49 protein-coding genes and 1 CRISPR repeat array (1 of these 50 running past the window's edge) are annotated in these 57671 nt (G+C 45.6%); of the genes, 28 read left to right on the forward strand and 21 right to left on the reverse strand.

What is annotated here, in order from left to right; all coding sequences use genetic code 11:
* The first annotated feature begins 134 nt into the window (after positions 1–134).
* The 5 genes from C6Y45_RS09515 (at position 135) to C6Y45_RS09535 (ending at position 5332) form a co-directional block, all read left to right on the forward strand.
* A complete protein-coding gene (locus C6Y45_RS09515; protein ID WP_107584992.1) occupies positions 135–668 on the forward strand; it encodes a macro domain-containing protein in 534 nt (177 codons plus the stop codon).
* 51 nt (positions 669–719) lie between these two features.
* Complete coding sequence (locus C6Y45_RS09520; RefSeq protein ID WP_107584993.1) at positions 720–1577, forward strand: alpha/beta fold hydrolase; 858 nt, start codon at positions 720–722, stop codon at positions 1575–1577.
* 253 nt (positions 1578–1830) lie between these two features.
* Positions 1831–3153, forward strand: coding sequence for a cell wall-binding repeat-containing protein (locus tag C6Y45_RS09525; protein WP_107584994.1), 1323 nt, complete (start codon positions 1831–1833; stop codon positions 3151–3153).
* 74 nt (positions 3154–3227) lie between these two features.
* Positions 3228–3929: a response regulator transcription factor gene (locus C6Y45_RS09530; protein WP_107584995.1), complete on the forward strand. Its 702-nt coding sequence runs from the start codon at positions 3228–3230 to the stop codon at positions 3927–3929.
* The gene (locus tag C6Y45_RS09535) at positions 3926–5332 is read left to right on the forward strand and encodes a sensor histidine kinase (protein WP_160058276.1); all 1407 of its coding nucleotides are present in this window, start codon (positions 3926–3928) and stop codon (positions 5330–5332) included. Before C6Y45_RS09530 ends, C6Y45_RS09535 begins: the two co-directional genes overlap by 4 nt.
* Before the next feature lie 99 nt (positions 5333–5431).
* Here the strand turns inward: C6Y45_RS09535 and C6Y45_RS09540 are convergent, their stop codons facing one another.
* Together C6Y45_RS09540 and C6Y45_RS09545 are read right to left on the reverse strand one after the other, a co-directional pair.
* Positions 5432–6343 (reverse strand): F510_1955 family glycosylhydrolase, encoded by a 912-nt coding sequence (locus tag C6Y45_RS09540; protein WP_107584997.1) that lies wholly within the window; start codon positions 6341–6343, stop codon positions 5432–5434.
* A 22-nt stretch (positions 6344–6365) separates the two neighbouring features.
* Entirely contained in the window at positions 6366–6617 is a 252-nt protein-coding gene (locus tag C6Y45_RS09545; RefSeq protein ID WP_218017808.1) for an SHOCT domain-containing protein, read from the reverse strand.
* Between the two features lie 219 nt (positions 6618–6836).
* On the opposite strand from C6Y45_RS09545, the gene C6Y45_RS09550 reads away from it, so the two are divergent.
* On the forward strand, positions 6837–8288 hold the full coding sequence (locus tag C6Y45_RS09550) for an NADP-dependent isocitrate dehydrogenase (protein ID WP_218017809.1): 1452 nt from the start codon (positions 6837–6839) through the stop codon (positions 8286–8288).
* A gap of 567 nt (positions 8289–8855) precedes the next feature.
* Here the strand turns inward: C6Y45_RS09550 and C6Y45_RS17200 are convergent.
* Both C6Y45_RS17200 and C6Y45_RS09560 read right to left on the reverse strand, forming a co-directional pair.
* The gene (locus tag C6Y45_RS17200; protein WP_146159169.1) at positions 8856–9365 is read right to left on the reverse strand and encodes a VOC family protein; all 510 of its coding nucleotides are present in this window, start codon (positions 9363–9365) and stop codon (positions 8856–8858) included.
* 360 nt (positions 9366–9725) lie between these two features.
* Positions 9726–10901 carry a pyridoxal phosphate-dependent aminotransferase gene (locus tag C6Y45_RS09560; RefSeq protein WP_107585000.1) on the reverse strand — a complete coding sequence of 392 codons (1176 nt, stop codon included), beginning with the start codon at positions 10899–10901 and terminating at the stop codon, positions 9726–9728.
* Between the two features lie 154 nt (positions 10902–11055).
* Here C6Y45_RS09560 and C6Y45_RS09565 point away from each other — a divergent pair, with 154 nt between their 5' ends.
* The 4 genes from C6Y45_RS09565 (at position 11056) to C6Y45_RS09580 (ending at position 14562) form a co-directional block, all read left to right on the forward strand.
* On the forward strand, positions 11056–11721 hold the full coding sequence (locus tag C6Y45_RS09565; RefSeq protein WP_245922629.1) for a TetR/AcrR family transcriptional regulator: 666 nt from the start codon (positions 11056–11058) through the stop codon (positions 11719–11721).
* 13 nt (positions 11722–11734) lie between these two features.
* A complete protein-coding gene (locus tag C6Y45_RS09570) occupies positions 11735–12637 on the forward strand; it encodes an ABC transporter ATP-binding protein (protein WP_107585001.1) in 903 nt (300 codons plus the stop codon).
* Entirely contained in the window at positions 12637–14235 is a 1599-nt protein-coding gene (locus tag C6Y45_RS09575; protein WP_245922630.1) for an ABC transporter permease, read from the forward strand. Before C6Y45_RS09570 ends, C6Y45_RS09575 begins: the two co-directional genes overlap by 1 nt.
* Positions 14236–14307: 72 nt before the next feature.
* Positions 14308–14562: a fascin domain-containing protein gene (locus tag C6Y45_RS09580; protein ID WP_107585003.1), complete on the forward strand. Its 255-nt coding sequence runs from the start codon at positions 14308–14310 to the stop codon at positions 14560–14562.
* Positions 14563–14959: 397 nt separating this feature from the next.
* Here the strand turns inward: C6Y45_RS09580 and C6Y45_RS09585 are convergent, their stop codons facing one another.
* The gene (locus tag C6Y45_RS09585) at positions 14960–16441 is read right to left on the reverse strand and encodes a BCCT family transporter (RefSeq protein ID WP_245922631.1); all 1482 of its coding nucleotides are present in this window, start codon (positions 16439–16441) and stop codon (positions 14960–14962) included.
* Positions 16442–16733: 292 nt separating this feature from the next.
* Between C6Y45_RS09585 and C6Y45_RS09590 the strand changes: the two genes are divergently transcribed.
* Both C6Y45_RS09590 and C6Y45_RS09595 read left to right on the forward strand, forming a co-directional pair.
* Positions 16734–17432 (forward strand): superoxide dismutase family protein, encoded by a 699-nt coding sequence (locus C6Y45_RS09590; RefSeq protein ID WP_107585005.1) that lies wholly within the window; start codon positions 16734–16736, stop codon positions 17430–17432.
* 205 nt (positions 17433–17637) lie between these two features.
* The gene (locus tag C6Y45_RS09595) at positions 17638–18312 is read left to right on the forward strand and encodes a DUF421 domain-containing protein (RefSeq protein ID WP_107585006.1); all 675 of its coding nucleotides are present in this window, start codon (positions 17638–17640) and stop codon (positions 18310–18312) included.
* Between the two features lie 82 nt (positions 18313–18394).
* On the opposite strand, the gene C6Y45_RS09600 is transcribed toward C6Y45_RS09595, so the two are convergent.
* Positions 18395–18862: a hypothetical protein gene (locus tag C6Y45_RS09600; RefSeq protein ID WP_245922632.1), complete on the reverse strand. Its 468-nt coding sequence runs from the start codon at positions 18860–18862 to the stop codon at positions 18395–18397.
* A gap of 368 nt (positions 18863–19230) precedes the next feature.
* On the opposite strand from C6Y45_RS09600, the gene C6Y45_RS09605 reads away from it, so the two are divergent.
* A complete protein-coding gene (locus C6Y45_RS09605) occupies positions 19231–19464 on the forward strand; it encodes a hypothetical protein (RefSeq protein ID WP_107585007.1) in 234 nt (77 codons plus the stop codon).
* 121 nt (positions 19465–19585) lie between these two features.
* On the opposite strand, the gene C6Y45_RS09610 is transcribed toward C6Y45_RS09605, so the two are convergent.
* The 4 genes from C6Y45_RS09610 to gnd all read right to left on the reverse strand — a co-directional run bounded on the left by C6Y45_RS09610 (position 19586) and on the right by gnd (position 23627).
* On the reverse strand, positions 19586–21070 hold the full coding sequence (locus C6Y45_RS09610; RefSeq protein WP_107585008.1) for a tripartite tricarboxylate transporter permease: 1485 nt from the start codon (positions 21068–21070) through the stop codon (positions 19586–19588).
* An 80-nt stretch (positions 21071–21150) separates the two neighbouring features.
* Positions 21151–22191 carry a tripartite tricarboxylate transporter substrate binding protein gene (locus C6Y45_RS09615; protein ID WP_107585009.1) on the reverse strand — a complete coding sequence of 347 codons (1041 nt, stop codon included), beginning with the start codon at positions 22189–22191 and terminating at the stop codon, positions 21151–21153.
* Positions 22192–22235: 44 nt separating this feature from the next.
* Entirely contained in the window at positions 22236–22709 is a 474-nt protein-coding gene (locus tag C6Y45_RS09620; RefSeq protein WP_107585010.1) for a tripartite tricarboxylate transporter TctB family protein, read from the reverse strand.
* Positions 22710–22730: 21 nt separating this feature from the next.
* A complete protein-coding gene (gnd, locus tag C6Y45_RS09625; RefSeq protein WP_107585011.1) occupies positions 22731–23627 on the reverse strand; it encodes a phosphogluconate dehydrogenase (NAD(+)-dependent, decarboxylating) in 897 nt (298 codons plus the stop codon).
* Positions 23628–23780: 153 nt separating this feature from the next.
* On the opposite strand from gnd, the gene C6Y45_RS09630 reads away from it, so the two are divergent.
* Together C6Y45_RS09630 and C6Y45_RS09635 are read left to right on the forward strand one after the other, a co-directional pair.
* A complete protein-coding gene (locus C6Y45_RS09630; protein ID WP_107585051.1) occupies positions 23781–24641 on the forward strand; it encodes a MurR/RpiR family transcriptional regulator in 861 nt (286 codons plus the stop codon).
* A gap of 12 nt (positions 24642–24653) precedes the next feature.
* Complete coding sequence (locus C6Y45_RS09635; protein WP_107585012.1) at positions 24654–26111, forward strand: gluconokinase; 1458 nt, start codon at positions 24654–24656, stop codon at positions 26109–26111.
* A 420-nt stretch (positions 26112–26531) separates the two neighbouring features.
* Here the strand turns inward: C6Y45_RS09635 and C6Y45_RS09640 are convergent, their stop codons facing one another.
* Both C6Y45_RS09640 and C6Y45_RS09645 read right to left on the reverse strand, forming a co-directional pair.
* Positions 26532–27464: an ROK family protein gene (locus C6Y45_RS09640; protein ID WP_160058278.1), complete on the reverse strand. Its 933-nt coding sequence runs from the start codon at positions 27462–27464 to the stop codon at positions 26532–26534.
* Entirely contained in the window at positions 27461–28918 is a 1458-nt protein-coding gene (locus C6Y45_RS09645) for a glycoside hydrolase family 1 protein (RefSeq protein ID WP_107585052.1), read from the reverse strand. Before C6Y45_RS09645 ends, C6Y45_RS09640 begins: the two co-directional genes overlap by 4 nt.
* A gap of 264 nt (positions 28919–29182) precedes the next feature.
* Between C6Y45_RS09645 and C6Y45_RS09650 the strand changes: the two genes are divergently transcribed.
* The 6 genes from C6Y45_RS09650 to C6Y45_RS09675 all read left to right on the forward strand — a co-directional run bounded on the left by C6Y45_RS09650 (position 29183) and on the right by C6Y45_RS09675 (position 37951).
* The gene (locus C6Y45_RS09650; protein WP_174703878.1) at positions 29183–30208 is read left to right on the forward strand and encodes a LacI family DNA-binding transcriptional regulator; all 1026 of its coding nucleotides are present in this window, start codon (positions 29183–29185) and stop codon (positions 30206–30208) included.
* The gene (locus C6Y45_RS09655) at positions 30205–30825 is read left to right on the forward strand and encodes a YesL family protein (protein WP_107585014.1); all 621 of its coding nucleotides are present in this window, start codon (positions 30205–30207) and stop codon (positions 30823–30825) included. Before C6Y45_RS09650 ends, C6Y45_RS09655 begins: the two co-directional genes overlap by 4 nt.
* A gap of 256 nt (positions 30826–31081) precedes the next feature.
* Entirely contained in the window at positions 31082–32416 is a 1335-nt protein-coding gene (locus C6Y45_RS09660) for an ABC transporter substrate-binding protein (RefSeq protein WP_174703879.1), read from the forward strand.
* A gap of 81 nt (positions 32417–32497) precedes the next feature.
* Entirely contained in the window at positions 32498–33496 is a 999-nt protein-coding gene (locus C6Y45_RS09665) for a carbohydrate ABC transporter permease (RefSeq protein WP_107585016.1), read from the forward strand.
* A complete protein-coding gene (locus C6Y45_RS09670) occupies positions 33496–34335 on the forward strand; it encodes a carbohydrate ABC transporter permease (RefSeq protein WP_107585017.1) in 840 nt (279 codons plus the stop codon). The genes C6Y45_RS09665 and C6Y45_RS09670 overlap by 1 nt, the downstream gene beginning before the upstream one ends.
* A gap of 472 nt (positions 34336–34807) precedes the next feature.
* Positions 34808–37951, forward strand: coding sequence for a hypothetical protein (locus tag C6Y45_RS09675; RefSeq protein ID WP_107585018.1), 3144 nt, complete (start codon positions 34808–34810; stop codon positions 37949–37951).
* 181 nt (positions 37952–38132) lie between these two features.
* Here the strand turns inward: C6Y45_RS09675 and C6Y45_RS09680 are convergent, their stop codons facing one another.
* Complete coding sequence (locus tag C6Y45_RS09680) at positions 38133–38732, reverse strand: hypothetical protein (protein ID WP_107585019.1); 600 nt, start codon at positions 38730–38732, stop codon at positions 38133–38135.
* Between the two features lie 535 nt (positions 38733–39267).
* Here C6Y45_RS09680 and C6Y45_RS09685 point away from each other — a divergent pair.
* The 6 genes from C6Y45_RS09685 to C6Y45_RS09710 all read left to right on the forward strand — a co-directional run bounded on the left by C6Y45_RS09685 (position 39268) and on the right by C6Y45_RS09710 (position 49688).
* Entirely contained in the window at positions 39268–39603 is a 336-nt protein-coding gene (locus C6Y45_RS09685; RefSeq protein WP_107585020.1) for a hypothetical protein, read from the forward strand.
* Between the two features lie 497 nt (positions 39604–40100).
* The gene (gene cas9, locus C6Y45_RS09690) at positions 40101–43217 is read left to right on the forward strand and encodes a type II CRISPR RNA-guided endonuclease Cas9 (protein WP_107585021.1); all 3117 of its coding nucleotides are present in this window, start codon (positions 40101–40103) and stop codon (positions 43215–43217) included.
* Between the two features lie 14 nt (positions 43218–43231).
* A complete protein-coding gene (gene cas1, locus C6Y45_RS09695) occupies positions 43232–44140 on the forward strand; it encodes a type II CRISPR-associated endonuclease Cas1 (RefSeq protein WP_107585022.1) in 909 nt (302 codons plus the stop codon).
* A 4-nt stretch (positions 44141–44144) separates the two neighbouring features.
* On the forward strand, positions 44145–44453 hold the full coding sequence (gene cas2, locus C6Y45_RS09700; protein WP_107585023.1) for a CRISPR-associated endonuclease Cas2: 309 nt from the start codon (positions 44145–44147) through the stop codon (positions 44451–44453).
* 19 nt (positions 44454–44472) lie between these two features.
* Positions 44473–45483 (forward strand): hypothetical protein, encoded by a 1011-nt coding sequence (locus tag C6Y45_RS09705; RefSeq protein ID WP_107585024.1) that lies wholly within the window; start codon positions 44473–44475, stop codon positions 45481–45483.
* Positions 45484–45499: 16 nt separating this feature from the next.
* Positions 45500–48700: a CRISPR direct-repeat array (repeat unit 36 nt; unit sequence GTTTTAGTACCCTGTAGTTTTAGGTAGATATGAGAT).
* A 445-nt stretch (positions 48701–49145) separates the two neighbouring features.
* The gene (locus C6Y45_RS09710) at positions 49146–49688 is read left to right on the forward strand and encodes a hypothetical protein (protein ID WP_107585025.1); all 543 of its coding nucleotides are present in this window, start codon (positions 49146–49148) and stop codon (positions 49686–49688) included.
* Positions 49689–49758: 70 nt separating this feature from the next.
* Here C6Y45_RS09710 and C6Y45_RS09715 read toward each other — a convergent pair whose 3' ends face one another.
* The 7 genes from C6Y45_RS09715 to C6Y45_RS09745 all read right to left on the reverse strand — a co-directional run bounded on the left by C6Y45_RS09715 (position 49759) and on the right by C6Y45_RS09745 (position 56457).
* Positions 49759–50469 (reverse strand): Crp/Fnr family transcriptional regulator, encoded by a 711-nt coding sequence (locus tag C6Y45_RS09715; RefSeq protein ID WP_107585026.1) that lies wholly within the window; start codon positions 50467–50469, stop codon positions 49759–49761.
* Positions 50470–50664: 195 nt separating this feature from the next.
* Positions 50665–51852, reverse strand: coding sequence for an MFS transporter (locus C6Y45_RS09720; protein WP_107585027.1), 1188 nt, complete (start codon positions 51850–51852; stop codon positions 50665–50667).
* A gap of 21 nt (positions 51853–51873) precedes the next feature.
* A complete protein-coding gene (locus C6Y45_RS09725) occupies positions 51874–52074 on the reverse strand; it encodes a hypothetical protein (protein ID WP_107585028.1) in 201 nt (66 codons plus the stop codon).
* Positions 52067–52597: a Rieske 2Fe-2S domain-containing protein gene (locus tag C6Y45_RS09730; RefSeq protein WP_107585029.1), complete on the reverse strand. Its 531-nt coding sequence runs from the start codon at positions 52595–52597 to the stop codon at positions 52067–52069. The genes C6Y45_RS09725 and C6Y45_RS09730 overlap by 8 nt, the downstream gene beginning before the upstream one ends.
* Positions 52598–52616: 19 nt before the next feature.
* Positions 52617–53159 carry a 4Fe-4S dicluster domain-containing protein gene (locus C6Y45_RS09735; protein WP_107585030.1) on the reverse strand — a complete coding sequence of 181 codons (543 nt, stop codon included), beginning with the start codon at positions 53157–53159 and terminating at the stop codon, positions 52617–52619.
* Positions 53160–53176: 17 nt separating this feature from the next.
* A complete protein-coding gene (gene fdhF / locus C6Y45_RS09740) occupies positions 53177–55318 on the reverse strand; it encodes a formate dehydrogenase subunit alpha (protein ID WP_107585031.1) in 2142 nt (713 codons plus the stop codon).
* On the reverse strand, positions 55315–56457 hold the full coding sequence (locus tag C6Y45_RS09745; protein WP_107585032.1) for an MFS transporter: 1143 nt from the start codon (positions 56455–56457) through the stop codon (positions 55315–55317). The genes fdhF and C6Y45_RS09745 overlap by 4 nt, the downstream gene beginning before the upstream one ends.
* Before the next feature lie 237 nt (positions 56458–56694).
* Here C6Y45_RS09745 and C6Y45_RS09750 point away from each other — a divergent pair, with 237 nt between their 5' ends.
* A complete protein-coding gene (locus tag C6Y45_RS09750; protein WP_107585033.1) occupies positions 56695–57414 on the forward strand; it encodes a Crp/Fnr family transcriptional regulator in 720 nt (239 codons plus the stop codon).
* Between the two features lie 64 nt (positions 57415–57478).
* Here the strand turns inward: C6Y45_RS09750 and C6Y45_RS09755 are convergent, their stop codons facing one another.
* Positions 57479–57671: the 3' portion of a bifunctional metallophosphatase/5'-nucleotidase gene (locus C6Y45_RS09755; protein WP_107585034.1), read on the reverse strand. The gene runs 1742 nt beyond the window's last position; only the last 193 of its 1935 coding nucleotides appear in the window; its start codon lies beyond the right edge, outside the window; it ends in the stop codon at positions 57479–57481.

Consider the following 57671-nt stretch of genomic DNA (forward strand, 5'->3'; position numbering starts at 1 on the left):
TGTCCCAAATGATCCTAAGACCATTATCTAGAAATATCTCGAGGTGTCCAAGAGGAAAGTATCCTTGAGAAGAAAGCAAGAGAAATTGATAAGTTCCAAAGGGACTTAAACATACTATACGAGGAGGTATTAATATGGTCTGGGAATACAAAGGGAAAAAGCTGGAAGTCGTGCAGGGGGACATTGCCTCTCAGCAGGATATAGATGCTGTCGTAAACGCTGCGAATGCCCGTCTGGAAACGGGAGGGGGTGTCGCCGGAGCACTTCACCGGGCGGCAGGACCGGAACTAGCGGAAGCTGGCAGAAAATATGCTCCGTTAGCCCCGGGGGAAGCGGTAATCACCCCGGCATTTAAGCTTCCCAATAACAAAGTGATTCACTGTCTCGGGCCAGTCTACGGACAGGATACCCCGGAAGACGAACTGTTGAAAAGCTGCTACGAAAAAACACTTCATTTAGGGGAAAAAGAAAAGCAGAAGAGCATTGCTTTTCCTGCGATTTCCACGGGAGCCTTCGGTTATCCATTTGACAAGGCGCTTGACCTCGCTGTCGATACGGTTATCGAAGTTCTTCCGGACTTAGCACACGTAGATTTTGTCCGTTTCGTGCTCTTCAGCAGTAAAGAAGCGGATGCTTACAGAAAAGCACTGGAGAAAAAACTCGTATAGAACATTAATTATTTGCTGGAGTTGGTTCTGGACTCTTTGAGGAGGAATTTTATGACCTGGAAAGTAGAATTTGACTATGTTGATACGAATGGAATTACACTGCACACAGCTTCTGCCGGTCCGAAAAACGGACCGCTCGTTCTGCTGCTGCACGGATTTCCGGAGTTCTGGTACGGCTGGCATAAACAGATACAGCCGCTGGCGGAAGCCGGATACCGTGTCGTTGTGCCGGACCAGCGGGGATACAATCTGAGTGAGAAGCCGGAAGGAGCAGCGAACTATGCGATTGATATTCTCCGGGATGATGTTACGGGGCTGATCGATGCTCTTGGAAGAAAAACGGCTTATCTTGTGGGGCATGATTGGGGAGGAGCCGTTGCCTGGCATGTTTCGGTAACACGCCCGGAGTACGTGAAAAAGCTTGCCGCCGTCAATATTCCGTATCCCGGGGCGATGAGAAAAGCGATGATGCGATACCCGCAGCAGTGGCTGAAAAGCTCCTACATGCTTTTCTTTCAGATTCCTGAAGCTCCTGAAAAGGTATTTGAGCAGAACAAGTACGAATCGTTGAAACGGGCGCTGACAAACCCGTCTGTTCCCGGAACCTTTTCAGAAGGAGATCTGGAGCAGTATGAAAAAGCCTGGTACCGGGAAGGAGCTCTTACAGGCATGCTCAACTGGTACCGCGCACTAAAGTATGCCCGGATCAAAGAAGAGAATGTTACCGTTCCGGTCCGGATGATCTGGGGGCTCGGTGATCAGTTTCTCAGCCCGAAAACTGCAGAAACAAGTCTGGAATTCTGTGACAACGCTGAGCTGATCTATGTCGGTGAGGCGACGCACTGGGTCGCCCACGAACAGCCGGATATTGTGAACCGGCTGATTAAGGAGTTTCTTGCTGAAAAGTAACTGAAGTAAAGAAGAGGCTGTCTCAAAAGATTTATAGAGACAGCCTGAAAAGCGTCCCGGAAGGCGAAAGCAGGACATCGTCTATCTATACACGCATAAACCCTTTATCAACAGCCTGTAAAGAAGATTTCCTTGTATACGTGGGAAATCTTCTTCTTTTTAATACAAGAAGAAAATAACTAAATTCATTCTTTCTTCAAATTTTCCTGATTTAATGGACTGAAGATCATTTTATAGAGGGAGCATGGTAATAATGAAAAAACAAACGTATGGAATCAGTGTCCTTTTAGCATCCGGACTGCTTTTAGCAGCCTGCAGCGGAGAGGAAGAAAATGCTGCACAGAATAATGAGGGCACGGGCAGCGGCGAAGAAGAGAATATGGATGACATGAATGAAGAAGAGAATATGAACATGGAAGAAGAAATGAATGAAAATGATGAAGAAATGAATATGGAGGGCAGCCGCAGTGAATTTGAAGAGAATTTCGCTGAACTGCCGGAATCCTTTAATGAAGGGGCAGAAGAAGGACTGCAGACGATGAACACAAAAAATGTGACGCGTCTGGAAGGAGACAATCCCGAACATTTCTCTATCACTGCTTCGCAGACTATCTGGCCGGCGACTCATGAACATAACCAGCCGGGAGCAGTCATTCTGGCGGATCCTGCAGAGTGGGAAAAAGCGCTGGCAGCACTTTCTCTCGTACATCATCCGAATGACGGACCGCTTCTGCTGCTGGAAGAGGGCCTGTCAGAAGAAATACTGGCGGAGATTGAGCGCCTTTCTCCAAAAGGTAATGAAGAAGGAGTAGAAATTCTTGCGGCTCTGGAGCTTTCTGATGAGGACAGAGAGCAGCTGGAAGAGTATGAGGTAGATGAAATCACGGAAGACGAACCGGCAGCTTTTGCGAAAGAAGTAGAGGACCGTTTTGCAGAAACCATCGGTGAACGGCCGGAAAACGTCCTTATCGGTACGATGAATGAAGAACACAAAATCGCTTCCATTACGGCAGGGAGCTGGATTTCCCATATGAACGAATCTATTTTATATGTGGAGGACGAAGTGCCGGAGCCGACGCGTGAAGCTTTAGAGGAACGGGAAGGCAGTGCCAACATTTATGTCATGGGGGGAGAATCAGCGGTTTCTGAAGAAGTAGTGGAAGAACTCCGGGAATACGGCGACGTGGAAAGAATCGGCGGGGACGGACCAGTCGATCACTCTATTGATTTTGCTGCCTACGAGGATGACCATTTCGGATGGGGAATTGATGAACCAGGTCACGGTCTCGTATTCGCTTCTCCGGAGGAACCGGAACTTGCGCTCGCAGGGGCACCGCTGGCCCATCTTGGGAAGCACGCTCCGATGATCTGGGTGGAAAATGACGAGCTGGAAGAAGCGCATGTTGAATATCTTGCCCGTCTGAAACCTTCATTTGAAGAAAATCCGATGGAAGGCCCCTACAACCATGGGTATATTCTTGGAGGAGAAGAAATTATTTCTTTCCAGACCCAGGGTGTCATCGATGATAAAATGGAAATACAGCCGCTGGACGGCGGAGGGCATGACGAACATTAATATTTTCCAGACATCATATTGCTGCTACCTCTGATCTTTTTCCGGGCAGCAGGCCAAAAAGAAAGGAGGAAAATATGAGCAGGCATATCCTCGCTATAGATGATGAAGCACAGATGCTGGATTTGATCACTGCCTGTTTGAATAGTACCGACTTCCAGGTTACTGGAATAAGCGATCCAGCTAAAGCGTCAGGCATGATCCGGCAGAAAACATACGATCTCGTGCTTCTGGATATCATGATGCCGAAAAAAAGCGGATGGGAGCTTCTTGAAGAAATTCGCCGGCTGCCGGATTCACCCCCGGTTATTATGCTGACAGCTTTGGGGGAAACAAACCAAGTTGTAAGGGGGCTGCATGAAGGGGCGGATGATTATATTACAAAGCCCTTTGAACCGTCTGAACTGGCGGCCCGTATGGATGCTGTACTAAGACGGGGGAGCATGAAGCGTGAAAAAATGACTGCGTATGAAGCCAACGGAGTGGAAGTGGATACTGCCTCCCGCACGGTGAAGGCAGACGGCAGAGAGGTGGTACTGACGAAAAAAGAGTTTGATCTTCTTGCCTGTCTTATTCGTTCCCCGGGGCAGGTATTTACAAGAGATCAGCTGCTGGATGCAGCCGCTGCAGCGGGAGAAGAGAGGTTGGACCGGAGTATCGATGCGCATATTAAAAATATCCGTGAAAAAATGAAGGCAGTCGCTCCGGAGAAAACAGTTATTGAGACGATATGGGGAGTCGGTTACCGTCTTCCGGAAAAAGAGGAATCTTCTGCATGAGGCTGTCAATCAAATCAGGACTGCTCGTACTGGGTGGATTTATCCTGCTGATTTTGACGATGAGTCTGGCTTTTTACTATATATCTGAATCCTTTTACCGGGAGCAGCTGCTGGATGATATTGAAAAACGTCTTGAAGCGCACCGTATCGTACTGGAAGACAACTTCCATGAAGAAGCAGTAGAGCATGTGCGTATTATGGAAGAAAGGCAGGACGAGGTGAACTATCTGCTTCTGGAGCCGGATGGCACCGTCATTAATCAAACTTCCGAAATTCCTGCAGCAGCCCGTGAGGCGTATGTAAGCTGGCTGTCGGACGAGTTACCGGTGGAAGAAGGGTTCACTTCATTTGCCGAAGAGTCCCATCATAGTATTCCACATGTTTACGCGGTGGAGCCGATAATGGTAAATGGAGAACCTGCCGCTTATTTATTTGTCGATGAGGCCACGAGCCGTTTCGAAGCAACTCAGAATAATCTTGTTCTGCTAACGATAGGCATGGCAGCAGTAAGTATTCTTCTGGCAGGTCTGCTGGCTGTTTTCGTTTCCTATTTCATGACACGTCCGCTGACGAGACTTACACAAGCGGCAGAAAAAGTAGCGGATGGCAATTTTGAAATGGATGTCAACAGCAGCCGAAAAGACGAGGTAGGAGAGCTCAGCCGGGGGTTACAGACAATGACAGAAAAACTGAAAGACTATCAGCAGTCCCGGCGCATGCTTTTATCCAATGTTTCTCATGACCTGCGTACACCGCTCACCTATGTTAAGGCCTACGCTGCTCTTCTGAAAGATAACCCACGGACACCGCCGGATGAACTTATAAAACAGGCTGGAGTCATTTACAGAGAATCACTGCGTATGGAGCGGCTCGTGGAAGATTTATTTCAGCTTACGAAAATGGATGAAGGAAAGCTTCAGCTGGAACTTCATGAAGAAAAAATCAGCGCTCTTCTAAAAGCACTTGTTCCTTCCTACGAGATGATGGCCCGGGAGGAAAACTGCCGGCTTGAATCTGTCGTTCCAAACTCTGAAGCAACGCTGATGCTGGATGGGGAAAGATTCGGCCAGGCCTTGACCAACATTGTTCGAAATGCTTTCCGCCACACGCCGGATGGAACGAGCGTGATTCTGAAAATGAAAGAAACAGAAGAAGAAATACAGGTGCTGGTAGCTGATGAGGGTCCTGGGATTCCGGAAAAGGACATCAGCCTCATATGGGAAAGATTCTACCGTTCTGATACTTCGCGCACGTCAAAAACCGGGGGAAGCGGTCTCGGACTGCCGATTGCCAGGCAGATTATCGAAGCCCACGGGGGAAAAGTTCAAGCCCGGAACAGAAGCCGGGGAGCGGAGTTTGTGTTTATTTTTCCGAAAGTACAGGCTCAAAAGACATACAGGTAAAAAGAAGCTGTGCCGAAAATAAGACTTAATCAACACAATGAAGCCTGTCAGGAACTGCCTGACAGGCTTCATTGATGTATATCCCAAGTGCTGTTCTTTTTAAGTTTCCTGTACAGGCTCTCCTTTATCAATCCACACTTCCCAGTTTTCTCCCCCATCGAACGATACATAAAACGAGTCTTCAGAGCCCCCTGCAGCAAAAATACGACCGTTAATATCGAGGCTGATGACCGGCTCCTCCGGCAGTGCGATATCGTAAGGTTCCGTAGTTTCTCCAAGGTCCTCTGTATAGAACCATCCTTCTTCTTCCCCGGCACTGTAAATCAAGTGCCCGTCCTGGTACGGGGCGGAACTGAGCACCGTTGTCCCTTCTTTCATCGTTTCCCATGTCGCCCCGCCATCGGAAGATCGGGCCGTACCATACGGAGAAGCGGCCGAAAGCAGGTTTTCATCATCCGGATGAACCATTATTTCCAGAAGGTCGATATCCTCAAAAGCTTCATCGTTGACAGTGTCCCACTTCATGCCTCCGTCTTCTGATCGGTAAAGAGTGCTGTTATAGGAATCGAATCCGTACAGCACAGACTGATCAGATGGAGCGGGCTCGATCTGGTGGAAATCCACTTCCTGATAAAGCACTTCAGCATTCCAGGTTTTTCCCTGGTCATCACTGTGCATGACTCCGAGCGGATCGTCCAGTCCTGATGAATGATCCGGATGGCCGCTGCTCAAAAACGTACCATCTTCAAGGACTGTAAAGCCCATGAAATCATGCCGTTCTTCGGGGCTGCTCTGCCACTTCATCTCTTGTTTGTCCAGATCTACGTGGAGCAGTCCATAGTGGGTACCGATATAAGGGTCGCCGCTTCCGGAAGTATCAAAAGCGACATCATGCATATGCATGATCTCTTCTGCCGTTTCTCTCGTATCTTCTGCACTTTCTGATGTTCCACACCCCGCTGTGAGAAGGGCTGTCCCTGTAAATACAATGAAATTTTTCCAATAAGCCAAAGAGCTGTCTTCCTTTCTATATTTAATCTTCTTTTAATTTTTTCCTGCGCTGATCATATTCTTCTTCTGTAATTTCCCCGCGGGCATACCGCTCCTTTAAAATGCTCATGCTGCTGTCCTTATCACTGCCGGTATTGGAACTGCTGCCGGAAAGTTTCATAAAAATAAAGACCAGAACTACAATCAAAACGACTAAAAGAATCATCCAGAGAATCCCTGAAAAAAGCATGCTTCCTCCCCAGAAATTATCATGCATCCTGTTAAATTCGAACATTATATATGCCTCCTCTCCACAAGGACATAACCTTCTATGATAAATTATAGAACATGAATATGAAGAAAGTATGAAAATTCCAGATTGCAGGAAAAATTACAGCTGTTCTCGTTTACGGAATGAATTTGTTTTTTGAAAAAATCTTTTGATTAAAACTACTCATAACAGGGGTAATAGTAGAGGAGAAGGAATTTTCCTACAAATAGAGGAGGTTTTTTGATGGCTAAAACACCAATCACCGTCGCTTACGGGGACGGTATCGGACCAGAAATTATGGAAGCGGTATTAAAAATTCTCGACCGGGCAGATGCCCAGGTCGAGCCGGAGTATATCGACATTGGAAAGGATGCTTATCTGGAAGGCTGGACGACAGGGATTCCGGATAAAGCATGGGAATCTCTGCAGCGGACGAAAGTATTTTTGAAGGCGCCGATTACTACTCCACAGGGCGGCGGATATAAAAGTCTGAACGTGACCATTCGGACATCTCTCGGCCTGTACGCCAACATCCGGCCCACGATTTCCTATTCGCCGTTTGTAAAAACGAAGCATCCGGAAATGGATCTCGTCGTCGTCCGGGAAAACGAAGAGGATTTATATACGGGCATCGAGCATCAGCAGACACCGGAAGTGGTTCAGAGCCTGAAGCTGATTACCCGTCCGGGAACGGAGCGCATCGTCCGACACGCCTTTGAATACGCACGTAAACATAACCGGAAAAAGGTAACGTGTATTACGAAAGACAACATTATGAAGCTTTCCGACGGCCTGTTCCATAAAGTGTTTGAAGAAATTGCCGAAGAATATCCGGATATGGAAACCGACCATTGGATCGTCGACATCGGTCTTGCGAAAATTGCGGATGCCCCGCAGGACTTCGACGTGGTAGTCATGCCGAATCTTTACGGAGATATAGGGTCGGACATCGCTGCCCAGATTTCCGGAAGTGTCGGACTCGGCGGTTCCGCCAACATCGGGGACGAATACGCAATGTTTGAAGCCATTCACGGAAGTGCTCCTGACATCGCCGGAAAAGGCATTTCCAATCCGTCCGGGCTTCTGAACGGGGCGGTGCAGATGCTGCTTCATATCGATCAGCCGGAGGCAGCTTCCAAAATCCAGAATGCCTGGTTTAAAACGCTGGAGGACGGAATTTACACGGGCGATATAGCTAAAGGCGGTCCTTCCGTCGGTACAGAGGAGTTTGCCGACGCTGTGATTGAACGCCTCGGTCAGAAGCCGGAGCAGCTCATGTCCGCAAATTACGAAAAAACCGTGAAAGAAGAAAACCAGCATAAAGTATCCATTGCAGCCAAAGATAGAAAAGATGACTCGATTGAGCGGAAATTGGACGGTGTAGATGTCTTTCTTTTCAATAATGAAATGCTCTCCGATGAACTCGGACAGAAGGTGGAAAAAACTGCCGGAGAGGATTTTGAACTGACAGTCATAACGAACCGCGGAGCGAACGCTTATCCGCCGGGATACACGGACATTTTTCAGACGGATCACTGGCGCTGCCGTTTTCTCCCGAAAGAAGAAAAAGCTATCAGCAATAAAGATATTCAGGAACTGCTTGCACGTATTACAGAAGCCGGTTTCGACTGGATACAAGTTGAAAATCTTTACAGCTTTAATGGAGAAAGAGGCTACTCGGAAGCGAAAAAATAAAGCAGCGGTTAACTGTAAGTGAATAAAAGCAGAAAAGGTTCAGGGGTGTGTCCTGAACCTTTTTTCTGTTCTATGGAATTTTTGAAGGTGAGGGTGATTCTGCCAACGCTTTCTGGAATTCTCCTATTAAGAATAATACTGTTACCAGTTATGGGAACTCCTGATTTTTTACTAAGGATGAACGAATTTCATAATACACATTAAAGCAGTCAAACGAGAATATTCAATAAGCTCTCAGTTTCAGACGTACGCTTTCCCGAGGGCTGGTCTTCAGCTGACTTTTGCGAGAACCCCCCTCACAAAAGTGGATCTTCAGACAACGCTGATCCTCCGGGAGTCGACGTCTTTCACTACGAGCTCACGGTTGATAGGAACGTTAAGATTAAAAATAAGAAAACAGTTAGATATTTGGAGGAAACACACTTGCGAAATTGAGTAGAGCTGTATTAAAAGAGTCCGTGTTAAAGCAATGTTGGTATTTATAGAAAAAACAAAAACTCCATACAGGGAATGTTCATTCAGTTTTATTGGCTGATTCTCTTACCAGGTATGTTAGTGGAAGATAATTTATTTTATTTCTCCATTTTGCAGCCTGCTTATGTAATCGCTTTTTATATCAAGTGTGTAAAATTCCACAATATTTTCTTCTGTATCCTTAAAATATAACCTTCTCTCTTTATTACTATCATTTTTTCCTTCAATTAATTTCATTTCAATTCCTGCATTTTCAAGAACTGTAATTGCACTATCAAAATTATCCTGCCTTATAAACAAAGCAAAATGAACATGACTGCCCCCTTCATCAAATAGGCCTTCCCACTCAGAAACTGGCTTTCTTTTCTCCAATAATTCTTTTTCCGTAAAATTTCTCGGAAGCCATAATCCCAGTCTTGCAGGCCCTCCAAGATATAACCATGTAGCCCATCTATTTTCATTACTTTTATCAAATTGTCCTTCCTTATAACCCCATTGTTCCACTATTGAAAACCCCAGCTGATTAGACCAAAAATCAATTGCTCTTTCCATGGATTTAATCTCAATGACAATTTCTGATACACCCTCAACGTTTATTTTCATGTTTTTCACCTTCCTGCACGTACAGCTTTCTCCTGCACTCCCCGGCGGAAGCTTGCCGTGGGGCTCGTCGTCAGCTATTTTCCATGGCCTGCGCCATGGAAAATGAGCTGAAGCCGGCCCGCCGGGAAAGCGTTCTGCGGAGGCGAAAGCAGGGGAATGTCTACGGCCTGTATAAAAAAACTTTATAAACAGCCTGGCCACCTCCTTCTTTGAAAGAGGTGGGAAAAATGGGGACTCTGAAAAGATAAAGACCGAGTTCCATTCCCGCGACCGCAGGAGAATGGAATTATCTGAGGCCGTTATGTTCAGAAAGCCTCCACGTGGAAGCGAAAGCACTCCTCTTTGTTTTAAGGATAGGCTTTAAAGTATACCAAGTTTCCCAATCCTTTCGGCAGCTTCTTTCAGTCTTTCTTCCGGGGCAAGAAGCGCTGTGCGCAGAAAACCTTCCCCGTGGGTACCGAAGCCGCTGCCTGGAGCGGTAACGACGTGGGCTTTTTCCAGGAGCAAGTCCGCAAACTCCTCTGACGTCCATCCTTCGGGAACAGGAAGCCAGGCAAAAAAGGAGCCTTCAGGGTAAGGGACGTCCCAGCCGATCCCACGGAGACTTTCGATCAGGACGTTTCTTCTTTGTTCATACGTATCAGAAAGCTCACGTACGGCTTCCTGAGGGTTCTGCAGTGCAGCGGCAGCTGCTTTCTGCACCGCTCCGAACAGACTGACGTACATATGATCCTGAATCAGGTTGAGACTGTCGATGACCGACGGATTACCGACAGCAAAAGCGATACGCCAGCCGGCCATGTTATACGTTTTGGACATCGTGTACACTTCAATCCCGACGTCTTTAGCCCCGTCCGTCTGCAGGAAACTGCGTGGTTTCTCACCGTCGAAGCCGATGGCACCATAGGCGAAGTCGTGGCAGACGCAGATATTGTGTTTACCCGCAAGCTTCACTGTTTCTTCAAAAAAAGAAGCGTTGGCGAGTGCTGAAGCCGGGTTGTTTGGATAATTTAAAAACATCAGTTTTGCATTATTCAGTGTGTTCGTGGAAAGCTCGGCGTAATCCGGCAGAAAGCCGTTTTCAGCACGGAGAGGCATGTATGCCGGCGAGGCATCGGCAAGGGCGATGCCCGACATGTAATCCGGATACCCGGGATCCGGAAGCAGTGCCGTATCACCTGGATTCAATAGACACTGGCTGAGCTCCACGAGGCCGGTTTTAGCACCGGGAAGCACGGCAACCTCCGTTTTAGGGTCAAGGTCTACGTTGTATTCCCGCTTATAAAAATCGCAGACCGCCTGCTTTAAAAAATGATGCCCGCGGAACGGGGAATACTTATGAAATTCCGGATCGGGAGCTGCTTCCTGCAGAGCTTCCACGATATGGGGAGGCGTCGGCAGATCGGGGTTCCCCTGGCCGAGATTAATCACATCGTGTCCTTCCATGGCAATTTTATGTGCTTTTTTTGCGAGTTTCGCAAAAAATTGATCCGGAAGTCGTTTTAACGTATCGGATTGTTCGAACTGAAAAGTCAATGCAGATCACCGCCTTAAGTAATACCTTACCTGTATATTCTTCTTCACATCGGAACATTCTTCCTGCCGACAGAAAGAATCAACTATGATTGAAAGCGGTTTCAATAATCGATTGACCAGCGTGACATTTACTGGTATATTTTAAGTGACCGATATGGTCATTATAAAGTTATTCAGAAAGGAGGGGCCCGTCATTTATGAAAAGTTTCACGCCCTGGCATTAGAGAAACAGGAGCGTATTATTAATGCAGCAATGAAGGAATTCACCGCATCCGGCTATAAAAAAGCGTCGACAAACATGATTATTTCAGAAGCTGATATTTCGAAAGGGTCTCTTTTTAAATATTTTCATCATAAAAAAGGGATGTATTTTTTTCTGCTGGATTACGCTGTTTCTGTTGTGGAGACGATCTACAGCGAAATTGATTATTCCGAGACAGATCTGTTTGACCGGCTGAGCCGGATCGGCCGCATTAAATTCCGGATTCAGCAGGCGCACCCGCAGGTATTTGAATTTCTGTTAAGTGCCCACGAAGAGAAAGCGGAAGAAATACGGAAAGAAAAAGAGCATAAAATGGCAGCTGTGCGGGAACGTGGATTTTCATTTGTTTACGAAGGAATCGATTTTTCAAAATTCCGGGATGACATCGATACCGGTAAAGCGGTGGAAATTCTTAACTGGTCCATGACGGGGTTTGCGGAACAGGAAATCCGGCAGATGGGGGACGAGAAAAAGATAACAGAAGAGCAGTTTACCAAATGGGAAGAGTACGCGGCCCTGCTGAGAAAGTGTTTCTACAAAGAGCCGTCCGGAGAATAAAAGGAGGATACTCATGAACATGGTCGAGGTAACGAACCTGACGAAAAAATTCGGCAGCTTTACGGCGCTGGATCAGATTAATCTTGAAGTGCGGAGCGGCGAAGTTTTCGGTTTTATCGGCCCGAACGGAGCCGGTAAAACGACAACGATCCGCGTCCTGCTCGGCATGCTTAAAGCAGGAGAGGGAGAAGCGAAGATTTTTGGGAAGGATGCCTGGGCGGACGCCGTAGAAATTCATAAACGTACAGCCTTTGTCCCCGGGGAAATCAACCTCTGGCCGAATTTAACGGGTGGGGAAGTGATCGATTTATTCGTCCGGCTCCGGGGCTCCGGAAATAAAAGCCGGAGAGACGAGCTGATCGAACGATTTTCCCTGGATCCTGCCAAAAAATGCCGCACGTACTCTAAAGGAAACCGGCAGAAGGTAGCCCTCATTGCCGCGTTTTCCTCCGATGCGGATCTTTACATTCTCGATGAGCCGACCTCGGGACTCGATCCGCTGATGGAGCAGGTTTTTCAGGAATATGTCCGGGAAGCACAGGCAGCGGGTAAAAGTGTGCTGCTTTCCAGTCACATCTTGTCGGAAGTAGAAAAATTATGCGACAGAGTCGGCATCATCCGGGAAGGAAAGATGATTGAAACAGGCTCTCTTAATGAGCTGAGGCACCTCACCCGTACACAAATTCTTCTGCAGACAAAACAGCCGGTAACGGGACTTGAGAAAATGACGGGGATCCATGACATTCAGGATACGGAAAACGGGCTGCTCTTCCAGGTGGATACGGAAAAAATCGATCCGGTCATGCGCCACCTGAGCAGTTTCGGAATTTTGAAGCTGGAAAGTGCTCCTCCAACGCTCGAGGAGCTGTTTATGCATCATTATGAAGGAGGCAGCGGTGCAGGAGGTGGACAATAGTGGGAAACACAGCTAACACACTGACTATCACACGGCTCATTCTTCGTCTCGACCGTTTTAGGATTGCTCTATGGCTTGTTGGTCTGACGTTTTTTACGCTGATTGTGCCTGTCGCTTTCCGGAATTTATACGGGACACAGCAGGAGCGGGACGCGATGGCTCTTACGATGGAAAACCCTGCTATGACAGCGATGGTCGGCCCGGGTGACTTGGAAAACTATACGATGGGGGCAATGACCGCTCATCAGATGATTCTTATGACAGCGGTAGTGGCCGGACTGATGGCTGTACTGCTTACTTCCCGGTGGACGCGGGGGGAGGAAGAAGAAGGGCGTGTAGAAATGATCCGCTCCCTGCCGGCAGGGCGTCTTGCACAGCTCATGGCGGCGATACTCGTTATGACATTAGTCAGCGTACTTCTCGCAGTATTTACGGGATTAGGACTTGCTGCTATGGGAGAAGCCAGTATGACGCTTGAAGGATCGCTGTTGTACGGGGCTGCACTTGGAGGGGCGAGTCTGTTTTTCGGAGGAATAACTGCGGTGGCTGCCCAGCTGTTATCCAATTCACGGGGAACAGTCGGCTTTTCGATTGCTGTGCTTCTCGGCTCTTATTTGTTTCGTGCAGTAACGGATATCAGCAACGAAACGCTTTCCTGGATCTCTCCGCTCGGATGGGTAACGAAAGCGGAAGTGTACAGCGGGAATTACTGGGGACCTGTAGTTCTGCTTATTCTTTCCGCTGGCGTGCTGTTTGCAGCGGGTTCCTGGCTGAACAGTATCCGGGATCTCGGACACAGCTTTGTACCACCGGGGAAAGGCCGGGAACGGGCTTCACGTTTACTGCAGAATCCGCTCGGTCTGACGGTGAGACTACAGCGTACCGGTTTTATCGTGTGGGCGGCCGGTGTTTTCATTCTCGGTGCTTCCTATGGATCAGTACTCGGGGATATGGAAGCTTTCTTTGCGGAAAACGAACTGATGGCACAGCTTCTGCAGGAACAGGAAGGATTGAGCCTGACAGAACAGTTCATTCCTATGCTGCTCGTTGTTTTGTCTCTTCTCAGTACGATTCCGCCGCTGATGGCTGTCAATAAGCTCCGCGGCGAGGAAAAAAAGCACCGGGTGAAGCATCTGCTCGGGAGGGCCGTTTCCCGCACACATCTTCTTGCCGTGTATACGGGAACAACTGCGGTAAATGGTTTTATCATGCTTTCCCTGACCGCCGCAGGTCTTTGGGCAGCAGGAAACGCCGTGATGGATGAGGGACTGGCTTTCGGGTTGATCTACGGGGCAGCCGTTTCTTATTATCCGGCGGTTCTTGTAATGATCGGGCTTGCCGTACTGCTCATCGGAGCACTCCCGAAATTTACGCAGCTTGTGTGGGTGTATCTTTTTTACTCCTTTGTCGCTCTTTATCTCGGGGGACTTTTTCAATTTCCTGAATGGGTCGGTATGGTTACTCCTTTCGGCCATGTTCCGCAGGTGCCGGTGGAGGATTCGGCCGTGCTGCCGCTTGTCGTACTCGCAGGAATTGCTGCTGTACTGACGGTAATCGGATTTATTACTTTCCGGAAACGCGACCTCGATTTTCAGTAGATGACGTTTAACAGAAAGAAAAGGACGGTAATATAGTCTGTAAACCGGCTTTTCAACCAGGGAGGAAACGACATGAACCTGCATGAAAAAGGAAGAGCGGTACAAATGCAAGCGGAGCTGCGGAAGATACAGACAGCCGTCAGAAAAGAAGAAGAAAAAATCGAACGAAAGCAGGAGCTGGCGAGGCGCGCGAAGTGGATTACCGATCCGTCGAGAAGAAAGCATATCATTGAAATGAACGAACGCGAAGTTTATATGCTTCGGCAGAAAATAGCGTCGCTGAAGAAAAAACAGGAGGAACTGTTAAAAGAAAAGGAAAGAAAATAAAAAGGAGCCGCCCGGAGCGGTTCCTTTTTATTTGTATTTTGAGAGAGACGGGCGGCTGTTCAGGGGGGATTAATCATTATAAAAGGGTTAATAAACTTTATAGATGGTTGTTTAATCATGATAGATGCTCCATTTGTCATTAAGAAGGTATTTAATCATTATAGCTCGATTTTCAATCATTATAAGCTTCTTTTTGCTGGGGATTAATCATGACAGGTCTTTCATTAATCATAAAGCGGGGGCCATAGCGTGCGTACAAGAGGAACTTTAAACTAATTCACGTCAGGATGTGTGAAGGAAAAACACGGGGCAGCCACTTCTAAATAAAAGAGCCTGTCAGATGAAACTGACAGGCTCTGATCCGGGTAAGGACGTACTTTCTTTACAGAACATCGGTTTATAAATAGTCTTCTTCGCCCCGCAGCGTTTTCATGATGCCGAAGCACATTAAAATAATAATAATCGACAGCGGGAGAGCCAGAACGACTATCGCCGTCTGAAAGGCATCCAGCCCGCCTATGGCAAGAAGAATGGACGTTGCCGAGACAAAGATAATGCCCCACATTACCTTAATGGTCGGCGGCGGATTCAGTTTTCCTCCGGTGGACTGAATGCCGAGTACAAATGTAGCTGAGTCAGCGGACGTCACGAAGAAAATGACTACGATAAACATAGCCACCACTGAAACGAGAAGACTCAGCGGCAGTTCCTGTAACACGGTGAAAAGAGCTGTTTCAAGCGGCTGACTCGAGACATCCACACCGTCATAAAGCTCCATATGGATCCCGGTGCCTCCGACCATCGCAAACCAGAAAAACGTGACAAGGCTTGGTGCCAGTATGACCCCGGAAATAAATTCACGGATGGAGCGGCCCCGGGAAACCCGGGCGATAAACATACTCACAAATGGCGTCCAGGAAATCCACCATGCCCAGTAAAAAACTGTCCAGATCTGTGTCCATTCTGCTTCCTGGGCATCCACCGGACTCATGCGGAGCCCCATAGGAATAAACGTTGCTGCATAGTGAGAGAGGCTCGAAGCAAACATATTCAAAAGAAATAACGTTGGTCCCGTAAAGACGATGAACAGGAGAAACGCGGCGGAAAGCGAGATATTAATCGTACTCAAATACTTAATGCCACGGTGAATCCCGGTCGTTGCCGAAACAATGAAAATCATCGTAATGACAGCCATAATTAAAAGCTGGACAAAAAAGTTATACGGTACTCCGAAAAGAAACTGCAGGCCGGAGTTGATCTGCTGGGCACCGAGGCCGAGAGATGCTGAAACACCGAATATAGTAGCGAATACGGAGACTATATCTACAGTGTGTCCCCATCCGCCCTTCATATGGTTCGGGAAAAGGGGAGTAAGGGTCGCGCTCATCAGCCCAGGTGCCTTGTAGCGGAACTGCTGCAAGGCAAGTGCCAGCGCTACAAGGGCATAAATAGCCCAGGCGTGAAGCCCCCAGTGGAGCCACGTATACGTAACGCCCCCGACAGCATCCGCGGCTGTCCCACCTTCACCGGAAGGAGGAGCGGAAAAATGTCCGATCGGCTCCGAGACTCCAAAGAAAAAGAGACCGATACCAATTCCTGCAGAAAAAAGCATAGAAAACCACGTGCCTCTGCTGAATTCCGGTTTTTCATCCGGCTTCCCGAGGCGGATGCGCCCGTACTTACTGAAAGCAAGATATACAGCAAAAATAAAAAACAAAGTAGCAATTAACTGAAAGTACCACCCGAATGTTTGAAACATAAACGACTGGAGCAAAAGAAATAATGCTTCCAGCTGATCGGGTATTAAAACACCTACGGCAACGAAAGACGCTGCCAGTAAAACGGAAACTTTTAATACAATCGTAAAGCGTTCATTCACATTAATTCTTCCTTTCCATTTTGGACTCTGCTCCTTAGTATACATAGACAGAGAAAAAGGGTAAGGTGTTCAGCAACATCATCACCTATATTCCTTTAGTATAGTCACACATAAATAGAAATAAATACCTTGAATAACAACAATTAAATTCCTGGGCGAAACGACTTAATTGGCTGAAAAAATGATAAATTGACCGCACAAATCCACAGAGAAAGTCTCAATTTCATCAGATGCGTTTTAGAAGAAACAGAGAGTGGGAATACTTCTGCAACAGCGAAAGGAGGACGACAAAATGAACAAGACAGTAGCGAAAGGGATTGCTGCAGCGGCCGCCGCAGCTTTATTAGCAGGCTGCGGAGAGGTGAATGAGGAAAATACCGGAGAAGGCGGGCGGGAAGGCGGCAATAATAACAACCTGGAAGTAGATAACGAAGACGAACTTGAAGAAGACGGGGCCAATGAAGCTTCGGAGAATGAAGAAAGCAATGAAGCGGAGGAGGCAGAAGGCAGCGGAGAGGCCGCAGCTGAAATGGCAGATACAGAAGGTGAAAGTGTCGGCACGGTTTCTTTTTATGAAGAAGATGACGTTGTACGAGTGGAAGCAGACATAGAAAACGTCAAAGCAGGTTATCACGGGTTCCATCTACATGACGAAGCTGTCTGTGAACCGGAAGAGGATTTCACTACAGCAGAAGGACATTATAATCCGGATGATTCTGATCATGGAGAACACGCGGGCGATATGCCCCCGCTTCTCGTAAATGAAGATGGGACAGCTTCCCTTTCGTTTACAACAGATCGTTTTACAATAGAAGAAATGCTCGAAGATGAAGTTTCTGTCATGATTCACGAAGATCCGGATAACTTTGGTCATATTCCGGACCGTTATGTGTCAGAAGAAAGCGGAGAACCGGGGCCGGATGAGGAAACTCATGATACTGGTGATGCCGGAGATCGTTACGCCTGCGGAATCGTAGAGCAGACAAGCTGATTTATACTTTAAAAAAAGGCTCAATTAACACTCAGAAAAAGCAGCCGCCTCAAGAAGGTGGCTGCTTTTTTATTTTTATTTTCCCCCCCCAATGGTTACCAGCGAATATAACGTAAAAAAGAAAGAGGTTGACGGGACGTTACAAGAGAAAGAAAATAAGGTTACTGCAAAAACGTGATTACAACATGAGAAAGAGGTGCATCCTATGTATTTGTCCATCGTTACAGCTCTTGCAGTCGGGGTAGTGGGAGTACTTATTATTACCAGGTTCCTTGGGAAAAAGCAGCTTTCCCAGGTAACGCCGATAGATTTTGTCTACGTCCTGATTTTAGGGGGAATAGTCGACCAGGCAATGTATGATCCTGATATTCAGGTTCAGCACATTGCCTTTACCTTTGCCGTATGGGGTTCCATGATCTGGGGAGTGGAAACCCTGGCCCAGCGTTCTGATAAATTCCGGACCCTGATAAAAGGCGGGAAGCACGTTTTAATTAAGGAAGGGGTAGTAAATCCAAAAAACCTCCGAAGAAACAAACTGGAAGTGGAACAGCTGCGTACGCTGCTTCGAATGCAGGGGGTGTTTTCCATCCGGGAAGTAAAATACGCCATTCTGGAAACGAGCGGCATGCTCAGTGTTCTTGAAAAAGGCGGGGAAGCACCGCTTACGAAAAGGGATTACTTTGACGAATTTGAAGAAAATGTGCCGACTTACCTGCTGATTGAAGATGGGAGTATACATGAAAAAGAATTAAAGGCACTCGGCCGGGATAAAGACTGGCTGAAAACAGCACTTCAGGAAGAAGGCTGCCGTCTGAAAGATATTTATATTGGGGAATGGAGCGAAAAAGACGGTTTTTTTATTCAAAAAGCGGAAGGCTAGAGAATGCTGTACATGGAAAGTGTAGGAACACTTCGTCCAAGGAGAAAAAAGCCCGGTGCGATAATAAAGCAGAACTGGCTTTTTATGTCTTTTCGAACCACGATTGGACCTGGGGCAGTACCGTGACGGCCTGAATGAGCAGGCCAAGGCCGGCACAGGCAAGATGAATAACAAGCACCTGCTGAAAAAAATAGGTCTGAACGATGATCCATATAACGAGGGCAAACCCTGTATATAAAGACACGCTCCACGCCCAGTGTTTTTCTTTAAACAGGTTGATAATCTCCGGTGCTTTCCAGGAAGGTCGGCGTATAAATCCCCACACAGTTATGAGAGGAATAAAACCGAACAGCACGATCAGCATTACGCCCGGCACCAGGTAGGAGGAAAAAGGGGACCGATCGAGAAAAGAAAGAGGAAGCAGAAGTAAATTCCCGCTTGGATCTATCACAAGACCCCCTCCGCCGAAAAAAGCACCAGCAGCCAGCAGAAGATGAAAGACAAGAAGCAGTTTTACAACCGGGGGCATTCGTTCAGCTGAATGAATCATAATGAACTCCCTTCCTTTTAAACTGGCTGAAGAGCGGTGGAGAAAACTGTCTGCTGATATCTTCAGTGAAGGAAGACTGCGGCTTTTGAAAAGGTTCGAAAAACGGATCACATTATAAAAACATCATACCAAAATTCAGCGAAGAAAGATCTGTATACAATGAGAAAATATTACATTAGTGTTAAATTTCATTTTTTTGAGAAAAAGTAGTGCAATAATCAGTTTTACCTTATAAGATAGAGGGTAGAATAGTTCACTTTAATGAAATGCATCAAAGAACGAAATGGAATAATCTTTGCCTGCATAGGCACATACATAAGTATTTCTGGGGCACTCAGAAAAATAGGCCAGTATAAGGGAGAGAGATTGTGAATTTAAAGGATATGTTTCTGTTGTCGGCCGTTGGTATCGCGCTTTTGATTGGATTTTTGGCAAATAACCTCCTGCTGTGGCTGTGTATCGGAGCCGGAGCCGGGTGGGTACTGGATTACTTTGTGACCAAACTTCGACCGGAAAAAGAAGCAAAGCCGTCTGTTCTTCAGCAGCGTCTGGAAGCGGACCGCGCTGCGCAGAAAGCTTCGAAAGAAAAGAAAGCAGTATAAGACAAAACGTGCTGACAAAAATCAGCGCGTTTTTTTTATGGTGAAATTGTCCGAATTTCCTATGTGAAAATCCCCCTGACACAGAATGTATCAGGGGGATTCAATATGAAAAAAGAAATTTTTATCCGAAATCTTTCTTCCTCATCCGTACGACAACAACGAGAAGAAGAATAACAAAAACGAGCAGTACTATAGCGAGTGGGTTCGTGAGCATGTACTGAAGGAGAGGGAGATTCTGTGCTTCCGCAATTGTCATGGAACGGGTGAGATTCCTCTCAATCAGCGGGCCGAGAACGACACCGATGATGATGGGTGCAAGCGGGACACCTGTCTTTTTGAAAACAGCACCGAAAACACCGATAATAATAGCAATCAGTACATCAAAGAGGCTGTTACGGATACTGTAGGCACCAAAAATGGCGAAAATCAGAACGGTAGGAACGATAAACTCCTGCCTAACCTTTAAAATATAGGAGAAATACTTAATCCCTACGGCACCGATAATACCCATGGCAAAAACGGTGAGGAGCATTCCGTAAAGGAACGTGTACGCTACATCCGGACGCTGTTCAAACAGGCTTGGTCCGAGAACAATGCCGTGAATGATCAGGGCACCTGCAATGATAGCCGTTGTAGGACTCCCGGGAACCCCGAGAGCGAGCAGTGGGACCATGGAGCTTCCGACGGTCGCATTGTTGGCAGATTCTGCAGCGATAATACCTTCCGTATTTCCTTTTTCAAAATCCTGACGGCGTTTGGAGGTACGTTTCGCTTCCCCGTAGGAAAGAAAAACCGCGAGTGTGGTACCGACACCCGGCAGAACCCCAATAGCTGTACCGATCACGCTGGACTTAGCTACAAGATACTTGTGCTTGAAAATATCTTTAATAACAGTCATCCGTTTAATCGGCTGATCTTTATACGTAATAACTTCGTTCGCTTTCTTCCCGATATTCAAAAACATTTCTGCAAAACAGAAAAGACCGAGCACCACAGGAATCAGGTTGATACCCTGCCTGAGGGTAAGGGCGTCAAACGTAAACCGTTCTGCACCGGCCGCCATATCAATTCCAATTGTACTGACAAACAGACCGAGAAGGGCGGCAAACGCCGACTTATATAAGTTATTTCCGGCGATCGCCCCGATGACAACGAGACCACTCAGAGAAATAAAGAACATTTCCGCCGGACCGAACATCAGTGCAAAATTCGCAAGCGGCGGCGTGAAAAGAATGAGTACAAGCACGCCGAGAAAACCGCCGACCATACTCGAAAAAATAGAGTAGTAAAGTGCTTCTTTTGAACGGCCTTGTTTGGTCAGCGGATACCCTTCCATCGCTGCAGGAGCAGCAACGATATCGCCGGGAACATTAAGAAGAATGGCGGTGATCGAACCACCGTACATTCCCCCCATATAAATTCCGCCCAGCAGCAGGAGACCGTTTTGGGGATCCATCGCAAAAGTCAATGGCAGCAGAAGGGAAATACCAATCGCGCCGTTGAGACCAGGGATCGCTCCTACGATAATTCCTATCAGTACACCGATAAATACAATCATCAGTACGCTCGGTGAGAGAGTACTCAGCAAAATGTCGAGAGTTTCCATAAACCAGGCCTCCCAGGGCAATAGTAAAGGCAGCAGTCACTGCTGTGAAGCAGTGACTGCCTAGTCTGCATCAATCTGTCTTAAAAGTCGTCCTGGTTGTTATCGATAATCGGCTGCAGGGACTCATTCGTGTTGTTCAGGTAGTCATTCAGCTCGTCGTAGTCCAGGTAGTTGTAAGGAAGGTCCGCATTTGTAAACTGCTCTTCCAGCTCTTCGGATTGACCCAGCTCATCCATAACGTTTGTGAGCGCATCGCGGACTTCATCGGGGATATCCGCCGGAGCTACAACGACACGACGGACACCGAGGTCCATGTCATACCCCTGTTCTTCGAGGGTAGGATACTCATCAAACATCTCCAGTCGTTCCGGAGCTGCATAGCCGAGCGGTTCACCGCCGGCGTCGACAATTTCCGGAGCTGCTGTAATGGAGGAGGAGGCAATATCAATATGGCCGCCGAGGAGGCCGTTGATCAGCTCACCGCCGCCGTCATAATTTACCGGAGAAACATCAATTTCCGCCTGATCTTCAAAAGCGAGAATTTTCAGCAGGCCGAGAGCGCCGGATTCTCCGATCGTTACTTCGCCCGGGTTTTCTTCTGCGTAGTTGACGAGATCTTCAATCGATTCAAACTCGCTGTCCGGGGCCGCAAATAAAGCGTGTGGCACATCGTCGAAAGAAGCGAGATATTCAAAGCTGTCGAACGTAAAGTCTGTGTTTCCAGTTTCCTCAAGCACGTAGTTATCCGGATAGCCGAATACACCGAGCGTGTGGCCGTCCGGTTCTGCCGCTGCCATTTCAGAAATTCCGATTTCTCCACCGGCACCTTCGCGGTTTACAATGTTAACCTGTGTATCGAGTTCCTCCGAAAGAGCATCTCCAATAATACGGGCTACTGTATCTCCGCCACCGCCGGCGCTGTAAGGAACGATGATTTCAATCGGACCTTCCGGATAATCAATATCAGCTGCCGCCTCTTCATTTTCTGATGCCTCATTGTTTTCTGCAGTATTGTTATTTGCTGCATTATCAGCAGGTGCATTATTTTCTTCTGCGTTATTTCCGCAGGCTGCAAGAACACCAAGTAGAGCTACGCTGGAAAGACCTAATACTTTTTTCATGTAAAACACTCCTCGTAGTATAATAATTTAAGCGCTTTCTAAAATTATAAAAATCTGCCCGACGGTGTAGGAAGACCAAGAACAACGGAGAACATCAGATAAGCTGCCAATGTAACAGATGCTGCCAGTATCGCTCCACGGATTAAATCACGTGCTGTGGGTCTTTTTTCGTTCATCCGGTATATTTGATAAAGATAAAGAATAATAATAATGATAAATGAAGTAACGAAAAATCCTACCATTGTAAGTAGAAAGTATCCGAAAAGCATAATCAGGCCGGGAATGACAATCTGGAAAACAAATACACTGCGTGACAAGCCCGTATCTTCCGAAGAAGACTGCTTCCCACCACGGATGCCGTCAATGAGCATGAGTACGCCGACGACTCCCATGCTTCCGAGAATAACCCTTGGAAACAAGGAGGACTGCTCCGGAAGGCCGACGGTCTGGGTCCAGGCCAGACCGGCAAAGATAATAGTGACGATACCAAGAATGACAGAACTTTTTATTGAAAACACCCCCTTATGGGAACAAGAAGTTTATTTTTTAACTACTTCATGCCCGCCGAACTCATTTCTGAGAGCGGCAACGACTTTGCCGGTAAACGTATCTTCTTCGAGAGAGCGGTATCTCATCATTAAAGAAAGAGCAATAACCGGTGCAGGGGTCTGCAGATTCAATGCTGTTTCCACTGTCCATTTGCCTTCTCCGGACGAATGCATAATGCCGCGGATGTTGGAAAGAGCAGGATCTTTACGGAACGCTTCCTGTGTCAGTTCCATGAGCCAGGAGCGGATAACCGAACCGTGATTCCATACCTGAGCCACTTTTTCGTAGTCGTAGTCGAAAGGGCTTTTTTCAAGAATGTCAAATCCCTCTGCAATGGACTGCATCATTCCGTACTCGATGCCGTTATGAATCATTTTCAGGAAGTGGCCGCTTCCTGCAGCGCCTGCGTGAAGGAAACCGTTTTCAATTGTAACGTCACGAAAAACGGGTTCCAGTTTTTTAACTGCTTCCTCTGACCCGCCGACCATCATACAGGCACCATGCCGGGCGCCTTCAACACCTCCGGAAGTCCCTACATCTACAAACGAGATGCCTTTCTCTGCGAGTGTTTCAGCACGTTTTAACGTTTCTTCGTAATTGGAATTGCCGCCGTCAATCAGAATGTCCCCATCTTCGAGAAGTGTGGTCAGTTCTTCAATGACACCGGTAGTAATATCACCTGCCGGAACCATCATCCATACAACCCGGGGTGCCTCCAGTCTGCCTACAAGCTCTTCCAATGAAGAAGCAGGTACAGCACCGTGACTGCTGATTTCCTTTACAGGTTCTTCGTTGACGTCCGTTGCTGCCACTGTATGGCCGTGATCCAAAAAGTTCAGCCCGAGATTAAAGCCCATTTTTCCTAAGCCAACCAAACCAATTTCCATATCGTATGTCTCCCTCCTTTTATTATCTTTCAGGTTATGTCCCATTATATGATAAAAAATTTCTTTTACAACCCCGAAAATAAAAAAATATTTTTTTATTTGGGTTTATCCTTTATAATTAAGGGAAGCGGTTACAAAAAAGGAAGTGAAATTATGGCAGCTAATACAGAAGCGACCCACTGCAAGCACCGGATCCGGTCAGTGTATACCTCCCTTCGCGATAAAGAAAAAAAAATAGCGGATTATATTCTGGAACATCCGGAAGAAATTGTACATTCCACAATCAGTCAGGTGGCCGAAAATCTCCACGTAGCGGAAGCGACGGTCTTCCGCTTCTGTAAACGAATTGGCTTCAAGGGATACCAGGCAATGAAAATCGCTCTGGCATCGGAAATAGTTACAGGAGTTGAAAATATTCACGAAACAATTAAGGAGGGAGACGACGCAAAAACGGTTGCTGAAAAAGTTTTTCAGACGAATATTAAAACACTGGAAGAAACATTGTCCGTGGTGAACGGGGAAGATTTTCAACTGGCAGTGGATATTCTGCTTAGTGCAGACAAGGTTGAATTTTACGGTAATGGGGGCTCAGGAGTGATCGCAGCCGACGCTCATCATAAATTCATGCGGACAGGAATCCCGTCCGCTGCTTATTCGGATTCCCATCTGCAGGTCATGGCTGCCTCACAGCTGTCAGAAGGGTCGGCAGCAGTGCTCATTTCCCATTCGGGAGCCAACCGCGACATTCTGCAGGCAGCAGACATCGCAGCGGAGAACGGGGCAAAACTTATTGCAGTAACAAATCTGGCCAAGTCTCCGCTGACAGAGCGTGCTGACGTGTCTCTTCACACCGTCTCGACAGAAACGGATTACCGTTCGGAGGCGCTGGCAAGCCGCCTTGCCCAGCTGAGTCTGATCGACGCTCTATATGTAAATGTTGCCCTCCGAAGAAAAGAACTAATGGATGAGTCTCTAAATAAAATTCGTCAGGCTATATCGTTAAAAAGAATATAAAGGAGGGATGACGTGGAAAAGCACGTACTGGGAATAGACATCGGCACAACGAGTGTAAAAGCGGTTCTTTTCGGACAGAATGGCGTCTGCGTAGAAGAGTCGGAGGTGACATACGAACTCCTGCATCCACAGCGCGGGATGGCCGAACAGGACCCTTATGAAATTGAAAAAGCAGCTCTGGAAGCTCTCCGCCTTCTGCCTTCAGACAAGTATGCCGTTTCTTCCGCAGGTTTTTCCGCGGCAATGCATACGCTTATCTGCCTTGATGAAAAAGGCGAACCGTTAACGAACTCCATTACATGGGCGGATACGCGAAGTTCAGAAGAAGCGAAGATGCTTCTGGAGTCTGCGGAAGGCAGCGGGATTTACGAACGGACAGGTACCCCGATTCATACAATGTCTCCGTTAACCAAGCTTCACTGGCTGAAAAAGCATCACCCCGATATTTACGAAAGAACGAAAAAATTCGTCTCCATTAAGGAATTTCTTCTTTACCGATGGTTTGGTGCGGAGGTAGTTGATTATTCTATTGCGTCTGCCACTGGACTTTTTGATGTTCATCATAAGCAGTGGGACGAACGGGTACTGGCTTCTCTCGACATAACAAACAACAGACTGAATGAGCCTGTTCCCCCGGCGTACGTGCTTCCGGAACTGAAAGAAAAGATCCGGACAGCAGCAGGGCTTCCGGAAGGGATTGTTTTTGCTGCAGGCGGGAGTGACGGGGCGCTTGCCAATCTTGGCATCGGAGCGCTTAACCCGGGAGAAACAGCGCTGACGATCGGTACAAGCGGTGCAGTGAGGCAGATGAGCAGTACACCGGCTGTTTCTGAAAACCAGCGGACGTTCTGCTATGCTTTTGATGAAGAAGCCTGGATTGTCGGTGGACCGACTAATAACGGAGGGATCGCCTTTCAATGGCTGCAGAAGATTTTTAAAAATAACAACATTGAGCAGCTTTTGGAAGATGCTTCTCAAGTTCAGCCGGAATCGTCCTCTCTTTTGTTTCTTCCGTATCTGCAGGGAGAGAGAGCACCGGTATGGGATCCGGGTGCCCGGGGCGGTTTTATCAATCTTTCTATTGAACATGAGCAGAAGCATTTGACGAGAGCCGTCCTCGAAGGGGTTATCTTCAGCGTTTATGACGTGTTCAGCAGCGTGGAAGAGGCGGCAGGGCCGACGAAGCAGCTGTTTGTAAGCGGCGGCTTCGCACGCTCGCCGCTCTGGCTGCAGATTACTGCCGACGTATTTGGAAGGGAGCTGTTAATCCCTGCTTCCCACCAGAGTTCCGCCTGGGGTGCTGCCTGGTGCAGCATGATCGCTTCAGGAGAAAAAACTTCCTACCAGGAGATCAAGGAATGTATTCCAATGAAAGAACCCATTTATCCAAATAAACATAACCATGCTGTTTATCAAAAGCTTTTTACTAAGTACCGCGGATTGTATGAAGCATTGAAGCCATTTCAATAAGGTGCTTCGAAACAGCTTAGTGATAAAAATACTAAAAGAGGTTGTCACCCGGAGGAGGGGACAGCCTCTTTTTATTAGAACTCGTTTTTAATCATTATAAAAGACTGTTTAAACTTTAACAGGAGTAGTTTAATCATTAAAGCTTCCTGTTTTGTCATTAAGCAGGTTTTCAATCATTATAGATAATTAATTTGTCAGTATAAACTTGTCCTCGAAGAAAATTAATCATTACAGGCTTCTTTTTAATCATCAGAAAGCCGGAAGAGGGACAATGTTTTGGGTCGCTGAAGCTCTTATCAGCCCGTCCACTTTTTCAGGATAAAAAAAGAAGCGGCCCGTTGTACTTTCGGGGCAGCTCCAGTCCATCATTATCGTTCGTCGTCTGCGGTCTATTTTTGTCTGCCGTACAGCAGGAACCCGTTAGATCGACCGTTCAAAATTTGTTTTCAGCTTCTTGGAGTCCGGCGAGTACTTTTTTTTGAAGAAGGCGAGAGCGCCTATTAAGCCGGAATCATTTTTAAAGTGGCACGTATCGACACTAAGATCGAAAACACGGTCGATATAAACGAGGTGGGATTTTAATTCCTCGAGGAAGGAAGGCCTGCTCGTGATACCTCCTCCGATCAGTACTTTCTCGGGGTTTAAAACCGATACGATATTATAAATACCAATTGCCAGCGTTTCGTAAAAATCTTCGATAATGTTTACGGCGACGGGATTCTTCCGGTCGTATTCCTCAAACACTTTTTCGCCGGTAACTTCTTCGAAAGGAAGAGAATAATATTCGGCGTACTTTTCCCGAATACTCGTCATCGAAGCACAAGTGCTCAAGCTGTCCTGTTCCGGGCTTACATTGTGGAGTCCTTTCGTAATCATGAAACCGAACTCACCGCCGCGGAAGGCGTGCCCGCGGTAAAGTTCGTTGTTTAAAAACAGGGCGCCGCCGATTCCTGTACCGATAGTCAGGCAGCAGAAATCGTTCAGTTCCCGGCCGCTGCCGAGCCACTTCTCAGCAAGCGCGACACAGTTCACGTCATTTTCCACAGAAACCGGCAGTCCGGAAGCCTCCTCCAGATACGTCTGGAGATTAAACTGATCAAACTCCTGAATGGCGCCGCCCATTTCAATAAAACCGGTGGAAGGATGAATGAATCCGGGGGCTGAGACCGCAATTCCATTAACAGAAGAACGAAAGAAAGCAATTTTTTCCTTCACAGCTGCCAGAATCGTTTCTCCGCAGCCGTTTCCTGCGGAAAAAGAACCTTTTTCCAATATAGTTCCTGCACTCGTAATAAGTCCCCATTTAACATTTGTGCCGCCGACATCAAAGGCTAAATAATTGTCGTTATTCAATCGGTATTCACCACCCTTTCCTGCAGTTTTTCGCCGCTGCTTTGAATAATATCCTGATACCAGTAGAAGCTGTCCTTTTTAATGCGGCGGAGATTTCGAACGTCTTTTTCGTCGCGGTCGATATAAACAAAGCCGTAGCGTTTCTGATACCCGTTCAGCCAGCTTAAAAGGTCAGTGAACGACCAGGTGCAGTAGCCGATGACGTCGACTCCGTCCTGAAGCGCCTCCTGGATCTGCTGAAGATGGCTCGCAATATAGTCAATGCGGTAGTCGTCGTGGATCCGGCCGTTTTCCAGTTTGTCGAATTCACCGAGACCGTTTTCTGAAATAAGGATCGGCAGCTGATACCTGTTATGAATACGACGCATCCCTATTCGTAAACCGACCGGGTCGATCTCCCAGTCCCAGTTTGTCGTGGTAAGATCCGGGTTTCGGCACGTTTTGAACAGGCCGGGCACACCGGAATCAGAGGAAGTACCTTTTTTACCGGTCGTATTCATTTTCCCTTCTGCGACTCCGTCCAGCGGATTGCGTTCAACAGTCGTAGACTGGTAATAGTTGATGCCCATAAAGTCCGGGGCGCCCTGCTTCAGAAGTTCCAGATCTCCTTCCTGAAGCTCAGGAGCTGTGCCTTTTCGTTCCAGGTGGGCCCAGATTACCTCAGGATACTTACCGTGAACGTAAACATCCATATACCAGTGATTCATCATTTCTTCCGCATTTTCAGCAGCGAGCACGTCTTCCGGATGACTCGTACGGGGGTAGACCGGACTGAGGGCAAAGCTCGGTCCAACTTTTCCGTTCGGGACATATTTCCGGAAGGACTCGACTGCTTTAGCATTGGCAAGGCTCGCAATGTGGTTCGCCTGATGCATACGCTTTTCATCTTTTACTCCCGGAGGGTGAAGCCCGACTTTGTAGCCGAGGCCGATAAAGACATTCTGCTCGTTCAGTGTTACCCAGTACTTCACTTTTTCACCGAAGCGCTGGAACAAAGTAACACAGTAGTCGTTAAAGTCATCTATAATCTTTCTGGATTCCCATCCGCCGTATTCGTCCATCAGTGCCTGAGGAAGATCCCAGTGATAAACGGTGATGATAGGTTCGATATGATTGTCCAGAAGAAGATCAATCAGTCGCTCATAAAATGCAAGGCCGGCTTCATTAACTTCTCCTCTGCCTTCAGGATAAATTCTCGTCCAGGCGATGGAAAAACGGTAAGTTTTTAAGCCCATCTCAGCCATCAGAGCTACGTCTTCCTCCATCCGGTTATAGTGGTCGACTGCAATATCTCCATTAGTGTCCATATACGTAGTGCCGGGCTGTTTCGTGTAGACATCCCATACAGAAGGACCTTTCCCGTCCTGATCCCATCCTCCTTCAATCTGGTAGGCTGCAGAGGCAGACCCCCATAAAAAATTTTCAGGAAATGGCTGTTTGTGTTCATGATGCATATTTATCCCTCCAGAAGAAGTAGTATAATCAGCAGTGTTTACGAAATCGTTTTCGTAAAAAGTATATGTCATTTTCCTCGGTTTGTCAAAAGCTGAAATGAAATAAATGGAACTAATTTTTTCGATATAAAAAATTTTCACGAAACAATATAAAACGGTTTCGTTCATATGTTTTCCGCATGAGAATAATGTTAAACTTATACGTAGACAGAAACCGGACGAGAGCACTGGCAGTCTGCTTACTCAGTAAAGGAGAAATTCGAAATGAAAATGACGATAAAGGAAATTGCCAAGCTGGCAGGAGTGTCCCAGGCTACCGTTTCCAAGATTATTAATAACTATGATGACGTTGGGGCGAAGACGAAAGAAAGGGTGCTCGGAATTATGGAAGAGCACGGCTACCGCCCTTCCTACGCCGCACAGTCTTTAGTGAAAAAAGTCACGAAAGTGGTCGGTGTCATCTATGCCGGTAAAATAAATGCGAATTTTAACCATCCTTTTTTCGTAGACGTTATGAGTATGTTTAAAAAAACGATGGGGGCTGAAGGCTACGATCTTCTGTTTTTCTCCAACGAAAAATTCCATAAAAACAACGAAAATTATTTAGCCCGCTGTCAGCACTACAATGTAGACGGCTGTATTATTATCGGGGGAGATGAAGTCGAACCGTCCGTCTATGAACTGGATCAGAGCGAAATTCCCTGCATCGGGATCGACCTTCCACTGAGTGGAAAGCATTCCGGATATATTATGACCGACAACGCGAAAATATCCGCCCTTGCTGTGGAACATTTCTACCTTTTGGGAGAAAGAAACATTGCGTTTATAGGAGGAAAAAAAACGTCCAACATTTCCACTGAACGGCTGCACGGCTTTAAGGAAGTAATGAAGACATACGGTCTGCCGGTGAAGGAAGACTGGATTAAACACGGGGACTTTTTTGAAGAAAGCGGGTTCATCGCGATGAACGAACTTCTCGAGCAGGAGGAGTGTCCGGAAGCCGTTTTTGCTGCGTCGGATCTGATGGCGATGGGGGCTGTGCGCGCTATTAAAGAGAGCGGGAGAAAAATAGAAGATTTTGCGGTTATCGGCTGTGACGACATTACAGCTTCCCGGTATATTGACCCGCCGCTGACTACAGTGAAGCAGGATAAGGACAAAATCGGAAAAATGGCGGCTTATGTTTTAAAGGACATGATCAACAATCAGATAGAGCAGACGTCGGTCCGGGTGGAACCGGAATTAATCATAAGAGAATCTTGCTCAGAAAAGAAAAGGCAGCTAAGATGAAAAATATCCAAACACTGTCTGAATGGATTTACCGCCTGGCTGTTGTTAACATTTACTTTCTGTTCGGCACGCTCCTCGGGGGAGTGATATTCGGAATCGGTCCGGCCGCTGCTGCCATGTACGGCACGATCAGCCGGTACTTGGAGGAAGAAACGAAGGAAAGTTCCTGGAAAATATTCTGGGGCTGCTACAGGAAGTATTTTTTCCGGGCGAACGGCCTTTTTCTTACAGCAGCAGTTCTTGGAGCTGTCCTTTCTATGAATTTTTACGTGTCATTCCGGCTGGAAGGGCTCCCCGGCAGTATGCTGCTTGGACTGAATTTCTTTCTGCTGGTAATGTACCTTATCTTTGTTTTTTACGCGCTGCCGATTCTCGCTTATAAAAATTATTCGGCTGTCCACGCTGCGATGTACTCTTTCATCTATGCGTTTTCAACTCCTGTTCTTACAGCAGCCGCTGCCGGAAGTATCGTCATTGTTCACTACATTTTGTTTTTATTCCCGGTGCTGTACTTGTTTTTTATCGTCAGTCTCCCGGGACTCCTGATTACAAGCGTCACAATTCACGCGGCGGACCTGCCCCGTTTAAAGAAAACGAAACAGCATATTTTAGTATAATCCATCGATTTAAGAATGTTAAAAAAACTTCCAAAGAAAGCGTTGACATGAAAAGCGGGACACTATACAATGACATTACGAAACCGATTTAGATTTAACTGCTCACAATATTTTACTATCACAAAAGATTGAACCGGACAGGTTCAATCAAAACTTTCATCTTTTACGAAACCGATTTAGTTTTTAGTTGTATGAAGCTCTCAGTCTGAAAAACATTTTTAAAAAGTACTTAATCATATTTCAGGGGGAATGAATGATGAAAAAATCAAGTATGCTTACAGTTCTTACAGCCATGGCTTTTTTGACAGCTGCCTGCGGAGGCAATGAAGCAAATAATGAAGAAGCTCAGGCGGACGGTGGAAACAACAATGCAAATGTTGACAACGAAGACGCAGATGTCACGGATCTCGGAGCTGAGGACGCCGAGGTAGAGCTTTCGTTCTGGCTGTTCGGTGCTACAGGCTACCCGGAACTGGCTGAAGAATATATAGAAGAAAATCCGGAAGTAAGTATTACGTTCCAGGAAATTGATATGGAGGATCACCATAACAACCTTTTCACAGCGCTTTCTGCAGGAAGCGGTGCTCCTGATATGGCTGCTATTGAAGTTTCGGAAATTGACGGTTACAAAAACGCAGAAGACCGCTTCGTAAACTTGTATGATCTTGGAGCGGAAGACGTAGAAGATGATTTCCTTGACTGGGCGTGGGAAGTAGGTTCAAACGTTGAAGGGGACTTCCAGTTTGGTCTGCCAACCGACATCGGTCCGACGGTAATGTTCTACCGGGCAGATATTTTTGAAGAAGCAGGACTTCCTTCTGAGCCGGAAGAGGTAGAAGAGCTTCTGCAGACATGGGAAGATTTCGAGGAGGCTGGTGACACTGTCCTTGAGGAAACAGGGACACCGATGACTGGCAACCCGGAAACTCTTTTTAACGCCAAACGGGATCAGGCACCAGAGCATTATTTTAATGAAGAAGATGAACTGATTCTGGATTCTACTCCATATGTAGAAGAAGCATTCATGGATACTTCTGCATTGATCGAGCAGGGCCACGTGGATAACTACGGTATGTGGACGCCTGAGTGGGGCGGAGCGATGGACGACGGTGGTTACGCAACGCTTCTTGCACCGGCATGGATGCAGGGAGTAGTAAAAGATAACGCACCGGACCAGGAAAACTGGCGAGTAGCTTCTATGCCTGAAGGCGGCGGAAACTGGGGAGGTTCCTACATTACTATCCCGGATCAGTCCGAGCACCCGGAAGAAGCATTTGCTTTCATGGAGTGGCTGCTTGCACCAGAGCAGCAGCAGAAAGCTTTTGAAAACATGGGTCTTTTCCCATCCGCACCGGAAGTGTATGAAATGGAAACCTTCACAGAATTCAGTGATGACTACTTTGGCGGGCAGAATACAGCGGAAGTCTTTGCCGAGTCCGCACTGGAAAACGAACACGTACACAAAGGTCCTCAATACGGGGATGTAAACACCGAAATTCTGGACGGCCTCGACAATGTTTATGATGGAGCAGATCCGGAAGAAGAGTGGGAAGATGTTTTAACGCGGGTAGAGCAGAGAACTTCCAGATAACACTGGTGGAAGAGAGAGCGTAGTGGTCTCACTGCGCTCTCCTTTTTCATACATACCAGGGGCAGGATAAGGAGGTACAACATGTCAAACACACTTAGAAAAGAAATAAATACCGGGGCAGAAGAACACGACGGTGAAACAGAAAACAACGTAAAAAAGCCGAAGAAACCAAAGAAAAGGCTTTTTTCCCAGAAACAGAAGGATATGGCTTCAGGTTACTTGTTTATTTCTCCATTTTATCTGCTCTTTGCCGTATTCGGAGTCTTCCCGATTCTATTCAGCTTTTATCTCGCTTTTTTTCGCTGGGATGGACTTGGAGAGATGGAATTTGTCGGATTAAATAACTTTAATATCATATTTAATGACCCGCTTTTTTGGAAATCACTGTACAATACGATTATTATCGGACTGATGGGGACCGCCCCGCAACTTATCGCGGCGCTTCTCCTCGCTTTTGCACTGAATTCAGTTTTAATTAAATATAAAAGTGTTTTCCGGCTGGCCGTTTTTCTGCCGTATGTTACTTCCATCGTGGCAGTGGCCATTATTTTCAGTGTTATTTTCAGCAACCAGGAATCCGGACTCGTCAATTCATTTTTAGGGGTGTTCGGTATTGATCCAATTACATGGACCCGCTCGGAATGGGGAGCAAAAGTTGCGATTTCTGCGATGATTTTCTGGCGCTGGGTAGGATATAATACGATTATTTACCTCGCAGGAATGCAGGCTATTCCAAACGATTTATATGAAGCAGCCAAAATTGACGGAGCGACGCTGAGGCAGCAGATCTGGCATATTACGATTCCTATGCTTAAGCCGTTTATTATCTTCACGGTTTTTACAGCGACAATCGGAGCACTGCAGATTTTCGCAGAGCCGCATATTTTCCAGGGCCGCGGCGGTCGACCGGAAGGCATCAGTATCGTTCTTTATCTTTACCGGGAGGCCTTCGGAAGCAACTTCTTCGGAACTGCTTCGGCTACAGCGATTGTTCTCTTCTTTATTATTATCGTATTTTCAGCAGCAAACCTGCTTCTCGTTAACAGAATCGGACGTTCCGGCAAGGTAGGTGAAAAGTGATGAGCTCTGAAAAGAAAAAATTAAGATCTGCCAAGCTGTTTATTTACACCAGTCTAATACTGGTTGGCCTGGCTTCTCTCTTTCCTTTTTACTGGATGTTCGTCATGGCGACGAATCCAAATAATCTGATCAACAGAAATCCTCCGGTGATGACACCGGGAACTGAAATGTTTTCCAACTTCCAGAAAGTTCTGGACAGTATCCCGTTTTTCCAGGCGATGCTTAACTCACTGATCGTTACGACAAGTATCACGTTTGGGGTATTGATTCTCTGCTCGCTCGCTGGGTTCGCCTTTGCGAAACTGCATTTCCCGGGAAGAACGATTCTGTTCGTTTTCATTCTTGGAACTATGATGATTCCCCCGCAGCTTGGTTTAATACCTACGTATTTTATTATTACCGAGCTGGGATGGCTCAGTGATCTCCGTGCCGTTATCGTGCCGGGGCTGATGAACGCCTTCGGAATCTTCTGGATGAGGCAGTATATCTCCAGCTCTGTTCCGGATGAATTGATAGAAGCTGCCAGGATCGACGGCTGTTCCAACTTCCGGATTTACTGGAATATTATCGTACCGGTTATTCTGCCGGCGTTTGCAACGCTCGGAATTATCGTATTCATGGCTATCTGGGGAGATTACCTGTGGCCGCTTGTCGTACTGCAGGATCAGTCCACCCATACAATACAGGTAGCGTTACGTTCCTTGATGGACGACCGGGTGCGCGACTACGGAATGATTCTATCCGGTACCTTCTGGGCGACAGTGCCGTTGATTGTTGTCTTCCTGCTGTTCAACCGTCTGTTTATCAAGAGTATTACAGACGGAGCTGTGAAGAGCTGATAAACTGTTCTTTTCAGCTGCCTTGAAAATAGCTCGTTTAAGAGAAAGGCATAATGCTGCTGCACTTTCAGCGGAGCTTACCCGAGGGCTTGTTCTCGACTAATTTTGGCAAAAGAACCGTCCGCCAAAATGGATTCTCGAACGGCGCTGATCCTCTGGGTGTCTCCGCCTTCGTTACACAGCATAAAATAGCTTCATTTTTCATGGGGCAGTTTTGAACTGCATCCATGTCTCTGTTCAAGCTCTAAGTTTATGAGAAGAGCACCTTTGCTCTTTTCACAAAATGCGATATTTTATTTACAGCCTGAAACGGTCATGACGATTCCGTCATGGCCGTTTTTTGAAAGTTTCCCGGAAGCTTCGTATTCCTGGTTGAAATAACTCCTTTAAAGCCGTGTTTTAAGCATGCTAAAGTTTCAGATTTTCATAAACCGCAGGAAACTACACCAAAAGATCCTGATGGAGGTATACAATGTATCGATTAGAGAAAGACCATTCATTTACTATAAATAACTACCAGCATCTGCCGACATTCTCGAGCTTTCTTCCGGGCATAGCGGGGGAGAACGGTATCCCGATATGGGCATTTTATGTGAACCGAGGCCAGGGCATCGCCGGTTTCGGCTTACAGGACAAAGATCATGCTGTGATGGAATTTTTTCCGGCGGATAAAGCGTATCACATGGTCTACAGTCAGGGGTTCCGCACGTTTATAAAGATTCATCAGGAAGGTACGGACCAGTTTGTAGAACCTTTTTCGATACAAAGCAAATATCAAAAAGACGTGACAGAAAAAATGAATGTTTCCGAAAATGTGTTGAAGCTGGAACATGTGAACAGCACATTGGGACTCACTGTGCAGGCAGAATACTTTTCTCTTCCGGAGCTTCCTGCCGGGGGACTGGTGCGTTTTGTGAAAGTGACAAATACGTCGGATGACGTGCAGACGATGGAAATGATTGACGGGCTGCCGGCGATACTTCCGTCAGGCGTGAAAAATATGCCTTACAAAGAACTCGGCAATACGCTGAAAAGCTGGTTTGAAGTGAAAAAACTGCAAGATAATACGGCCTGCTATATGCTTCGGGGAAGTATCGAAGACAGTTCCGAAGTAAAGGAAACGAAAGAAAGCAGTTACTACTGGAGTACAGTTTTTCAGGGAGGGAAAGAATACCGTCCGGAACCGATTATCGACCGGTCCGTTCTGTTTGGATCGGACACTTCGCTTCAGTATCCGGAAAAATTTCTGAACCATTCTCTCACGGAACTGGCGGCAGAAGAGGAGCAGACGACCAATCAGGTTTCTTCGGGCTTTACGCCCGTTCATGCATCGTTAAAACCGGGCGAAAGTATCGAAATCTGGAGTGTGATGGGTGCGGCTTCCTCTCTCGAAAAGATTGAGAAACTGACAGCATCCAGCTTTACAAAAGAGAAGCTTGCCGGGGCACGGAGAAGGGCAGCAGGTATTACCGGGGATCTGCTGGCTCCAGCCAATGCAGAAACCGCCCAGGAAGTTTTTGATGCCTATGTCAGACAGAGCTACCTGGATAACGGACTGCGTGGAGGGTTCCCGAAAGTATTTGGAACGAAGGAAAAGAAAAATGTATTTTATCTGTACTCCAGAAAGCACGGGGATCTGGAAAGAGATTATAATTTTTTCTCGACCAACCCAACGTATTATTCTCAGGGAAACGGAAATTACAGAGATATTAATCAGAACCGGCGGATGGATATTTTCTTTGAGCCGGACGTATACGATACGAACATTCATCAGTTTATGAGCCTGATCCAGCTGGACGGGTACAATCCGCTCCAGGTACAGGGCGTCCGCTATCGAATGCTGCCGGAGAAAATGACAGAAGTTCTTACTTTTTTCCGAAAGGAAGACGAGCCACTCTTAGCAGCATTTTTCAGAGGAAGCTTTACTCCGGGAGAAGTAAAACACTTTTTGGAAGATCAAAACATCACCTGTGAAGTGGATTTTCACAGCCTGCTTGCCGTACTGCTTACATCCTCGGAGCAGCTTTATCAGGCAGCCTACGGCGAAGGATACTGGATCGATCATTGGACATACAATCTTGATTTAATCGACAATTTCCTTTCCATCTATCCGGATCATGCAGAAAAGCTGTTTTTCGGTAAAGGCTATCCATTTTACGACAGCGGGATGTATATAAAGCCGAGAAAAGAAAGGTATGTAATAAAAGAAGCTGGAATCCGTCAGTATCATGCGGTCGTGGAAAGCGGAAATAAAAATTACCGTTCGGAAAGTCCGTGGGTTCGGGACGAGAACGGGAATATTTACGAAACGAACCTGTATTCCAAGCTGGTGCTGCTCGCGGCCGTGAAAATCGCTGCGCTGTCTCCATACGGTCTCGGGCTGGAAATGGAAGCAGACAAGCCAGGATGGAATGACTCCTTAAATGGTCTTCCAGGCATGCTCGGCTCCGGCACGTCGGAGCTGATGGAGCTCTACCGGCTGCTTTTCCTCCTGAAAGATACCGGCGGAAAAGGAGATATCCGGCTTCCATCCGAAGGAGCGGAATTGCTGGACCATCTGTCAGAAGAAATCATCAGAAAAGAAGAAACAGATCCCATGACTTACTGGCACCGCGTAAATGAGCATAAAGAAAAATACCGTGCTTCTGTTCGCGGAGGAATAACCGGTTCGGAAAAAGTGTATACGCGGAAAGAAATAAATGAAAAAGTGGAACAGATGCTCTCCGTCACAGCGCCGGCTGTGGAAAGCGTAAAGTCGTACGAAGAGATTCCACCGACGTACTTTTATTTTCAAACGGATGCCGACAACCTGCAGGAACATAAACTGCAGAAGCTGGATCTGACGCCGAAAGCTGTGGCACCATATCTGGAAGGAGCAGTGAAGGCACTGAAGACTTCTGCCAGAGGGGAAGCAGAGGATCTGTATAGAAAAGTTAAGCAGTCGAACTTATTTGACAAGAAGCTGCAAATGTATAAAGTATCCTCCTCTATCGAGGGAGAGCCGAATGAAATAGGTAGGGCAAAGTCTTTTACTCCCGGATGGCTGGAAAATGAGTCTGTTTTTCTTCACATGGAATATAAATACCTGCTCGAAGTTTTGAAGGCCGGGCTCGTGGACGAGTTTTACAAGGACGCCGAAAATATCCTTATCCCTTTTATGGACCCTGAAGTCTACGGCAGAAGCATACTGGAGCATTCCTCCTTTATCGCAAGCTCCGCACACCCTGATCCGAAAGTGCATGGAAGAGGATTTGTCGCAAGGCTGAGCGGCGCAACCGTGGAATTTCTAAACATGTGGGCCTGGATGACAGCCGGTCCTTCTCCTTTTACGGTGTACGAAGGAAAGCTCGCATTCCGCCTGTCTCCTGCACTTGCCGACTGGCTGTTTAAAGAGGACGGCACGCTCCGCTTTACGCTGTTCGGCCAATGTGAAGTTACGTATGAAAATAAAGAACGTAAAGCCACGTTTGGAAAAAATGGTGTGGTGCCGGTGTCCTATGAACTGACATACAACAACGGACGGACACACCTCGTCCACGCCCGGGAAGTGACCGGGGAACACGCTTATGCGATCCGTAACAAAGAAGTAAAAGCTATACGGGTCATTCTAAAGTAAAAGCTCCTGAAGAAAGAATAGACGGAGTAATAATTAACGCTCAATAAAAAAGAGAGGCTGCACTTCATCCGAAGGACAGCTTCTCTTTTTATATCACTTTTTTTAAGGCGGGAGAAGGCAGTATCAGTAAGCTTCTCCCGTTTACATTTGAAAACAGTATTAATCACGCAGAACTGTCAGTTTACAAAAGGTCATTGATCGCATCGAGCAGCCCTTCCAGTGCCCCAATCAGCTCATCAAATAATCCATCTAAGAAACCATCGCCATCAAGAAGTCCCACTACTGCACACAACAGGTTTCCAAGAAGATTTCCCGGACCTGGAACAGCCGTAAGATCCAGTTCAATCTGGGATAGATCCAGCTCCAGTCCAAGCAGATCAAGGAAAATCGGTCCTATGTCAAGAAAGAGAATCTGGCATCCATCGTCGCCTGTTTGAGCAGCTTGAAGATCATTACTGTTCTCCGCATTCTCTTCTGTTAAGTTTGAAGGAACTTCTTCAAAAGATTCTCTTATGTTTTCAGGTCTGGGCCCGTCCCCTGTTGCTTTCCCACGGAGATCCCCGCTTATTAAAAGACCTTCCTCCTCATCATAGCCAAATTCAGTTACTGTAAGCATGCCGTTGAAGTCCCTGCCGTCCTCCAGCTCCCCGGAAACAGGTATATTTTTTAAGAATTTTGCTCCTGTTGTACCCGGCTGAGCTGCGAGAGCACTAAAAGGCACCGCCAACAAAGAAACAATCAGCACTAAAACTAAAATAAACGAAAACTTACGAAAACTCATGTCATCCTCTCCTTTTTTTAATTTTGCAGACCAGTGAACCTGCAAGGTTCTTATTACCTTATAGAGAACATTAAAAACTTGATTATAGTGAATTTTCTGAAAACAGATTAGATGTCCTATATGTATAATTTTGTGGTAATGAATGTACAGTCGATTCATAGTGCAAAGGAAGAGTATGGCACGGCGAAGGACTAAATACACAAGAAAAGAGACTTAATAGTGAAAGTCTCCCATAAATATTCTTATGAGCGGATTTACAGGAAAAGCCTGCAAAAGCAGCTGTAAGTTTTGATTGCTGTTTCGATATCAGCTTTTAATACTTCAGTCCAAATAAAATTTTATTCAATACAAAAAGATAATTATTGTTTATTTTGAATAATATGTAATTTTAATAGCTATTTTTATACTATAAGTGTAAAATAAATAAACAAGTAAAGATATATATATAGAACAGCAGCGCTTCACCTCATGCCAGAAATATTTTGTCTCCGTGATTTAGAGAATTCGCAGCATAAATCAAAAAGGAGTGAGAGCAATGGCTGAATTAACCTCTCTGGATAAGAAAATTAAAAGAAGACAGAAAAAATTGGATAAGATCGACAAGTCCCTGCAGGAGGAAAGAGAAAAAGAGAAACGCTCCATAGGGAAATCCCGTAAAGCTGAAAAACAGGCAGATAAAACTTCTTCTGAAAAGAAAAAAGAAAACAAATGGCAGACGATCAGAAAAGAAACGACTAACCGGGCCAAAGCTTTGAAAAAGCAGTCCAGACTGCTGAAAAAGCAGGATAAATACAACAAGAAATTAAAGGAGTATGAATTCCAGCGGGATCAGGCGGAAGATGAAAAAGAAGAAACGGAAGAGAAGGAGTAAAGGCCCTGTAATAAACCGCATTTTATGAAGAGGTATAATCTCCGTTTCAGACGGACGCTTTCCCGAGGGCTTGGCTTCAGCTAAATTTCGCGAAAAAAACCTTCGCGAAATTGGATCTTCAGACTGCGCATCATCCTCCGGGAGTCGCCGTCTTTCACTGCGATTTTCTACTAGTTAATATTTCCCATTGGGTCTCCCAGTATACGTATTTTTTGCATGAACAATACCCAGGAGATGCAAAATGCATTCGATATACAAAACTGTTTGACATTATTTACTTTTTTGTATATAATTAGAATTATCTCATAACAGCCGACGGGCTGTATATCTACCTAAGACTATAGGATCTACTAAAACAAGGCCTTAGTGCCGGCTTTGGTCCTATAGGACCTAAAAGAACCGCTTATGCGGTTCTTTTTTTTGTTTTTATTTACATTATTATACATTTAACGTGTTATTATACCTATAAGACAAAAAATACAGGGGGAGGATTATTGATGAATTCATACACCATAGGTCTGGACATCGGCATAGCCTCAGTAGGATTCGGTGTTATAGATGATAAAGATCAAATAGTGGAAGCGGGAGTGCGTCTTTATCCAGAAGCAGATGTTTCAAATAATGAAGGTAGACGTGCAAAACGCAGCTCGAGACGTCTGCAGAGAAGAAGAAAACATCGTATAGACCGGACTATTGAACTGTTAAAGAAGAACGGCTTTAGTGAAGATAGAAGTGATGGCTGTCCGTACCATCTTCGTGTGAAAGGATTACATAATAAATTACAAGAAGAAGAACTTGTTACAGCTTTAACCCACTTAGTTAAAAGAAGAGGTATTCACAATGTAGATGCATCTGATTTAGATGAGGACGACATGACAAATGAACTTTCGACAAAGGAGCAAATTCAGAAAAATGACAGACTCCTGCGTACAAAGTACATAGCAGAAATCCAGCTGGAAAGACTTCTTCAGGAAGGAGAAGTTCGAGGTTCCCGTAATCGTTTTCCTACGAAAGCATATTTGGAAGAGGCAGAAGCAATACTTTTTGAGCAGCAGAAACACGAAGAACGTATTACAAATGGTTTTATAGATGATTTTCTTGGTTTATTAGAAACTAGACGAACTTATTATGAGGGACCTGGAGAAGGAAGTCCTTATGGATGGGATCAGGACATAGAAGTCTGGTATAAAAAAATGATGGGTTTCTGTAGTTATTTCCCCGAGGAAGTTCGCTCGGTAAAAACTTCTCCATCTGCTGAAATGTTTAATTTATTAAATGATTTAAACAATCTCAATATAATGAGAGAGGAAAATACTAAACTTACTAAAGAAGAAAAAGAAGTGTTGGTTAAAGAAGTGTTTCAAAAGGTAAAAGAGCCTAAATTAAAGCACATTGCTAAAACATTGAAGTTAAATGAAAAAGATATTCGAGGGTATCGTGTGAAAAAGAATGGGACCGCAGAATTTACCCCTTTAACCTTTTATTACACTTTAAGTAAAATTGATCCGGCTCTCGCAGAAATAGATATCGATCTTCAAGAAAGAATTGCTGAGATAGCAACGATCTGGCAGGAGGTCGAAGAAAAAGAAGAGCAATTAAAAGATTTAAACTTATCTATTTCTGATAAAAAGTTACAGCAGCTTTCTCAAATAAATTTCACTAAAACTCACGCATTAAGCTTGAAAGCTATCCGTCTTCTGCTTCCAGATTTGTGGGATACGTCCAAGAATCAAATGCAGTTGTTTACCGACCACGGTTTAAAACCGAGGAAAGTCCCCCTTGAAGGAAGAAAATTGATTCCGGATGAATACGTGGAAGAACTTATTCTCTCCCCGGTAGTAAAAAGATCGTTTACGCAGTCCATCAGGGTGCTGAATGCTCTTATAAAAAAGTATGGTGAACCGGCGGCTATTGTTATTGAACTGGCAAGAGAAAATAACAGTCAGGATCAGAAACGATTTCTTACTAAACTGCAGAAAGAAAATGAAGCTTTAAATCAAAAGGTAAGAGATGCATTAAATGAAAAAAAATTAAAAACTGTACCGGGGATATTTCAAAAACTCCGGCTGTGGCATCTGCAGGATGGGAAGTGTCTTTATTCTCACAAATCAATCTCTCTGGAGAATCTACTGGAGAACCCTACTCATTATGAAGTAGATCATATAATTCCAAGATCTGTTTCCTTTGATGATTCTCAGGCAAATAAAGTTCTGGTGCTTATAGACGAAAATCAAAAGAAGGGGAACAGAACCCCTTATCAATATTTAAAGTCCGGTGAAGGGGTTATATCCTATGAAGCTTATCAGACGCACGTGCTTCAGCTCGCTAAAAGCAAAGATAAAATGCCTAAAAAAAAGCAGCAGTACCTGCTTGAAGAAAGAGATATAAACAAGTACACCGTCCAGAAAGAGTTTATTAATAGAAATCTGGTAGACACGAGATATGCCACAAGAGAACTTTATTTGTTCCTGACTTCCTATTTTGAAGCAAATAATAAAGAAGTTAAGGTTAAGACGATTAATGGGTCATTTACTAATTATTTAAGGAAATTATGGAAATTTAAAAAAGACAGGGAAGAAGATTATAAGCATCATGCGGAAGATGCACTGATTGCTGCCATGGGTACGAGACTGCTGGCAGAAAAGAAGGAACTGGAAGTGCAGAACAAACTTTTAGAGGCCGGAAGACTTCTTGACGAAGAAACAGGAGAAGTGTTAAACGAAAGTGACTTCGATGCTGCCTTTACTAATAAATATTTTAAAATCCAGGCGATTAAAAATTATCAAGGCTTTAAATATTCCAGAAGAGTGGACCAAAAGCCAAACCGGCAGCTGATGAACGATACTCTTTATTCCACTCGTGAATATGGAGAGGAAGAGTTTATCATTAATAAAATCAGCAATCTGTATGATCCTAAAAGTGAAGAGCTGAAAAAGAAATTCGAGAAGGATCCGACAGTTTTTCTAATGTATGAGAATGATCCGAAAACATTTGAAAATCTGGAAACAATTATGAACAGGTATGCTGATGCAAAAAACCCTTTAGCTGCCTATGCACAGGAAGAAGGGAAAAAGCTTCATAAATACAGCAAAAAACAAAACGGTCCTGTGATTAAATCCCTAAAATACCGCGGTAATAAGCTTGGCACTCACAAAGACCTTTCAGAAAAATATAAAGGGACTACAAAACGGGTGGTGGCACTTTCTCTAAAATCATTCCGAATGGATGTATATCAGGATAATGAAAAGTATAAATTTGTTTCCGTAACTTACGATGATCTTCAGGAAGTGGAAAATGGATATGTTATTCCGGAAGAAGCTTACAGTAATAAATTGAAAAAGAAAAGTATACCTGCTGAAGCTGACTTTTTGTTTACCTTATATGAAGGAAATTATTTAAACCTTAACGGGGAAGAATACCGGTTTATTGGTGTAAACAGCGATGAAAGAAACGCCATTGAACTTGACTATGTTAACAAGAAGTCTGACAAACGTTTGAGACCCTATGTTAGTAAAAACACAAAAAAATTAGAAAAAATTAATGTTAATTGTATAGGGGATGTGTTTGATAGCCAGAAGGAAAACCGGAAAATGTATTATCCAAAAAAGTTTTAAACAGGGGGAATTAGATGTCCTGGAGAGTTGTTCATATTACTCGTATTGACCAGCTTTCGCTTCATTTGAACAGCCTAAAAGTAAAACGGGGAGACGATGAACTAAAAATACCGCTCAGTGATATTTTTTCAGTCGTAATAGAAGACTTGTCCTGTAAAATAACGAGCAGATTAATTATTGAACTCGTCAACCACAATATTCTTGTTATGTTCTGCGGACCAAAGCACCTTCCGGAAGCTCAGCTTATGCCTATGTCCGGTCATCACGGACAGCATAAACGTATTATGAGACAGCTTGAATGGGATGAAGAAAAGAAGGGAAGGCTATGGAAAACAATCATTTCTCAGAAAATATTCAATCAATCGAGAGTTCTTGACCGTTTAAATGTGGAACAGGATCGAATCAACAGGCTGCTTATGCTGGCATCAGAAGTGGAGGATCATGACACAAAAAATACTGAAGCACAGGCAGCAAGACTGTATTTTCATTCTGTTTTCGATGACTCCTACCAAAGATCAGACGATTCTATAGTAGAGAATGCAGCCCTTAATTACGGGTATGCAGTAGTAAATGCAGCGGTTGCAAGGACGATTTCAGCCAAAGGCTTACTGCCGAGTGTAGGTGTCCATCACAAAGGGGAAAGAAACCCATTTAACCTGGCCTCCGATTTTATTGAGCCGTTCCGTCCGGTAGTAGATGCCTTCGTTATGGGTAATCCCCCCGAAGAATTTCTAACTAAGTCGTACCGCCTGCAGTTAATTAATCTGCTTCATTGCAAAGTGCTGATTAACGGAAAAATGCAGACGGTGATAAGGGCAATAGATATATTTATTGGGTCGGTTATAGATTACTTTGATGAAAACTGGGCTGTTGAAAAAATTCATCTTCCAAATACACATAAATTACAGTTTCATGAGTTATAGATTTATGCGCGTATTTATTATGTTCGATCTTCCCGTAGAGACCAGAGCCCAGGTCCGTACGTATACACGTTTTCGGAAGAAGCTGATCGAAGATGGATTTTTAATGATGCAGTATTCTATTTACATCCGTTCCTGTGCAAATAAGGATGCAGCGGATATGGTAGTAAATAATGTGAAGAAATATATTCCTAAAGATGGTCATGTGCGGGCCATGGTGATTACAGAAAAACAGTTTGAAAAAATGATGATTTTAGTGGGGGAAGAAGATAAAAATATTGCTTTACTGGGAGATAATAGAACATTGGAACTTTAAAATAAAAAGGAGGGGGAAGATGAGATCGGAATGGCTTATTCAGGAAGAAAATCATACTATTAATATGAATGTTTCTCCCTACACATGCATTATGGATAATCATTCCTTTAATGAGCAAAATTTTTTAGAACGGCTTACAGATTTTTTTCAGCCCCGTTCTAAAATGAAGGATCAATTAAAAGTAATTGATATAGCGAATGATGAGGAGGAAATAACTCATAATCAGGCACAATTTTTTATGATTTCAAATATGGATCTTTTAGAAGAAGTAAAGCTTGGAGCAAAATCTCTTTTTAAGCAGCAAATAAAGAACGATTTCTCACGACTCCCCGAGTTTCATGGCTATCTTCAAACCATTAATACGTTAATTGAAGATGTGGTGCAGCTAACAGACACAACTATTCCGCTTAAGTCAAAGCAGTTTACATCAGAAAGTTTTATGAAGTCTATGGAAGTTGCTTTTTCCACAGAAGAAGAGATAGACTACCGGTTTGCCTATGAACGAATTCGAAAATTATTTCCTTACTACATCAAATCTGTAAAAGATTCCAGTAAAGCAGCTCCTTATATAATTTATTTCTATCCAGAGCATCTTCTCAGCCCTAAAGAGCAGGAAGAAATGAAAAAAATGCTTAAAAGTTTCTCTAATCAAATAACAATTATTGTATTGTCTAAGTCAAAGTATTTTCTGGCAGAGAATTTATTTGAAAATAATATGTTTATTTGGAAAAAGCAGCAGTTTGATGAGGAGCTTATCGAGGATATGGTGTGGAACGCTCCGCTCGATTACTCTAAAGAGGAAATATACGAGGCTTTCTCGAATATAATACAATACTATGCTGAAAATCTTGAAACCACCCCGGTGGTTTCAAATTATAAAATTGCTGACATTGCTGTTTTCAAAGAAATAGAACTATATGTTTTGATCTATTTTATGAACAAGCAGCATTTTGATTTTCAGCTTGATCTACAATGGGAGGTGATGAGTGAAGCGATGAAACAGTTCACAAAAACTTATGCTGAAATATGAAAAAATTTCAGCAGCTGTTTTAGTACCCTGTAGTTTTAGGTAGATATGAGATCTGTAATGCTATTCATTTGTTATTGCCTCCGTTTTAGTACCCTGTAGTTTTAGGTAGATATGAGATAAGACAACCGGGACGAAATTCTTTCCGCTCGTTTTAGTACCCTGTAGTTTTAGGTAGATATGAGATTCGGATCCCACGTTATCCTCACCTTGTGCTGTTTTAGTACCCTGTAGTTTTAGGTAGATATGAGATGAGAAGGCGGAGGGATTATTCGAGATATCAGTTTTAGTACCCTGTAGTTTTAGGTAGATATGAGATAAGAGCAATATGATACGGCATCAAAATGAAGTTTTAGTACCCTGTAGTTTTAGGTAGATATGAGATCTGCTACCATCGCGGAGCTGATGACACTCAGTTTTAGTACCCTGTAGTTTTAGGTAGATATGAGATGATCAGCTAACTTAATTAATGTAGCTTTGTGTTTTAGTACCCTGTAGTTTTAGGTAGATATGAGATTTATTGCTGGAATCTTACTAACATTGTTTGTTTTAGTACCCTGTAGTTTTAGGTAGATATGAGATAATGCGGTGCTTGATTTCACCGGCTTTATCGTTTTAGTACCCTGTAGTTTTAGGTAGATATGAGATGCAACAGTGAGAGGCTTCAGCAGTCGATAGGTTTTAGTACCCTGTAGTTTTAGGTAGATATGAGATGGATGACCTGCAGGCGAGGGTGCGGCAGGGGTTTTAGTACCCTGTAGTTTTAGGTAGATATGAGATTGTAGATGGTTATCCTATTATGGTTCCCGTGTTTTAGTACCCTGTAGTTTTAGGTAGATATGAGATTTTCTTTCGTGCTGTCGAACAAGGAGTCCGTTTTAGTACCCTGTAGTTTTAGGTAGATATGAGATTAAAATCCCGAAGCATCAACGCAATACGCAGTTTTAGTACCCTGTAGTTTTAGGTAGATATGAGATTCTCCCTCTTTTTTTGTAAAAAAATCTTAGGTTTTAGTACCCTGTAGTTTTAGGTAGATATGAGATTTCTCTGCGATTGAAGCGCGGGTGATCGCGTTTTAGTACCCTGTAGTTTTAGGTAGATATGAGATGGAAAAGAAGTAGAAATCACTATTCGACTAGTTTTAGTACCCTGTAGTTTTAGGTAGATATGAGATCTGCTGGTCATCCGGTAGAAGAGCGATGCAGTTTTAGTACCCTGTAGTTTTAGGTAGATATGAGATAGAAGAATAGGAGGCTACATCATGCCGACAGTTTTAGTACCCTGTAGTTTTAGGTAGATATGAGATATCAGACAGCCTTTCAGGACAAGGGTACACGTTTTAGTACCCTGTAGTTTTAGGTAGATATGAGATAGCGCCGGCACTTCGTGGATCTTTCGGCTTGTTTTAGTACCCTGTAGTTTTAGGTAGATATGAGATATGGTCTTTCCGGTGTCTTTCATCTTCCCGGTTTTAGTACCCTGTAGTTTTAGGTAGATATGAGATCTTCCTGCTTCCAGTGGTCGGCGTCCGGTTGTTTTAGTACCCTGTAGTTTTAGGTAGATATGAGATGTCATTGTCCTTTCACAGCTGTCCAGAGGCGTTTTAGTACCCTGTAGTTTTAGGTAGATATGAGATAAAGTGTTGACCAGGGTGGATTGTTCGTCTGTTTTAGTACCCTGTAGTTTTAGGTAGATATGAGATGATACCAAGCGCATATTTAGGCACATCGCCGTTTTAGTACCCTGTAGTTTTAGGTAGATATGAGATATGGTCAGTGGCATGTACCGAGCGGTTGAAGTTTTAGTACCCTGTAGTTTTAGGTAGATATGAGATAACTTTAAAACGATTGCACATGAAGCCGGAGTTTTAGTACCCTGTAGTTTTAGGTAGATATGAGATAATCCTTCCGCGCTCGTCAGGAAATGGATAGTTTTAGTACCCTGTAGTTTTAGGTAGATATGAGATTGGAAACATCACCAGCACCTTGACAGGGACAGTTTTAGTACCCTGTAGTTTTAGGTAGATATGAGATACAAGTAAGAAGTTTCGACAATAACGAGGGGTTTTAGTACCCTGTAGTTTTAGGTAGATATGAGATTTGACAATCGCGTTGATCATGTCCGGGATAGTTTTAGTACCCTGTAGTTTTAGGTAGATATGAGATAGAATTGCACGCTCTCAGCGACAACCTCCGTTTTAGTACCCTGTAGTTTTAGGTAGATATGAGATGTTAGAAGAAATAGCAAAGGATGTTCAGAGGTTTTAGTACCCTGTAGTTTTAGGTAGATATGAGATTCTGCGGAATATACTGCAGAAGACCACGTGGTTTTAGTACCCTGTAGTTTTAGGTAGATATGAGATCTGGGGAAGTATCACACCCTCACGTACACTGTTTTAGTACCCTGTAGTTTTAGGTAGATATGAGATCAATCAGCAATATGGCGAGCGACATGTTAAGTTTTAGTACCCTGTAGTTTTAGGTAGATATGAGATAAAAGTTTGAAGTTGTGCGAGGATTGGAACGTTTTAGTACCCTGTAGTTTTAGGTAGATATGAGATAAAATATACATGGAAGAAGCCGCCGAACTAGTTTTAGTACCCTGTAGTTTTAGGTAGATATGAGATACAACAAGAGAGTAAGGATTTTAATTAAATGTTTTAGTACCCTGTAGTTTTAGGTAGATATGAGATGTGGCAGACGGTGACGGCAACGAGAAGGTAGTTTTAGTACCCTGTAGTTTTAGGTAGATATGAGATGTGGTCATGTTCAACAAGCAGGCTGAAAACGTTTTAGTACCCTGTAGTTTTAGGTAGATATGAGATGAACGGCTGGAAGAACTGCAGAAGAGAGCTGTTTTAGTACCCTGTAGTTTTAGGTAGATATGAGATCCCGGAAACAGACGGGAGCGGCTTTGAACAGTTTTAGTACCCTGTAGTTTTAGGTAGATATGAGATCGCAAGGCAAGGAAAGCAGCAAGTCCAAGGTTTTAGTACCCTGTAGTTTTAGGTAGATATGAGATCAAGCTCCATCAAAGAGTTTGCCGATCACCGTTTTAGTACCCTGTAGTTTTAGGTAGATATGAGATTTAAAAGAGTGGCAGGCAAACCAAGTAAAGGTTTTAGTACCCTGTAGTTTTAGGTAGATATGAGATTTAGAGGGTAACTTCCCAATGCACAACGTTTGTTTTAGTACCCTATGGTTTTAATTAGATATGAGATAATCACAGATGAGAGTTAGGACACGTTGCGTTTTAGTACCTTGTAGTTTCAGTAGTTAGGTATTGAAGATATGAACTGGAAAAGGATTCCTCCTCAAAAAGCAGATGTTTCTGCGTAATAAAACATCCCGAAACAAGCCTTCACGTATTTTAGCCGAAGTAGGAATGGGGTGACTCCGGGGCGATAGAGGACGAGCCGAAGATCCACTCCGACCGACGGGGCGGAGGGTGGAATTAGCTGAGGCCGTCCCGCCCGGAAAGCGTCCCCATGGAAACGGAGGCTGACCTTTACAGAAAATCGGCCTGTCACCCCCGGCTCGATAACCTGAAATTTAGAAGTTTTAGCTGAAAGCTCATAAATTCATTGCAGGCTGTGACTTTCCTCACAGCCTGTTTAGTATCTTCTCTGATATTCTTTATTTATTAGAGAAAAAGGAGAGATGAACATGCTGCACATTCAGCTTTATTCGATAAATGAGCAGAATATAGAAGAGGCTTTTGCAGAAGCAGGCTTTACTAAAGCGAGAGAAGGATGGTTTCTCGATAAGAAGCTCAGCAAAAAGCGCGAGTCGGTTCTTGCAGAAAAAGTGGAGGACGGAATCCGCCTGAAATTTTCAGGGGATTTATCATTTGAGGATTATGAAGCGGTTCACGGGGCTTCTGTTCTCCTGGCTGAAGGTCTCAAGGCAGAAGTGGATGACAGCGGGGCACTGATGGGCTACCTGGAAAGCGGGGAAAAAGCCTGCCTTTACCATCAATGGAAAAAGTGGAAAGCTTATCTACTGAAAGCGAAGCACCGCTCCATGGAAGGACAGAAAGTGGAGGTGTCCAAAGAGAGTGGGACGTGGAGTGGGCTTCTCATGGAATATACGGATAAAATTGTGAACGATGAGCACATCGTAACAGAATGTGTTCTTCTCAGCACAGATGGGGAAGTCCGGGTGCAGGGAAACCGCCTTGCTGTGAAGCCGACCGGCGAATTTATTTAAGCAGTCCGGTACGGAAAAACTACATGGAAATACGATAAAACTGCCCCGCCAGGTGCGGGGCAGTTTTATTCTATATCGTACATACTTCCACCGGGCAGTCTCCGCACTGAAGGAAGTCTTTCAAATACTGAACGTCGCGGAGGATAATATAAGGACCCTCGTAGGAAACAATACTTTCTTTTTTTAATTCGTTCATCAGGCGGTTGACCCCTTCCCGGGTCGTGCCGATAAACTGGGCGATGTCCTGATTCGTCAATTGCACGCGGATCATCGTACCGTCTTTGTGCTCCTCCCCGTAGGAATTGCTGAAGCGGATCAGCGTGGAATACAGGCCGCCTTTCTTACCGCATAAAATTAAATCGCGGAATTTTGCCTGCGTCGACTGGGTGTGGGTGGCGAACCATTTCATGAAGGCTACGGCGATTTCCCCGTGTTCTTCAAACAGCTTTTCAAGCGTCAGCCGGCTGAAGCGGACAAGTTCGGCATCTTCTTCTACAGTTGCTGTCACACTGATCGCCATTTGATTGAAGAGCCCCACTTCCCCGACGAGTTCATCTTTCTGCTTTAGATGAAGGGAAAATTCTTTTCCATCCATTGTCATTTTACTGAGACGGACCATTCCGGAAAGCACAAGGTAGACGTGATCCGGCTGCTCCCCTTCGCTGAAAAGCACCGTATGTTTTCTGTATTTCTTTTTGGTGCCGTTATCCAGCAGAAGCTGTTTATTCTGCTCTGACAATTGATCGAAAAAACGTCGTAATTTATATTCCTGCTTCAGCATGATAGCCCCTTTCTTCCGTCAAACAAGCGATTATAAGACTAAATAAAGTATAGGGTCATTCCAGATAAAAGTAAATACATAGATAAAATATAGTTATAAAGTCATGGTTATTTTTTCTTTCGCTTTAAAAAATACCGAATGCTTTAAGGAACAAAAAAGTTCAGAGAAAATGTTCCCTGAACTTTTTTATTTACACTATGCTTCTGCACCGGCAAGAGACACACGGGTGCTCTGATCGAACCGCCGCTTGTTTATAAGAAGACATACGACAGACAGCAGGGCAAGGAGCAGGAAGCCAAGTGTGTAAGTGCCGATCATGTCCCGAATCGAGCCGAGAAGAAGCGGAGGGAAGAAGCCGCCGAGTCCGCCGGCAGCGCCGACAAAGCCGGTGACTGCGCCGGTTGCTTTTGGAAACAGTTCCGGGACAAGTTTAAACACCGCCCCGTTGCCGACACCGGTCAAAGCAGCCACAAGAAGACAGGCTGCCGTCATGACGATAATACTTCCCATACCGAAGCTGATAATAAGTGCCCCGGCAGCAATACCCATGAATACATAAGTCAGCACACGTCCTGCACCGATTTTGTCCCCGAGATACCCGCCGAGCGGTCTGGCTATGGTTGCAAGCACAACAAATCCCGCAGCGCGCATACCGGCATCCACTGCTGTCAGGGCGTAAAGATCCATCAACAGTATCGGCAGGTAAATTCCGAAAGCGACGAATGCCCCGAACGTGACAAAATAAAACAGGGAGAGGACCCACGTGTTTTTGTACTTTGTGACAGAAAGAGAACCGAGAAAGGTTTTCTTTTCGCCTGTCTGGGGTGTTTCCGGTGTCCAGAACCAGAGCAGCGCTGCCATAATGAGAACCGGAATAATCAGTCCCCAGAACGCCCACTGAAGACCAAAGAACAGAGCAATCGAAGGCAAAGTAAATCCGGCGAGAGCGGTACCAAAGTTGCCGAGGCCGTTAATGCCGAGAGCGGTGCCCTGCTTTTCCGGCGGCGTCCATTTGGAAACAAACGTGATGGACACGGCAAAGGAAGCTCCGGCAAGGCCGAGAAGAAACGCCCAGAATAGCAGCGAGGCAAACGAGGTGGAGAAGCCGATCCCTGCCAGTGGGACGATTGTAAAGAGCATAAGAAACGTGAAAGTTTTTCTGCCGCCATACCGGTCGGCTAGAATCCCCGCGGGAATTCTCATCACCGAGCCGAGAAGTACAGGCACCGCAACAAGGATACTTCTTTCGGTTGCTGTGAGCCCATAAAGCTCTCCGAAGTGGCTGGCCAGCGGTGAAAGAGCGGCCCAGACAGTAAAAGCAAGGGCCATGCCGAGTGTGGATAATATCAGTATGCGTCTGCTTGTTTGTAAATCCTGTGTCATTGTGATCCCATCCTTTATCGTTTACTCTGCTGGTCTGTATTCCATTCTCCGCCATACAAGAAGAATGCTTCCGGCAAAAAGAGCAGAAAGAAAAGCCACGGTGGAATACTGAAAGACCTTATCAAATTCATGGCCGAGGTAGGCTTCAATCGTCCATTGAAGCATGACGACGTTGACGACAACGGTCAGAACGATCAGTGTCCAGCACGCTTTTTTACCCATGACGGACCTGCCTGTCTACCGCGTAGACAATCCCGTTGACTACCTCTGTTTCAATCTTCGGAAGTTCCCGCTGCGGCGGCCCGGCCGTTGGATGACCGCTGTTCAGGTCAAAGTAGCCTTTATGGCACGGGCAGAGAAGCACTTCCTCTTCTTTTTCATAAAAAACCGGGCACATCAGATGCGTGCAGGCACTATTGTAGGCTTTCAGTTCGCCGGCCATCGTATGGACGAGAAGCGCCGGGTCGTTGTCGGTCGGATAGTTGAACGTGACGGAAGAACCTTTCGGCAGGTCTGCCAGCGGAATAATTTCCAGACGGTTCTCCTCATCTTCGAAGTCTCCAAACGCTGCATGAACGGAAAATGGCAGCGTAGCGAGTCCGAGAGCGATGGAAGCTCCGGCTGTGGCCTTTAAAAAAGCGCGGCGGTTCAGTTTAATATCGTCGACCCGGTTAACGTTGTTGACGAGCTCCACCATTTCATCGCGGCTGCCTGTCTGATGTCTATTGTTTTTAGTGCTGTTCATACTATTTCGCTCCTATCCATTAATCTGAATATACTCCGAAGAATTCCGGTACGTACTTCCATTTGTCCTGCTCTGTCGGTTTTTTACCTTCAACAAGGTTCATCTGCGTACGTCGTCTGCGGAGAGACTGCATTTCGTCAAAATCGATGAAACGGATCGCATCACTCGGACAGACCGAAGCACACATCGGGGCGATATCGTGCTTGGAACGGTCGTAGCACATATCACACTTGTACATTTTGTTCTGCTCGAAATCGAATTTTGGAATGCCGAATGGACATCCGAACGTGCAGTTGCGGCAGCCGATACATTTTTCTTCGGAGGCGGATAAAACCACGCCCTCTTCGGTAATCTGAATGGCATTGGCCGGGCAGACGCGGGCACAGGCCGGGTCCTTGCACTGCATGCACATCATCGGGAAGGTCTGTCTGCTCTCCATAAAGTCCACGTGCTCTACATAGTTCCGTTCTTTCGCATCGTGGTCCCCGCACTCCCGGCAGGCAGCCTGGCAGGCGCGGCAGCCGATACATCGTTCAAATTCCAGGTACATGATTTTATTCATACAACTTCCTCCTTCGTTTAGTGGCCGGCTTTTTGTTCGAGCTTTTCAATCCTGGCAGCACAGACTTTAAATTCCGGCATGCGTGACGTCGGATCCAGAGCCGCGTTTGTCAGTTTATTGACGGCGAGTTCCTTTCCCCAGTGATAAGGGACAAAAATAATATCGTTTCTTGTGGCCTTTGTGAGCCTCACTTCCAGTTCCATCGTGCTGCGAGGCGTAGTAACGCGGATTTTTTCTCCGTCCTGCATGTTGTATCTGGAAGCCAGTTCCGGATGCATTTCGGCAAATGGGACCGGGCACTGCTCCATCAAAAAGTCGATTCGTCTCGTCTGATTGCCGGAAAGGTAGTGAAAGACGACACGGCCGGTCGTAAGACGGATCGGAAATTCTTCTGACGGCGTTTCATCCGGTTCCTGCCACGAAACAGCAGGCAGGTTCGCTTTTCCATTCGGGGTAGCAAATGTTTCTTTAAAAACCGTCGGCGTCCCCGGGTGGTCTTCCGATGGACACGGCCAGAAAACGCCGTCCTCTTTATCAATGCGTTCGTAAGTAATGCCGGAATAATCCGCTTTGCCGCCTTTTGTTGCCAGGCGGAATTCCTCAAATATTTCCCGTGGACTGCTGTAATCAAAATGCTTTCCTTTTCCGAGACGTGCAGCAATTTCCTTGAAAATCTGCCAGTCGGTTTTGGATTCATGGAGCGGTTCGATGGATTTCCGGATGCGGATCACCCGTCCTTCCAGGTTGGTGGTCGTTCCTTCGTCTTCTGCCCATGTGGTTGTCGGCAGCACGACATCTGCAAATTCGGCTGTCTCCGAAAGAAAGAAGTCGTTAACGACAAGAAAATCGAGCTTTTTAAAAGCTTCCCATACGTATTCCGCGTCCGGAGCCGAGACGGCAGGATTGCTGCAAACAACGTGCATGGCACGAATCGTTCCTTTATGAATTTCATCAAACATTTCGAAAGCAGAAACTCCAGCTTTCGGCATTTCTTCCGGATCAATTCCCCACACTCCGGAAATGTATTTGACCGCTTCCGGATCCGTGATTTTCCGGTAGCCGGGAAGAAGATCTGATTTTTGTCCGTGTTCGCGTCCGCCCTGGCCGTTCCCCTGACCGGTGAACGTAGCGACGCCGGAAGCGAACTTGCCGATCTGCCCCCGGAGAAGAGCAAGCGACGTATAGAGCGTCACGTTGTCCACACCTTTGGACTGCTGTTCGACTCCCCGGGCAAACATGACAACGGAGCGGGGGGAGCTTCCGTAGATGCGGGCTGCTTTAATAATCTTATTTTTATCAACACCGGTCAGCTGGGACGTATATTCCGGTGTGAATGGTTCAACAGAAGCTTTCAGCTCTTCAAAGTTGTTGCAGCGGTTCTCTACATATTCTTTGTCAACAAAGTCTTCTTTGATCAGCAGGTGAAGCAGACCGTTGGCAAGGGCCGAGTCGGTGCCCGGAAGCAGGTCCAGGTGGACGTCAGCAATCCGGGCAGTCGGTGTTTCCCGCGGATCGACAACGATCATCTTTGCTCCTTTATCCCGTGCTTTCCAGAACATTTGAATGCTTGTCGGGTGGCATTCGGCTGTGTTGGATCCGGCAATCAAAAAGCAGTCGCTGTGCTCAAGTTCCGTCCACGGGAGCGTGGAGCCCCGGTCCATGCCGAATGTTTTCATGAAGCCGCCGGCAGCAGAACTCATGCAGAAGCGGCCGTTGTAATCGAGAAAGCGGGTGCCGAGGGCCACACGGGCATACTTGCCGACAAGGTAGCATTTTTCATTTGTCATGGAAACGCCGCCGAAGACAGAAAGTGAATCTTTGCCGTGTTTATCCTGAAGCTCTGTAAATTTCTTTTCAATGAGGGAAAGCGCTTCTTCCCAGCTGCTTTCGACAAAGCGTCCTTTCTTTTTTATCAGAGGGCGTTTGATGCGGTCCGGGTGATCGATCTGCTGGTAGGCAGTGACCCCTTTCGGGCAGAGTTTGCCAAGCGTGACCGGCCAGTCGTAGCGGGGCTCGACTCCTTTGATTTTTCCTGTTTTTTCCGAGACACGGATGTGCATCCCGCACTGCATCCCACAGTAGCTGCAGTGGGTGGTGATCAGTTTTTCCCCTTCATGCTTCAGGTTTTTAACTCCCGGCTTTGCAATAAATTCCGTCATAATTTTTCGTCTCCTTCAGCTTCTTTATAGTAGGAATCAGACCGGCCTGTGCTGAAGCCGGGTACCTGGACATCGGTCATTGTCTGAATCGGCGCGTATGGATTTTCGTGCTGGTGCTCCAGGTTCAGCTGCTTCATGACCCGCATGCGCCGGCGGCAGGCCGGACAGTAGTCGGAAAGATAAGTGCCGTCTGCCATCTGGAGGTCGAAGTTCTGTACTCCAAGAATGCCTTTGACGTCTTCAATCTGATCATCACTGCTGTACGGGGTGCCGCACTTGGCACATCCCCTTGTGTCAACTCCGGCTTCTTCCTGATAATTCATCGGAACCCCGGCAGCCATCGGCCGGATCGGCAGGTGGAACAGCTTGCCGAATGGGAAGTAAACAAGAAACAGAACGACTGTCACCTGGTGGATGAGGGCGAGATAGTTATGCATCCACCCGTTCATAAACTTATAGGAAAGCGTGAGAACAAGTCCGGTTACTGTGACAGCCATCAAAATGTAGAGTGGCAGAAGATCGAATTCCGGACGCTGGGTCACCTGCACGTCCTGGTTTGTTTTCCGACGGATAATTGCCATAAGAACGCCGATAAACACCATCATGGCGGTAATATTCAGTCCGTTGTAGACAAGCTCGGCAAAAATACCATCTGCGTGCATCGTAATAGTGGGAATTCCCATCACAACCATCTGATACGTTTCCGGATCGACGAGGCTGAAATGCATCCATCCGAAAGTCAGTCCGAACGTGATTGCGAAGGAACCGATGCATCCCCAGGCAAGCAGCCAGTGGGCGACACCACGGTAAATGCCCCGCTTAAAAATAAATTTTTGAAGAACGATGTTGTCGACGGCCGTTTTAAGAACCGAGGTGACATTCCGTTTTTTTCTTTCTTTGTTTTTTAAGTTGGAGAAGCTCCGTTTCAGCATCTGTCGTGTTGCCGGCCTGAGCGACCATGAAACCATACGGACCGTGATGCCGATCGCGAAAACAAACGAAGCAATTAAATAGCCGAAAAGCATTATATCTATATGGGAGAACTGTCCCGTTCCAATCCACATAAGCAGAATTAAAATCATAACTACGATAAAAGAATACATGCTGGCTCTGGAATAAAAAGATCGTTCAAGCTGCATGTGCTCACCCCTTTCCTGTCAATGAACTCATTGTAAAGCGGGGAGCGGTCTTCCGGCTGTGAGAAATATCACACCAGCAGAAAAAAATAAATAAAATTATTTAAGAAGCCGGTACCGCAGCGGCAGGGGGGGGAGAAACTGAGCTGTGAACTTTTTTTCAGGAGTGATTTTTGTCACTGCCATTTTCGTATAAAACCGTATACTAAAGTTAAATTCAGGGATGGAGGGATTTTTTACATGACAGTTGCTGTAAGTGAAACAGTGAGGATGTCACCCGGCAGTACATTTTTCTTTTCGAAAGAAAGCAGACAGATTCTTTACAGGATAATGGAGTGGAAAACATTTCAGCCGGGCACGGTTCTTTTTTCAAGGAACGAGCCTGCAGACAAATTATTTTTTGTAATAGAAGGGGAAGTGAAAATATGGAAGGAGGCAGATGGCAAAGAGTATGTATTCCAAATTGCCGGGAAAGAAGATTTGATTGGAGAAGGAGTAAGCTTTACAGAAGATTGTCACACGTACCAGGCGGATGCTTTAACGGAAGGGAAAGCGGGGATTATTCGTCATGAAGATATTATAAAAGCTGTCGGCTGCAGCCGTGATTTTGCAGTGGATATGCTGAAATGGACCTCTCTCATGGAGAAAACAGTGCAGGCAAAGCTTCATGACCTGACCTTTTACGGAAAAAGGGGAGCTCTCTGTTCAACACTGCTTCGACTTGCTCAAACTTACGGAAGAGATACAAAAAGAGGCCTGCTGATAGAAAAGAAGATGAAAAATGGGGATATCGGAAGCTATATTGGATCTTCCCGGGAAAGTGTTAACCGGCTGCTGACTGAGCTGAAAAAAGAAAAAGTTATTTCTCAGGAGGAAGGTTTTCTTTATATTCATAATGTCGATTACTTGAAAGAAGTCTGCCGCTGCGGAGACCGTCCGGAATGGATCTGCCGCATGTAGAGAAAAAAAGAGCTGTCCCATCGATAGAATCGACGGGGCAGCTCCTGCTGTTTGTTCTATTTTTTTACTCGTCAGAAGCGAGGTCTGTAATGCGTCCTTCTACATCATAGTCCACTTCACCAAGAGAGGCCATGTAGTCACGCAGCATCTCCCAGTCAGTGAAGCCGACGATCGTGCCTCGGCCGTCATCATAGGCGTCCGCAAAGACGTCGTAGCCGTCACCGCCGGTTGCGGTGAAGTTGTTTGTAGCAATCGTA

Source organism: Alkalicoccus saliphilus (assembly GCF_003044065.1).
GTDB classification, from domain to species: Bacteria; Bacillota; Bacilli; order Bacillales; family Salisediminibacteriaceae; genus Alkalicoccus; species Alkalicoccus saliphilus.

What these genes read in the sequence shown, in the direction of transcription:
- C6Y45_RS09745 (WP_107585032.1), bottom strand. Translation starts at nt 56,457, where the DNA reads ATGCAGCTTGAACGATCTTTTTATTCCAGAGCCAGCATGTATTCTTTT.
- C6Y45_RS09600 (WP_245922632.1), bottom strand. Translation starts at nt 18,862, where the DNA reads ATGATTCATTCAGCTGAACGAATGCCCCCGGTTGTAAAACTGCTTCTT.
- C6Y45_RS09595 (WP_107585006.1), top strand. Translation starts at nt 17,638, where the DNA reads ATGTATTTGTCCATCGTTACAGCTCTTGCAGTCGGGGTAGTGGGAGTA.
- C6Y45_RS17200 (WP_146159169.1), bottom strand. Translation starts at nt 9,365, where the DNA reads ATGAAAATAAACGTTGAGGGTGTATCAGAAATTGTCATTGAGATTAAA.
- C6Y45_RS09615 (WP_107585009.1), bottom strand. Translation starts at nt 22,191, where the DNA reads ATGAAAAAAGTATTAGGTCTTTCCAGCGTAGCTCTACTTGGTGTTCTT.
- C6Y45_RS09525 (WP_107584994.1), top strand. Translation starts at nt 1,831, where the DNA reads ATGAAAAAACAAACGTATGGAATCAGTGTCCTTTTAGCATCCGGACTG.
- C6Y45_RS09670 (WP_107585017.1), top strand. Translation starts at nt 33,496, where the DNA reads ATGAGCTCTGAAAAGAAAAAATTAAGATCTGCCAAGCTGTTTATTTAC.
- C6Y45_RS09535 (WP_160058276.1), top strand. Translation starts at nt 3,926, where the DNA reads ATGAGGCTGTCAATCAAATCAGGACTGCTCGTACTGGGTGGATTTATC.
- C6Y45_RS09645 (WP_107585052.1), bottom strand. Translation starts at nt 28,918, where the DNA reads ATGCATCATGAACACAAACAGCCATTTCCTGAAAATTTTTTATGGGGG.
- C6Y45_RS09520 (WP_107584993.1), top strand. Translation starts at nt 720, where the DNA reads ATGACCTGGAAAGTAGAATTTGACTATGTTGATACGAATGGAATTACA.
- C6Y45_RS09725 (WP_107585028.1), bottom strand. Translation starts at nt 52,074, where the DNA reads ATGGGTAAAAAAGCGTGCTGGACACTGATCGTTCTGACCGTTGTCGTC.
- gnd (WP_107585011.1), bottom strand. Translation starts at nt 23,627, where the DNA reads ATGGAAATTGGTTTGGTTGGCTTAGGAAAAATGGGCTTTAATCTCGGG.
- C6Y45_RS09655 (WP_107585014.1), top strand. Translation starts at nt 30,205, where the DNA reads ATGAAAAATATCCAAACACTGTCTGAATGGATTTACCGCCTGGCTGTT.
- C6Y45_RS09660 (WP_174703879.1), top strand. Translation starts at nt 31,082, where the DNA reads ATGAAAAAATCAAGTATGCTTACAGTTCTTACAGCCATGGCTTTTTTG.
- C6Y45_RS09720 (WP_107585027.1), bottom strand. Translation starts at nt 51,852, where the DNA reads ATGACACAGGATTTACAAACAAGCAGACGCATACTGATATTATCCACA.
- C6Y45_RS09515 (WP_107584992.1), top strand. Translation starts at nt 135, where the DNA reads ATGGTCTGGGAATACAAAGGGAAAAAGCTGGAAGTCGTGCAGGGGGAC.
- C6Y45_RS09630 (WP_107585051.1), top strand. Translation starts at nt 23,781, where the DNA reads ATGGCAGCTAATACAGAAGCGACCCACTGCAAGCACCGGATCCGGTCA.
- fdhF (WP_107585031.1), bottom strand. Translation starts at nt 55,318, where the DNA reads ATGACGGAATTTATTGCAAAGCCGGGAGTTAAAAACCTGAAGCATGAA.
- C6Y45_RS09590 (WP_107585005.1), top strand. Translation starts at nt 16,734, where the DNA reads ATGAACAAGACAGTAGCGAAAGGGATTGCTGCAGCGGCCGCCGCAGCT.
- C6Y45_RS09580 (WP_107585003.1), top strand. Translation starts at nt 14,308, where the DNA reads ATGAACCTGCATGAAAAAGGAAGAGCGGTACAAATGCAAGCGGAGCTG.
- C6Y45_RS09710 (WP_107585025.1), top strand. Translation starts at nt 49,146, where the DNA reads ATGCTGCACATTCAGCTTTATTCGATAAATGAGCAGAATATAGAAGAG.
- C6Y45_RS09650 (WP_174703878.1), top strand. Translation starts at nt 29,183, where the DNA reads ATGAAAATGACGATAAAGGAAATTGCCAAGCTGGCAGGAGTGTCCCAG.
- C6Y45_RS09545 (WP_218017808.1), bottom strand. Translation starts at nt 6,617, where the DNA reads ATGTTCGAATTTAACAGGATGCATGATAATTTCTGGGGAGGAAGCATG.
- cas2 (WP_107585023.1), top strand. Translation starts at nt 44,145, where the DNA reads ATGCGCGTATTTATTATGTTCGATCTTCCCGTAGAGACCAGAGCCCAG.
- C6Y45_RS09665 (WP_107585016.1), top strand. Translation starts at nt 32,498, where the DNA reads ATGTCAAACACACTTAGAAAAGAAATAAATACCGGGGCAGAAGAACAC.
- C6Y45_RS09680 (WP_107585019.1), bottom strand. Translation starts at nt 38,732, where the DNA reads ATGAGTTTTCGTAAGTTTTCGTTTATTTTAGTTTTAGTGCTGATTGTT.
- cas1 (WP_107585022.1), top strand. Translation starts at nt 43,232, where the DNA reads ATGTCCTGGAGAGTTGTTCATATTACTCGTATTGACCAGCTTTCGCTT.
- C6Y45_RS09750 (WP_107585033.1), top strand. Translation starts at nt 56,695, where the DNA reads ATGACAGTTGCTGTAAGTGAAACAGTGAGGATGTCACCCGGCAGTACA.
- C6Y45_RS09705 (WP_107585024.1), top strand. Translation starts at nt 44,473, where the DNA reads ATGAGATCGGAATGGCTTATTCAGGAAGAAAATCATACTATTAATATG.
- C6Y45_RS09570 (WP_107585001.1), top strand. Translation starts at nt 11,735, where the DNA reads ATGAACATGGTCGAGGTAACGAACCTGACGAAAAAATTCGGCAGCTTT.
- C6Y45_RS09675 (WP_107585018.1), top strand. Translation starts at nt 34,808, where the DNA reads ATGTATCGATTAGAGAAAGACCATTCATTTACTATAAATAACTACCAG.
- C6Y45_RS09730 (WP_107585029.1), bottom strand. Translation starts at nt 52,597, where the DNA reads ATGAACAGCACTAAAAACAATAGACATCAGACAGGCAGCCGCGATGAA.
- C6Y45_RS09715 (WP_107585026.1), bottom strand. Translation starts at nt 50,469, where the DNA reads ATGCTGAAGCAGGAATATAAATTACGACGTTTTTTCGATCAATTGTCA.
- C6Y45_RS09550 (WP_218017809.1), top strand. Translation starts at nt 6,837, where the DNA reads ATGGCTAAAACACCAATCACCGTCGCTTACGGGGACGGTATCGGACCA.
- C6Y45_RS09530 (WP_107584995.1), top strand. Translation starts at nt 3,228, where the DNA reads ATGAGCAGGCATATCCTCGCTATAGATGATGAAGCACAGATGCTGGAT.
- cas9 (WP_107585021.1), top strand. Translation starts at nt 40,101, where the DNA reads ATGAATTCATACACCATAGGTCTGGACATCGGCATAGCCTCAGTAGGA.
- C6Y45_RS09565 (WP_245922629.1), top strand. Translation starts at nt 11,056, where the DNA reads ATGGTCATTATAAAGTTATTCAGAAAGGAGGGGCCCGTCATTTATGAA.
- C6Y45_RS09610 (WP_107585008.1), bottom strand. Translation starts at nt 21,070, where the DNA reads ATGGAAACTCTCGACATTTTGCTGAGTACTCTCTCACCGAGCGTACTG.
- C6Y45_RS09735 (WP_107585030.1), bottom strand. Translation starts at nt 53,159, where the DNA reads ATGAATAAAATCATGTACCTGGAATTTGAACGATGTATCGGCTGCCGC.
- C6Y45_RS09685 (WP_107585020.1), top strand. Translation starts at nt 39,268, where the DNA reads ATGGCTGAATTAACCTCTCTGGATAAGAAAATTAAAAGAAGACAGAAA.